Genomic DNA, 54460 nt, shown 5'->3' on the forward strand with positions numbered 1-54460 from the left:
GCAGGAAGCCAATGATCTGCTCTTCGGAAAAGCGCTTCTTCATGTCCAATCTCCGTCTCGTTGGGGATTGAACTCCAAATCGCCGCGCTACTCAAAATCGGGGGAACGTCGGCGGATGAGCGTAATTTTTTATTGATATTGGGCGTGGATGATGGGAGTGACTACGTCACTCGCAGCTACGAAGGGGAGGTGCAAGGGGAGGTTTGCATTCTTGGCGACTACTACGATGGGTCGTTGGTGTGTACAGATGTTGCTGTAGTTTTTGATGTATTCAGAATGGTTGTGTCCGGACTTGAAGTTCCTTCGGATGTTCTTTCGTAGCCTGTTGGGTGATGGCTTGTTAAGAATTCAGAGAGGAGCGATGTCGGAGGAACGTGCCAAGGTCACTTCTTTATGCTCTAGACCGGACGATGAGACATGTTGGATGTTGGCGCGGCGGCGAGTTTTGGCTTCGATGTAACAGAAGCCCTGGTCCGTCGAAGGTGGCGCATTGATGCTGGCGACTAAGTGGCGGAGGAGTTGTGATGAATGCCGGGATGGTGGGCTTTGAAGAGGCCAGATCAATTGCCGGAGACCAAGCTACTAGTGACGTTGGTCGGTTTGTTTTAGCGAATGACAGTCTTTTGGATGAGGTGTATTTGGAGGCGCCTGGTTGTTGGTTATTTTTCTTGAATGGCCGCTTGAAGCTCCCTGAAGGTGCTTCTTTGGGTATTAATTGGGCCTATGCTGTAAGTAAAAATGGGAGAGTTTCGATGGTTGAAGACTTTCCAGGAGATGAAGAACGGCGTTTGGAGTTGGTGAAAAAGATGTCTGATTTTTTTGAGCGTGTTGAGCGTTGATTGACGCAGATGAAATAACGGTGTCAGGTTCGCTTCTTTCTACTCCTGTTCATGGCGGGTCGGTGCGAGGGGGGTAATGGAGGATTTGCGTGAATTTATTTAACGAAGCGTATGCAGGGCTCAGTGCTGATTGGATTATGAGGTCCTATTGGGACTCCATTTATAGCAGCGGGTTGTTTGTTAAGGCGGCTTGCTCGGTTTCGAGTAGGGAGGGTTTGTGTGTTGATGGGGCTTATTGTAGATTTCCTGATCAGAATGGCTGGTCTGTAGAGGGTTTGTTTGAGGGTGTCGAATTTGGATATGGAAGTCCGGGTATAGACTTGTTGGAGATGATCGTTAATGAGGCGGCTTGTGCGGAGGTTCTTATGGAGGCCTGTGGGCGGTATATCGTTCGCCATCCTAAAGATGAAGCTCTGTTGCAAGACGCGATGGATAGGATTCGGGAATGGTAGGGGCGAGAATGGGATGGTGACGAGTTGGTTTAATCGATTTTTTGGCGGGGTTTATAGGGGTCTTGAATAGCTCGGAAGTCATTAAGGGCCTTTATCGCACCTCGGAGGAGGACTTCGTTTTGCTGGAGGTCGCTTTGACGGCCTTTATGGTGGATGTGCGGAAAGAGTTTGATGCGGATGTTCTGGAGCGATGTGTTCTTGCTGACGGAAGCTGGGAGATTCCGGTGGAAGAGAGAATTGTTGTTATGAGAAGGGCGAAGGAGCTAGGTGCTTCTTCTGCAGCGTTTTTGACTGACTACTTCGTCTGCACATTTGGATCCGGGGCCGGAACATGCGGAGGCTCAGCTTATGTTGAGGGCCATTCTTCTGCTTGATCGGTATTCTGGACTCGAATAGATGCTCTCGGAAGGGCGCTTGTGACAGAGATTCGAAGATCGGTGGCGCGATGGTGTAAATAAGCCTCGCCGGTGTTTTTGTTAGCCTGTCATAATTCGCTCAAGTTAAGGTCTCACGGAAGACACCATGCACGTTTCTGATCTCGTAAGTCTGATTGGCGCCAAAGGTAGCGATCCGCAGCTTGTGGATTGGTTCGAGCAGCACGGAATCGGCAAGCCGCCGGTGTCCGTTACGGCGAATCAGGGCACCAAGAGCGTCAAGGACAAGCGTCATGAGATGGAGTACTACTTCGGGTTCGACATCATCAACGACCGTTTCTATCCGCCGGTAGACGGCCCGCGCGGTGGCTTGCTCTGCCATCTGCAGTCCGTGTTGCTGTTCTCACGCAAGCCGAAGGGCAATGTCGCGTTGCCTGCTGGGTTCTGGGATGGTTTCGTAGGGCCGGATGCCGACTTTGACGAGTGCATGACGTTCTTCGATGGGAACGTGGACACGTATACCGATACCCAGTTGTTTCAGAAGCCGCTTGGCGCGGACGTGGAGCTGAAGCTTTGGTTCTGCCCCAGGAAGCAGCGGGTGGAGACAATCCAGGTGAGCATCGTGCAGGATCGCCAGTTCATAGGGCACCACGAGTTCGATCAGGCCAACGTGCATAACACGGTGAAACCCGCGGCCACGCTGGTGGTCAAGTGGCTGTTCGACGGGCGTCATCTGCAGCTGCCAGACGATATCTATGCCCATGGGCTGGCTGATGATCATGCCGGGATTCTGCAGTTCGTTCGCCAGCATCTGAATGGTCATGTATGGGCATCGCAACTTAATGACGATCAGGTGCTGCGGCAGGTACTGAGTCACACCCAGACCAGCAGGGCGCTGAAACTTTCGAATGGGGAGTCGCTGGAGCTGTTTGCGCAGACGCTATACCTGCAGGCCGCGGGTGCATGGGATGCGTATCAGGCGGTCTACAACGATGATTCCCTGGACGACTGGGCTGGCTCTGTTGACCGGTTTCGGGAATCGGTGGTGCTGGATGCAGGACAGCGGCAGGTCTTCGTCGGCATGCTGCATGATGCCTATCGTCTGGCTGCGGCGGATAAGGCATAAGGCAGCTCGGGTCTGGATACGACCGAAGCTGGATTCTGTTCCAGCAGCCCTCCTGTGCTCTCGGACAAGCCGCGGTTCTCGGCGACAAGTTTGTTTTAGCAAGGAAGTGGGGGGCTTCATTACCCTTGGGATGGCTGCCCGCATTTCCTGTATGGAAAAAACCAAAGGCAGGGGGCTAGAATCGCCCAACGCGGGCCGGACGCCCGTTTGGGGCTGATGCAGATGATGAAGCTGGCGATGGCTTTGCTGCTGTGTTTGTGTTCGACGACCGGTTGGGCTGCCGTGGATCTGGGGCAGTTCATACGCAAGGATGAGTTCAACGATATCAAGCTGTCGCCCTCGGGTAAGTACTACGCGGCGACGGTACCGCTTGAAGACAAGACTGCGCTCGTCATTTTTACCCGCGAAGGCAATAAGCAATCCGGCATGTTCGTGCCGATGCGCAATGGGTATGTGAGCAGTTTCGATTGGGTGAACGACGAACGCGTATTGATCGGCATCGCCGAGAAGTTCGGGCTGCTGGATGAGCCGCGACCGACGGGTGAGCTGTATGCGATCAACGCCGATGGCGGGCAGGCGGACCTTCTGGTCGGTTACAGGGTGCAGGGAAACGGGGCGGGCACACGCATACAGCCGAAGAAGGTTGAAAGCGTTGCGGCCTTCCTGGTTGATCCTTTGCTTGCAGAAGACCGCAACGTGGTGATCTCGACCTGGCCATTGGGAACGCAGGAGCCGTTCACTCGTGCGGAGATTCTGGATGTAAATACCGGTCGCCGCACTGTGTCGGCGACGGTGCCGGTCCGTCGTGCGACGTTTGCGACCGATAATGCGGGCGTGGTGCGGCTGGCACTCGGAGCGGGCCTGGACAACCTCAGCAAGCTTTACTATCGCGACGCCGCTGGCGGCGAATGGCGCTTGATCAATGACCAGAAGGTGAGTGGTCGTATTGAACAGCCTTTGGGCTTTTCGGAAGACAATACGCTTGCCTACCTGCGGGTGCTTGGCGACGGGGTGGGGCCGGACAGTGTCGTGGCGTGGAATACCATCAGCAATGAACGCCGCACGGTGTTGCGTGACGATACGGTTGATCCGTGGACCATCATCTATCGCCGCGCTACAAACACTCCTGTAGGTGCACTGTTGATGGACGGGCGACACCGAAGTGTATTCTTCGATGACTCGGTGCCTGAAGCGCGCTTGCAACGCAGTCTCGAGGCGGCATTCCCTGGCCAGTCGGTGCGGGTGACATCAAGCAGCAAGGATGGGCGGCTACTGATGGTAGGGGTGTGGTCAGGCAGCAATCCCGGTGACTTCTACCTCTACGATCCAGCTGCCAAGAAGCTGGATTTCGTTGTGGCCAGTGGCAGCTGGATCGATCCGGATGCTGCCGCCGTTGTCGAGCCTTTTAGCTTCACTGCACGCGATGGCTTGAAGATTCATGGTTATCTGACCAAGCCACGTGGCGCGACTGGTGCGCGGCCGATGGTGTTGATGCCGCATGGTGGTCCTTACACCATATTCGACGAGTGGCACTACGACCGCGATGCGCAGATGTTGGCTGCTGCTGGCTACACGGTGATGCAGGTCAACTACCGGGGATCGGGCAATTATGGTTGGGCCTTCAGTCGTGCGGGTGCACAGCAGTGGGGTGGAACCATGCAGGACGACCTGACCGACGCTACCCGCTGGGCGAGCCGCGAAGGTCATGCTGATGCGGCAAAAATCTGTATCTACGGCGCCAGCTATGGTGCCTACGCGGCGCTGATGGGCGCGGCAAAGGAGCCCGCGCTATACCGCTGTGCCGCGGGCTATGTGGGTGTCTACGATCTACCGATGATGCTGCGCGCAGATGTGCGCGCCGCTCGCAGTCTTGGCAATTCGTCGAAGGATTGGGTAGGTGATGATCAGGCTGCACTGGCGGCTGCGTCGCCGAACCGTTTTGCTGACCGTATCAAGGTGCCGGTGTTTCTAGCTGCCGGTGGCGAGGATGAGATCGCGCCGATCGAGCACACGCGGATGATGGAAGCTGCGTTGAAGAAGGCCGGCGTGCCGGTTGAGTCTTTGTACTTCAACACCGAAGGCCATGGTTTCTATACCGAACCGCATCAGCGCGAGTATTACGGGAGGTTGCTGGGCTTCCTGTCGCAGCACCTGGGGGGAGAGAAGGCGAAGTAGTCGATTGTTCGGGGTGCGGGCGTCGGCCCAGGTCTATTTTTTTGTGGGAGCGGTGTAAACCGCGAAGCTGCTGCTGTGTCAGGTTGCGGATGTTGCTGGCGTGCAAGCGGTACGAGCTTCGCGGCGTCAGCCGCGAAGCTGATGCTGTATCAGGTTGCGGATACTGATGTTCGCAAGCAGTGCTAGCTTCGCGGCTTACGCCGCTCCCACAGAAGCGGGGGTTAGCGCACGCCGTGCATCATCCGCTTCAGCAAGGGCGAGGTCAGCAGGGCGACTACCGCGCAGCCCAGGCCTATCCACATCAGCAACCAGAACAGGTGTTCGTAGCGGCCGGCGGCCTCGGCGATGTTCATCACTTCGCCTTCGGGTACGTCGATGGCGGCGAGCTTGCCGAACAAGGCTGCCAGGGTTTCGGAGAATGCGGTCGCCAGGAACCAGGTGCCCATCATCAGGCTGACCACGCGCGGTGCCGCCAGCTGGGTGACGGCTGACAGGCCGACCGGCGACAGGCACATTTCACCGATCTCCAGGATCAGATAGGCCAGCACCAACCACCACACGCTGGCCATCTGCCCGGTTGCCCCTACCTGCTGCGCCGCCAAGGCCAAAGGCACGAATGACAGCGCGCCGAACACCAGACCGAACGAGGACTTCAACGGCTTGGACGGATCCAGCCGACGCTTGTCCAGCCATGCCCACAGTGCAGCGAACAGGGGCGCAAGCAACACCAGGAACAGCGCGCCAAGATAGGTCAGTGAACCGGCGCTCTGCGGCAGCACCAGGCAGTCGCGGATCAGCATCACCAGCATCGCGACAACGATGACGCCGAACAGCAGGCGCGGTGCATTTGATGCCGGATTGCGATCAGACAGGCGTGCGGCGACCACGAAGCCCAGTGGCGCCAGCAGCAGCGAGACGATGGACCACGGCAGCGGCGTGCCTTCACGGATCACCAATGACGGCACCAGATCCTTGGTCAGCAGGCGGTCGGTGAAAGTGACCCACGAACCATAGGTCTGCTCATACAAGGTGAAGAACACCAGCGCCATGAAGATCAGCACCATCAGCGCGGTCATCTGCTGGCGCTGTTCCGGAGTGCATTGCGTACCAGTGAACCAGGCAAACCACAGCAGCACGCCGCCGAGCACAACGATCATCAGCATCAGCGCGAGGCTGATTTCGCCGCCCAGTGCGAACGCGCCGTTGGCGGCAGCCCACATCAGCGCCGCAACCGGAATGATGCCGGCGATGGCAACGCCGTAGATCAGCCATTCGCGCGGCACGCCGAACATGCGCTCGCGCAGTGTCGCCGGTTGTGCCGGCTCGGCATGCCCGTGCAGGTACTTCTGCCCCCACAGGAACATCGCCAGCCCGACCAGCATGCCGATGCCCGCCGCGCCGAAACCGTACTTCCAGCCATAGGCTTCACCGAGGAAACCGCAGACCAGCGAGGCGAACAGGGCGCCGAGGTTGATGCCGGCGTAGAACAGTGAGAAGCCCGAGTCACGGCGCGGGTCGTTCTCCGGGTAGAGCTTGCCGACGATGGTGGAGATGTTGGGCTTGAGGAAGCCCACACCCATGATGATCAGCGCCAGCGACAGGTAGGTGATCGACAACGCGGCTTCGTCGCGTACCACTTCGCCTGCTACGCGTTGCGCTTCGTGGCCTTCGAATGCCATGCCGATGTGGCCCAGCACCAGCAGGATGCCGCCGAACACCACCGCTTTGCGCATGCCCAGCCAGCGGTCGGCCAGCAGCCCGCCGAACACCGGGATGCAGTAGACCAGGCCACCGTAGGCGCCGAGCAGGTCGAGCCCGGCCTTGTCGCCGAACAGGTGGTACTTGGTGAGGTAAAGCAGCAGCAGCGCCTTCATGCCGTAGAAGGAGAAGCGCTCCCACATTTCGGTGAAGAAGCAGACGTAGACGCCCTTGGGGTGGCCGAGGAAGTCGTCGGAGCGGGGGCGGCTCAATGCAGTTGCGGTCATCGGTGGTGCCGGGTGGGACAGCGGCCGAGTATAGGACCGCTGCCCCGATGCTGCGCGTTCAGAGATAGCGCAGCCAGGCCAGGTCGCGACGGCGTGCCTTGAAGCGGGCAAAGGTGCGGGTGGCGGGGTAGAGCAGCACGGCCAGCACGACGCTGATCAGCAACAAGGCCGACACCGATTCGACCGCGAAGTAGGGGCCGTGGTTCGCGCCCCAACGCGCCATCGCGGCCAGGTATAGGAGCTTCAGCACATACAGATGCAGCAGGTAGAAGAACATCGGCGCCGCGCCGATCCACGCCAGTGGCTGCAACCACGCTGCGATGCGTGGCTGCTCGTACAGGCGCAACAGCAACAGGCCGATGCCCAGCGTCAGCAGCAGGAACAGCAGCGAAGGTGGGTACTTGGTGACGTTGAGCAGGCTCATCAGCGTCGTCTGGGCGTCGGTGAAGCGCAGCCAAGGGTGGTCGCCGTAGACATTGGCGGCACGCAGCAGTACGAAGCCGGTCAACATCGCCGTACCGGTGATCAGCAGCCAGCGCTGGCGTTGCGGCGCCGACCGGTTGCTGGCGTACCACGGGCCCAGCACGTAGCCCAGGGCAATCACGCCGATCCACGGCAGCAGCGGGTAGGAGGTGCGCAGGCGCAGGCTATTGCCCAGTTCGATCCAGTCACGCTGGTGCAGGATCTTCCATAGCGTCTCCAGTACGCCGTTGCCCTGGGCCTGCAGCGGATCAAGCAGGTTGTGGCCGGCAATGATGACCACCGCCAGCACCAACAGCAGCTTGCGCGGGAGCCACAGCAGGCCGGCCAACGCGATCATGCTCAGGCCGATGGCCCAGATCACCTGCAGATAGAGCGTGCTGGCCGGGAACTGGAAGGTCCAGGCGAAGTTGACCAGGGTCAGCTCCAGCACCACCAGGAACAGGCCGCGCTTGAGCAGGAAGGCTGCAGTGGCGCCGCGCGGATCGGGCTGGCGTTGACCATACAGCCACGCCGACAGGCCGGTGAGCAGCACGAACACCGGGGCGCATAGATGGGCCAGCAGGCGGAAGCTGAACAGGGCGGGTGAAACCGAGCCCACGTCCATCGGGTCGCTGACCTGGTGCTGCAGATAGAAGGTCTCGCGGACATGGTCGATCAGCATCAACAGCATCACGGTGCCGCGCAGCTGGTCGATGGAGGCCAGGCGTGTGGTCAGGGCAGGGGGCATGCGGGGGAGTCTTGCGGAAAAGATATAACATAACATCACTGGTCGGCAGGGGCGACTTTGCCGATATGGCCAACAGAAGATGCGGATTCGCGGAATTACCGGTGCGGCGGGCATCGGCGCTGCGTTCAGGCTGGACTTGCCGTTAAGCGGGCGTTAGCGTGGCGAAGGTTTTTTTGCCATCCAAGGGCTTTCCATGAACAACGCTGCGCCTGCGCAGCTCACATTCCGCGCGGTGGTTCTTGCCGTCGTGCTGGCTGTGGTGCTGTCTGCCGCCAATGCTTACCTGGGCCTGTTCGCAGGCTTGACCATCGCTACCGCCATTCCGGCCGCCGTCGTCTCGATGGGCGTGCTGCGTCTGCTCGGTGGCGGCACCATCCTTGAAAACAACATCGTCCAGACCGGCGCCTCGGCCGGCTCGTCGATTGCTGCCGGCGTGATCTTCACGATCCCGGCGCTGGTGATCATGGGGTACTGGCCGGACTTCAAGTACTGGTGGGTGCTGGGTATCGCTGGCCTGGGCGGCCTGCTGGGCGTGCTGTTCTCGGTGCCGCTGCGCCGTTCGATGATCGTCGAAGATCCGCTTCCCTTCCCGGAAGGCAAGGCGGCTGCGGAAGTGCTCAAGGCCGGTGAAAACCCGGGCCCGGGCATGAAGATCCTCGGTATCTCGGCTGCCATCGGCGGCCTGGTGAAGCTGGCTGCGGCCTCGGGCCTGCGCATCTTCCCGGACGCCTGGGCGCAGTCGGCCTATGTCGGCAGCTCCAAGATCACCGCCTTCATCGGCACCAACCTGTCGCCGGCGCTGCTGGGCGTGGGTTACATCGTCGGTCTGAACGTCGGCATCGTGGTGGTGTCCGGCTCGATCCTGTCCTGGCACATCGCCATTCCGCTGTACCAGGCGTTCTTCCTGGGCGGTAACCCGGACCTGGCCGCATCGCTGGCCAATGCCGGTTCGGCTGAATCGGCGTTCGCCATCTGGGGTTCGCAGATCCGTTACCTCGGCGTCGGCGCCATGTTGATCGGCGGCGTCTGGACCCTGTTCTCGTTGCGCAAGTCGCTGCTCAATGGCGTCAAGAGTGGTTTCGCTGCTGCCCGCAAGAGCAGCGGCCCGGCGCTGGCCGAGACCGAACGCGACCTGCCGATGAAGTGGATGCTGATCGCGCTGATCGCCTTCACCCTGCCGCTGCTGGGCCTGTACCAGGCCATCGTCGGCCAATGGCATGTCTCGATCCCGATGACCATCATCATGATCGTCGCCGGCTTCCTGTTCGTGTCGGTGTCGGCTTACCTGGCCGGCCTGATTGGTTCGTCCAACAACCCGGTCTCGGGCATCACCATTTCCACCATCCTGTTCGCCTCGGTGGTGCTGGTGCTGCTGCTGGGCAAGGACGGTCTGATTCCGGTTGGCGTTGGCGGTGCTCCGCTGGGTGCGGTGGCCGCGATCATGATTGGTGCGGTGGTCTGCTGTGCGGCTGCCGTTGGCGGTGACAACCTGCAGGACCTCAAGGCCGGCTATCTGGTCGGTGCCACCCCATGGAAGCAGCAGTTGATGCTGGGCATCGGCGCATTCTCCTGTGCCCTGATCATGGCGCCGGTGCTGAACCTGCTGGCCCATGCCTACGGTATCGGTGCGCCGACCGCCGAGCACCCGAACTCGCTGGCAGCTCCGCAGGCCAACCTGATGGCCTCGGTTGCACGCGGCCTGTTTGGCGGCGAACTGCCGTGGACGATGATCGCGTTGGGCGCGGGCGTTGGCGCGGTGATCATCGCCCTCGACGAATGGCTGAAGAAGACCGGCAAGCGCTTCCGCGTGCCGGTGTTGGCTGCTGCCATCGGTATCTACCTGCCGCTGGAACTGATGGTGCCGATCTTCCTGGGCGGCCTGCTGGCCCACCTGGTCGAGCGTTTCCACAAGCTGCGTGCCGACGACGAAGAAGGCCGTGACCGCGTGCACCGCCCGGGCGTGCTGTTTGCAGCTGGCCTGATCACCGGTGAAGCCTTGATGGGTATCGCAATCGCCGTGCCGATCGTGGTCAGCGGTCAGGGCGACGTGCTGGCATTGCCGCTGGGCGGCTTTGCCGATACTTGGGCGAGCGTGTCGGCCTGGGTTGGCCTGTTCGTGCTGTTCCTGGTTGGCCTGCTGATGTACCGCATTGGCAAGAAGGGCGAGCCGGCGGCGAAGGCCTGAGGCGACTGACCAGGCCGTGGCGTTGTCCCTTCTCCCGCTTGCGGGGGAAGGTGCCCGGAGGGCGGATGGGGGAGCATTTGATTTTGACTTGGCTGTGGGTGTAACGGCGCGCGATAAATCGCCCGCCCGAACTGAGATAAATGGACAGGGCGTCATCTTGCACGCCCTGCAAGGAAATTGCATAGGGCGGAATCCCCTCCGCCCAGGCTGATCACCCAGTCGTATAGATCCGTTCCGTCCTGGCTACCGGCTTCCCGGCCCCGATCGTGTACTTGATGGGGACGCTCCGGCCAGGGAACCGGTCGAACAGTCGCCGCATCTCCGGGTGGTCATTGATGGTCAGAATGGTCCGGCCCTTGCTGTTGGCCATGACCTCGGCCAGCTCCTCGTACTGCTCGATGCCGAACCCCTGGCCATAGCCCTCGGTCTCCCAGTACGGCGGATCCATGAAGAACAGCGTGCCGGGCGTGTCGTACTTGGTCATGCACCGCTGCCAGGGCAGGTTCTCGACCACCACCCGATGCAGCCGCAGGTGAGCGTCGCTGAGATCCTCCTCCAGCCGCAGCAGGTTGATCCGCTTGGGTGACGCGCCGAAGCCAGGCGTCTGGCCCGTGGCCTTGCCGCCGAAGGCAAGACGCTGCAGGTAGAAGAACCGCGCCGCCCGCTGGATATCGGTGAGAGTCTCCACGTCCTGCAGCTGGCACCAGCGGAACATCTCCCGGCTGGTCAGTGCCCAGCGGAACTGGCGGACAAACTCCTCCAGGTGGTTGGCCACAACGCGGTAGAGCATCACCAGCTCGCCGTGGTTGTCGTTCAACACCTCCAGCCTGACTGGGTCTCGGGCAAACAGCACGGCTGCACCGCCAGCGAATGGCTCCACGTAGGTCGAATGTGGGATTTCGGAGAGCAGCGGCAACAGGTGCTGCAGGAGCCGGGTTTTGCCTCCCGGCCAAGGAAAAAGGGTTTTGGTCTTCATGATCTCAGCCTTTGCGATGATGGTTACCGAGACTGACTACGCCTCCGGAGGCGTCAGGGTCTCGGCCAATGCCACGCGGCTGATCGCGTGTGTAACGGCGGCGGGTTGGCACCGGCAAGTGCCCGCCCGTCGCCCTGATTGGTGCCCTACGGTGTGGGGGTGTACTCGGCGGTGTGCTGGTACACCTGCAGGCTGTCCAGCCCGTCGCGCTGGCTCTGAATCTCGATGCGCAGCGTTCCTGCCGCCGTCGGGGAGTAGCTGCTGGCGGTGCCTACAATCCCAGTCTCGGCATGGACCTCGATGCTGTCGAGGATCCATCGGACGGTGTAAGTCGTGCCCGGCTCAGGGCCGATGCTGGCCACGGTCTGGTCGACCAGCTGATCCGCCTGGGCCTTTCGGTCGCGGTGGGCCCAGGCCACATCCACCTGCCCGGTCAGCGCCGATGGCCAGGCCTCGCCGTTGAACGTCACCGCCGCCGGCGGGTACGGCCGCACTGCGCGCTTAGCGAACTCAACCGACATGGCCACGGCATCGTCAGGGTTAAGCTGGGCAACGGCCGTACTGGTCAACAGCTTGACTTCGATGACCTCGCCTTCCGTGTATTCGGTCATGTTGCTGCTGGCCGCCTCGTCATATACCCAGATCCGGCTGCCGGCGGCGTGGTCCATCGGGACCGTGTCGGCACAGCCACGCCCAACTGTGACCGTGCCCGCCACCGTATCGATCGCATCGATGCGGACAATCTCCCAGTCCCACAGTGCTGCGGCTCCCAGCGTGACCTGGCTGGCGCGCCCCATGCCAGCAACCGGAATCACGGTTTCGCCGGCAACCACGACATCACCCAGGGGATCGCCGGCAACGACGGCCACGGGGCACCAATCGCCCGCCATCTCCACCACGTAGCCGGCACCGGCGGACGCCACCGCCAGCCCATAGTTCTGGCCACCCTGCGCTGGCTGATCGGCCATCGCAAGCAGATAGCCCACGTCGGCGGGCAACGCGTCGAGATTGGCCCGATCCAGGCGCTGCACCAGCTCGATGTAGGGCGCTTCCATCGCTGCCTGGGCGGTAATGGGATAGGGCGTCGGGTCGGGGCTGGTATCAATGCCGCTTTCCACTGCGACGAACGAGGTCTGCGGCAGGCTGTAGATGTCCTGTGTTGCCGTGATCTTTACCGCACCGCTTCTGAGCGTGCCAGCCTGCTTCTCACCCAACAGGCAAACCATATCGGCAATACGGCGCTTTTTGGATTGCAGCCTGAAGTAACGGTTCGGGCGCAGCGCCCGCACCGCTTCCGGCATGCATGTCAGCTCAAAGGCGATTGTGGGCGTAACAGTGTTGCGCAGGTCACGCGCGGCGACGATCAATGCCAGCCCGCTGCTGGGAATCTCCGGATAGCTGGCCGTCTGGTGAATCACGCCGAAGGAGTCGATAAGGCCCAGGGCCTGGACTGGTGGCGTGGTGACATCCTCCTTCCGGCACGGGTCGAAATATTTCACGCTGACGCTGTTGATCGCGCCATCCACCACGGAAGGCTGCGCCGAGAAGGACAGAATGTCGTCGTCGGTGATGATCGGCAGGCTGTCCAGGTCGTAGTCACCCCGCGCCAGGTCCAGGTAGTACTGTCCGTCGATGAGGCTCCGGCTGACGCTACCGCCAATCAGGTTGCAGATGCGCTGCTCAAACTCCTCCAGGCTCTCCGACGCCGGCTCAAATGAAGTGCAGATCCCAAAGCCTTCGTCGAACAGCTTGTCGGCGGCGGCGCGGTAGCTGGCCTCATTGATACTCCCGACCGGCTCCCGGCCAATCTCCGAGTGCGTGCGCGCGTAATAGAGCGCATGCGCAGGGTTCATGGCCCAGTTGTCGGTATTGAGGAACGTCCACTGCAGGCGCATCTTCGACGTCATGCTCACGTGCAGCAGCGGCTTCTGCCCGACCGCCATCGGCGAGCCGCCCACGCCCACGGGCGGGGTGTGCTCGACCGTGAAACGCTCGCGCTGTAGGCGATACCGCAGCACGCCGTCGCGGACGTAGGACAGGATCACGTCAGAAGCGCCCACGTTGAACTGGCGAGCGTCGTCGAAGGTTAGGCGCGGATGGACGTGGTCGGCGGGCAGCGCCGTGGTCGTCATGCCGGGGAGCGCAGGGTCATACCAGCGCAGCCAGGTCGCGCCGTCGGCATCGATCACGATCAGGTTGGCGTCGCCGTTCTGATTGAAGGTCAGCGACAGCGCCTTGACCACGGCCGAGTGCGTGAACAGCACGGTCTCCGGTACGCCCTCGGCCGCGATCAATACTTGGCCGCCGTCAGCCCGCGCGGTCCACAACCGCACGAGCAGCCCCTGCGAGGGATCCTGCAGGGCGACCGGCCCCCAATGCTGCGAAACCCCCAGCTGGCCGGTGTAGGGATTGATCCAGCTGCCGCGTACCGGCGACGACGACAGGTGCTCCTGTGGCAGCACTATACGTTCCCCAGCACGGTAACAACCGGGAGCTCGAGCACCTGGCTCGACAGCTTCTCGAACGCGCCGCTCAACAGCACCTGATGCACCATCTGGAGGCTGTAAGCGTTGGCCACGTCGCCGTGGCCGATGATCAGCGAACGAATACCCGGTGACGCGATGTTGCCGTTCAAGAGCGGCAGTTGGAGCACCTGGCGGCTTCGCTTGGACCCGGCCACATAGGGGTCTGTACTCTTGACGGTGAAGCGATTGCTCGCCGTCGATGACATTTTGACGTTGGCATCGACCGCGGTGAAGGAAGATGCCGCACTAACGCAGCAGCCGATGCCTTGCTCATAGTTGCCACTACCGGCGCCAACAGCCAGGCGACCCGATGGAAACTCGCGCTGCTTTCCCCACGCATAGTCGCCGTTCATCGCCACCGCGCGCACTTCATAACCGAAGGTGAGCGGGCCGGTCGGCGTGTTGACGATCAGCTCACCGGTGAGCCCCCAAATGCCGTAGTACCGCCGCTTATAGGTGACCCTGACGAATTCATCGGAGAGCGTGGGAACAACCGTCGGGTTGCCACTGCTGTCCTTCACTAGCGCTCGGGTCAGAATTCGAGTCGGGACCGCACCCGTGCCGTTCACGAGCGCCAGCTCGGCGATGTTGCCGACTACAGCCCCCTCTGCGCTCTGGAACACCGACGTGAACTCGACATAGGGCGGCCGCGCATCGGTGTTGATCACCTTGTCCGAGGATACGAGGGTGTAGGCGCCGCTGGTTCCAATCCGGCTATCGAGGCCGGCCTGACCTTCTGCAGGCTCGGAGTTGCCGGCGCCGAAGATCACGCCATTGATGTCCATGCCGCTGGCGAGCGAGGTGTTCGACGCCATCTGGTTAAGCGCGTTGATCAAGAACAGGTTCTTTGTTTCCGCACCGGCATAGGTACACAGGTCGCCGCGGAACTTCTCAATGATGAAGCGACCCTCGATGCCGAAGCCAAGGTCGATGCGGTGCTTTTCGTCATCAGGGTACATAGAGGGTCGCCTCTTCTAGAGTGAATGAAATGGCTGCTTTCTCGGGGCTGGGCGATTGGTCGATGGGGACGACGGCTACGCGGAGCACGGCGGGATCGAACGCGATGGACATGACGGCCGCGTCGCTGTACGTGCCGAGTTGGTTGATCGGCTCCCTCAGCGTCAATGCCTCGAACATAAAGGCGACCGCTACGTCGTCGCGCACCGGCTGCACTTCGGCGACAGGCGGACGCAGCGTCGCGGGCTCAAATGCAAACGCCATCCCCGCGCTCGCGTCGTAGTCGCCTGCATATCTGAGCAGGTCGCGCATGGTCACGTCCTGGAGCGCAAACGACGGCGCCACGCCTGATGCAGCTTCCTGGGGGTACGGCGTGCTGGTGACGTGGATGTACGGGTCCGCGCCGCTGCAGGTCGGCATCGGGATCGCGGCTTTGCCTGGATACCAGCACTCGCCGTCCCAGCCTTCGCGGATCTTGCGGATCTTGTGACTGGCTTTCTGCGGGTACGGGTTCATAGCCCCGTACTTGCCTGCGAAGGCGAGCGTCGCGAACCCGCGCCAGGCGGGCTGCTGCGGCCCGAAGATTCCCGACAGGCGGCTGTTGGGCTGTTGTGTGGCTTCACCGAACATCAGGTCGACCGAGCCGACGATGCCGCCTTGGTCTTTCTCGCCGCCCCACAGGGTTGGCGCGTTGATATGAATCGTCTGGCTGTGCGTGGCCTCGCCGCGCCATGCGGCCTTGTCGCCGCCCCTGAATTCCAGGTAAGCGTCGATCGGGCCAATGCCGAGGCCGCTGTGGAAAGCCACCTCGTACCAGTAACCAACAGTGGCGCTCTTGCTCTTACCGCCCATTGCTGGCCTCACATTCGCGCGCCCAAGCGACCAGCGCCAGGGCCAAACCATCGCCAGTTGCTTCCAGCTTCGATGCCGGGATGCCTTCGCGAGCGAATGCCTGGTAGTTCAGCCCGTGCGTCATGAAGAAGGCCCGCGCACCGGCGGCACAGAAGCCAGGCTTCCTGCCGAAGCCCGGAATGCTGCGCAGGTGGGCGGTAGTGACGGTCAGCTCTGCCATCACTTCTTCCCGCCCTTCGACTTGATCGGCACGGTGCCGGTGACTTTCCAAGCGAGGATGAACTCATCGTTCACCCATACCGTACCGAAGTGGTGCTTCACGCTTTGCCCATCCTCAACGGTCGGCGCCTCGCCAGCCACCGGCTTTGGCGTTTCTGGCTTGGGCCGCATGGCGTAGGAGATAGCTGCCACAACGACCATGATGATCAGCTGGATAACCCACACCGGCCACACCGCTTGAATCGGCTTGGCCGGTGCGGCCGGTGCCAGTGCCATAACTGCCAGGCGGACAAACTGAGCAACGCTCGCCAGCACCGAGAACGCGAAAACGTACTTCTGCGCGGCCTCGCCCGACGGCGTATCCAGCCACCAGTGGCGCAGCCGCCAGATCATCACTTTGGCCTTCTTGCGAAGCGGGTGGACAGCAGGCATCAGCCCCATGACATGCTCACTCCATCAACAGGGTTCTTAACCGGCTTGAACAGGCTGCCGCCGTAGTTGTCGGTGTTGCTGCGCGCGTCGCAGGCCTGCCAGGTACGCGGGCAAGTCGGCAGTGCGAACACGGCATCGCCTGTGGCAGGGTTGGGGCCGCCCGGCACCAGCACCAGCTGCGTGCTCCCTTGTTCGTGCGCTGCCACTTCACGGCGTATCAGCAAGCCGTTTACGGCCGTCCAGGTGAGGAAGCCGCCGGCCAGCGTGAACGCGGAATCTGCAAAGGCTGGCGCCGACAGCCACTGGCTGGACGCAGCTGACAGCTCGCCGCTCACCTGCAGAACGGTACGATCCAGATTGCAGCCGCGCAGGCCGGTGGAGTACGGCGTCTTCCCACAGGTGCGCTGCCAGCAAGCCCCCTGACCACGGGCGCGGTTGTAGCCATTGCCTGGCTCGCAGGTCAGCTCAATTTCCGCATCGCCGAACCTAGGCTGGATAACCACCCCAATCCATTCCACGTTCGGTACAGCCCCGGGGCCAACATCGAACTCCATGCACACAACACCGATCGTGTCCTGCGGTGAGTAGGGATACCAGTTGTCACCCAGCGGCTGGGTCACCGGGTACTCAGGCGCGGCCGGATCGAGCAGGTACGCGATTTTGATGGTCAGCTTGTCCTTTGCCCGCTCGATCGTCTGCTTGATCGCGCTGCGTTCGATCTGCGCGGACAGATAAACCTTGCCGTCGACCTCGATGTCGTGATCGGCCGTGCAATACCGCCAGACCAGGTGTTGGCGGGTGAAAACGAACAGGTGGACCGGCTTGCGGCCGAAACGGTCAGGCAACATCGGGCACCACCGCTTGCCACCCCAGGGTGGCTGTGGCGACGCCATCAGCGTCCGTCACATGCTCGATATCGATCTTGTCACTAGCACCAACGCACAGAGCGATGAAGGAGATCACCCTGATCTGCGATGCGGCCAGGGTGGTGCTGGCCAGCGACTGATCCAGCATCAACATCTCGGTATTGCCGGCTGCCGTGGCACCGGTGATACGGCGATAAAGCACCGTACCGTCGCGCAGCTCGATGCGCACGTCGGCGCGATTCGGGATATCGAGGCCGTGAAGCGTGTAACCGGCCCATTCGACCGTCAGCTGCTTACTGCCACCGGGAATGTTCCCCACTGCCAGCAGGTCTGCGGTCCAACTGGGCACCCACATGGGCATCGACCGGCCTGCCAGGGTGTAGAGCAGCGAGCGGAACCAAGTGTGTTCTGCGCGGCCAAAAAGTTTCCAGTGGCTCTGCTGGGTACGCAGGCCTACGCGTGCCAGGTCGTGGACGAACGGCAGCGCCGTGCCGTAGTCCACGCCCAGCAGCGACCGTTCCACGGAGCATTCGGGGTCGGTGCTTTCGTCGGGCCGGACATCGAGTACCAGGTGGCCCCGATAGAGGCCGGCCCCACTCAGCGTTGGCCAATCGCACGACTCCGAAATGTCGAAGGTCAGCGTCCGGTTGCTGACGTCATCGTTCAGAAGGGTCTCCTGAGCACTACCATTGAGACGGGCACGGCGCAGCGGGTACAGGCGCGCCCCCATTGGGGCAGCTGCAGCACCAGCGGCCAGTTGGATGTGACTACTCGCCACGACGTCGACGTCCACTACCTGCCACGTAGCCACGTCTTGGTAGATGAGTGCTTTTCCGCCTGCGGCAAAATCACGGCCCAGGGTCGAGCACGGAATCAGCAGGTCACCGGATGCCACCGGCGCGATCAGACATTGGACGTCAGGCCAGATCGGGAGCAACCAGGTGCCACTGTGTCCCGCAACCAGCATCGCCGCGATGCGCCGTTCCTGCGCACCGGACACGATGCGGAAGGAGAACGATCGGCGTGGACGCAGCCGCAGCGCGGTGTGCCGGGTCAAGGCCGTGGCGTCTGATTGCAGCACCCCCGTGGCCCATTCCAGAGCTTCACTGATGCCATTGGTCCAGTCTGGCGTTACCGGCCAGATTGGGGGCGTGTAGGTAGCGACCGCCATGTTCACCACTCCGCCTGGATGGCCTGGCCGTTCTGGCCAGCGATGGCCACAACAGCCTTTTCCATCGAGGGATGCTGGGAGAGGCGTTGCGCGAGCTGGTCTTCGTCCTGCAACAGATACACGCGCATGCGATTGGCCGCCGGCGGCACAGAAATGGTCGGCGCGGCCATGCTGTAGCTCGGGCCGGCCGAAATTGACGGCGGAGTGACCAGCCCGCCCTCTGCGTAGCCCGTCCACCAGTCGCGGAGGGCAGCCATGCCGCGACGGTTGAAGTCCCACAAGAAAGGCAGCGCGCCCGGCTGACTTACCACCTCACGGCGATGCACGAACTCCCCGGCGTGGACGGGGCCGGCGACCTGGTACTTGCTGCCCGGGCCGGTCCAGCCACCGTCCGCGAATCCAGCACCCGAGGCATTGGCAATCATCATCGCCGTGGCAGCTGCCTGCATCTGGACCGCAGCTGCAGTGACAGCCGCCGCGCCAGTGATCAGACTCGCACCACCCGCTCCCAAGGCCGTGGCGCTGGTAGTCACTGCGGTGGCACCAGCCGTTACCGCGCCGGCAGCGGTGGACAGCGCGACGGCCGATGCCTGGGTCGCCGCAGCACCGGCTGCTTCGGTGGCCACGTCCGCGCCCTTGTCGAACAGCATCGAGGTGACCTTGTTGGCCAGCTGCTGCGAGAGCTGCTCGGCGGCGAAGTCCGCCAGCCCCGTTGCGATCGACATGAAGAAGCTGCGGACCACCTCGTCCAGCTCGCCGCCTGCCGTGGCTAGCGACATAAAGGCATCCTTGAACGCCGTCTGGAAGGTGTCCCGCACGCTCTGCTGCAGCAGATTGGTCGTTTCGGCCATCTCCTTCAGCTTGAGGTCGATCTGCTCCACCGCAGCCAATGCGGTTGGATCACCCAGGGCAGTTGCTGCAGCCCGCATCTGGGGCACAAGCTCACGGAGCGTGACCAGCTTGTCCTTGTAAAGATCAACGATCCTTTGCTGGGCTTCGCCCTCGGTGATCAGACCGGACTGCAGCTCCACCTGGATACGCTGCTGCTCGAGCCCAATCTGGCCCATCGTGCGGTCGTAGGTCTCGCGCAGCCCCTTTAACTCCGTGCTCGCCTTGGTGAGATTGAGCAACTTGGCCACGTCAGCGGCTTCGCTCGTTTTACCGATGTTCTCCAGCTTCTGCTGCAGGCGGGTCAGTTCCCTGGTGGTCTTGGCCAGCTCGGCGTCCGGACCCTTACCTTCCAGCCGCGCCAGCTCCAGGCGCACGTTGACCATCTCCTTGGCCATATCGATACGCTGACGCTCGCCATCGAGCAGCTGCGCATAGTCCACCAGCTCACTTTTCAGGGCCTCGCTGACATCCTTATAGGCGCCTTGTTCGATCTCGTGGCGGATTCGTGCGGCTTCACCGGCCTTGGTTTGGCCTTCCTCCAGATCGTCCAACATGGACACCTGCTTCTGCAGGTTCTCCAGGTCACGCCGAGCGGCTTCGGTTGCCTTTTGCTCGTCGGTCTTAGCAGGCTTTCGCTTGCGCTCCTTGTACTGCTCCTGCAGCGCCTTGATGGCCTTGTCATAAGCACCACCGCTGATGCCGCCCTTCGTATCGAACACCACATCGGTCAGCAGTGGACTGTCGGTGTCGCCGGCCTCGGCCGCAGCACGCAGATCGCGGAACTTCTTCCCCAGCTCGGCCACGGCCTTGGCGTACTTCTCGGCCTTCGGCGCGCCGGCATCAAGCTGCTCCTGCAGCGCCTTGGCGGCGTTCACGCCTGCGGTCTGGATATCCTGGTTCTTCTTGTCGGCGGCAGCGCGCTCCTCAAGCGCGGCCTTCTCAGCTTCCAGCGAGGCGATCAGGGCGCGGATCCCTGGCTCGGCGCGGGCGGCGCGTTCTTGGTCCCCGCGGAAGCCCCAGCTGCTCTGCCGGCGCTGAATCTCCGTCAGTGCCTCGCGGGCGCGATTGAGGCGGGCGTCCACGTCATTGCGGCCCAAGTCCTTGATCGCTTGCCAGGCACTCAAGACTGCGCCCTTGACGCCCATCCATGCTTGTTCGAGGAAGCCGGCACGCTCGCGGGCCTCCCGAACCCGCTGCTCATGCACCTTCGCAAAGGCCTCGAGCGCGGCCTCGGCGGCTTCGGTCTGGCGCCCCTGCGCTTCCAGTGCCTGGACGTGCTCGTACACCTCCAGGGTCAGGAAGTTGTACTGTTGGTTCAGCTCCTGCAGCTGGGCGCTCGGCGCCTTGGCTAGGGCGATGATCTTCTGGGTGGTCTGCTCGATGCTGTCGCCTGTCAGCTCGGACAGGTCGAGAGCTGCACCGGTGGCGGTCTCCAGCATCCCGGCGGCGACCTTGCCTGAGTTCGCCAGCGCAATGACCGCCTTCTGCGCGTTACCGTACTCGCCGGTGGCGGCGGCAGTGGCGTTGCGAATGTTGGCCATCTGACCGGCCGTGGTGCCGGCCGCGTTGCCGCTGGCGATCAGCGACATCTCCAGCTGCTTGTTCTCCTGGTGCGACTTCCACACGGCGGTGGCGAACAGTCCGAGGACAGCCACCACGCCGCCGATCGCAACGCCATAGGCGCCCATGCTGGCGGCCCCGCGACTACCAAGGCTCAACAGTGAGTTGCCGGCGCCGGCAATGTTCCCCTGGGCCAGGTTGGTGCCAACCGTGGCCAGACTGCTGCGGATCTCGCGTGCGGTCAGCTTCAGGTCACCCATCTTGCGGCTGGTCGCATCTACCCCGGCATCCAGCTGCTGCCACTGCGCGCGCTGTGCAGCGATGCCCACCAGCGCCCGGTTGGCCTTCTCACGCGAAAGCGTGCCGGCATCGACGGCGGCCTTGAGCTTCTTCTCGTCGGCTTCCAACTTAGCCAAGGCGGCGGACGCCGGGTCGTAGGCGCGCAGCAGCTGCTGCACCTGCCGCTCTTCCTTGGCACGGGTGGCCGCCATCCGCTCCTTGTCAGCGAGCAGCCCTTTCTCCTGCTTGTTGAGCTTGTCGAAGATCTCGGACTGCTCTTCAGCCGAGACCAGTCCGCCGCGGATAGCGCGATCGAGCAGCTGCTCGGTCTCGGCCAGATCCTCCATCGAGCGGGCGCCGCGCTCCACCCGGCCGTGCAGCTCGGTGATGGATTGGATCTGCGCCGTCGTCGCGGCCTGCGAGGCATAGGCCGCTTGTACGGCTTCGCGCGCAGCGGCAGCCTGTTCAGCGGTGGCCTTGGCGCCACGGCTGGTGGCATCGGATGCAGCCTGGCTGGAGGCCAGCTGCTGATCCAAGGCGCGCTGATACTCCAGCGATGCCTGAACCATCTGCTTGATGCGGTTCGTGGCCTGTTCTGCGGTTTCCGCTTCGCGCTGCAGACCGGTCGCCGCCTGCTCCGCGGCCTTGCCCATATCCGCTACGCCCTTGGCATCGGTGCCGATGCCGGACAGCGAATCCTTGGCGGCTTTGCCACTCTTGCCGATACCATCGAGGCCGGTTTCCACCTGCCGCAGGGCGGTGACAGCCTGGTCAAGATCGGCGCGGATCTTGAGTGCGAGTTCCAGGTTGCCGTTGTTCTTCGCCACGGGCGGTTACTCCAGTGCTTTGACCAGCCTTTCGGCGGGCTTCCCGCCAGCGAAGGCGGCATTCGTATCGATCACCCGATCACGTCGGGCGTGTCGCTCCCGGCGTTCCTCTTCTTTGAGGAACAACATCAGTTGCCGGTAGGTGAACTGGCCTAGTTCTGCGGGGGTTCGTCCGTAGCCGGCGCGGATGAGGGTTGCGTAGACGCGCCCCCAACCAATTGCCTTGCCACCTTTTCCTGCGCGGCCTTCCGCAGGACCCGCCGAATGAAAAAATGCGCGTTGGTCTGCCACCAGACCTGCGTCAGGAAGTCGCCGTCCTGGTCGCTCAGGCCCGTGATCCATTCCGGCTCGATATCGGCGGCGGCGGCGACAAGCTGCACCACCGCATCAATGTGCTCGGCGATGACGAAGGCGATCGCGTCGAAGCCCGGTGGTGCATCGGCGTCGGCGATCAGGCCATGCAGGGCGTCGGTCAACGGCTTGATCAGCGGTGCCAGCTTGGCGCCTTCGATGAAGCCGTACTCGCGGACCGTGATGCCACGGCCGGCGATGATCACTTGGCGGTCCGGATGAAGAACCTCCAGCTCCTTGGCACCTGCGGAGGCGCTCTTGCTGAGCGCCCCCGCTGCCGGCTGTTTGGCAACCTTCTTTGCCATCAGGTGGCCTGCTTCTGCAGCATGCGGCCGAAGCCACCCAGCACCGGATCCGCGGCGCGGCGGGTGTCGTACAGCACTGCGGCGCTGAGCGGCAGGTTGCCGTACTCGGCATTGATCAGGCCCAGGTTGCTGACCGGATCGAACCGGGTGCGCCACAGGTCGAGGATGACCGGCTCTTCGGTCTCCGTATTGATGCCATCGAACTGCAGGAACTGCACCCTGCCAGGGGCGGAGAAAAGCACGATGTTCTGCGCCGCCTCGTAGCTGTAGGCCGCCTTGAACGGCTGGGTATAGGTCGCGACGTCCTTGATCTCGACGATGTTGCCGCCGTGGCCCACCAGCCCATAGTGCGCCGGAGCAACCGTTGCCGGTGCGCCGGTGCTGTCGGTGATGACCAAGTTGCTGGCAAACGGGTGATCCAGCCGCACCAGATCCCCAGCAACCAGCCCGTTCGGGAAGGTTTCGCCAGTGACCGTCGCGGCGGCGATATCGGCAACGGTTGCCTGGAAGCCCATCGCCAGATTGGCCGCGGACCAGTAGTCCAGGGTCATGTTCAGCGCGGCAGTGGTGCCGGTGGCCAGACGACCGATCTGCAGGCGCTTGCCCGAGAACGATTCGTTCTTGTCGGTGTTGCTGGTGCCCAGCTCCAGCGTGGCCTCGGGCACGTTGCCGACCCAGCGCAGCTTGCCGATGTTGCCGTTGGAATCCAGCTCGCCCAGGCGAATGAAGCCCTGCAGGGAAAACAGAGAGCCGCTCATATCACTTCTCCTTCGCCGGTTCGGCGACCTGGTTGGCAACCAGCCAGTCACGCTCCGGCTCGGTCACCTTGATCTTTGCGCCGGCCTGGTAGGCCTGGCCGGCATGGGTGTGGTTCTTGGCGAGGGTGACCTCGACTGTCTTCTGCTGCAGCTTCTCGCTCACGCTTGCGCTCCTCCGATGGAGTGTTGTGTTTGGTAAACGTCGGCCCACAACACAGTGCCGGCGTCGTAGTCCTGGATATCGCCCTGCAGCAGCTGGCATGCACGTGCACCTTTCAGACCCGGCGGTACCCAACCGATCAGGGCGCCGCGCGTGGCGTTGAGCACGGCGGTGAGGTCGTCGGTCACGGCAGTGCCGCGGTCATCCCGGTAATTGCGCACTGCGACCACGACGGCAAAGGTCACGACCATCACTTGGCGCACCGCTGCCTGCTGGCCCGGCACGGCATGGCCCGGCGGGTTCGGGATGCCTTTCTCGCGGGCCAGCACCACATAGGCACACGGCGCAGGGAAGTCCTGCAGGCTGCGGATCGCCATGTAATCCGCCGACCCTTGAACCAAGCGCAGCACCTCGGTCGTTTCTTTCAGCCGCGCCTGGATGCCGCGCACGTCGAACGGAGCGGCGCTCATTGCCCGAAGTCCCGCAAGGTGTCGCTGGTGAACTGGCGCTCATCCGCCTGCCATTCCACCGAACCACCGCTGGGCGGCGGCAGCGGGTCATCAACGCCGAGGCTGAACTTCCCGTCGCGGGTCAGCTCCAGAAACTTGATGGCCTGCTGGTAGTCGCGCACTACCGGGTCGGTCCGCTCCTGCGTGTTGACCCGGTCCTTGTGCAGCAGGTAGCGGCCGATCCAGCGCGCCCAGGTGGCGACAATGCCCGGCACCGGGTCCAAGGGAACCACGTAGGCCACCGGCTTACGCATGACCAGGTAACCGTTGATCACGCCCTCCGCGTCCAGCAGCGCGTTGGTAATGACTGCCAGCGCCTCATCGGCAACCAGCACGTCTTCAGGCAACCAAGCGCTGCGATCGGCACCACGCAGGGTGGCGTCCATCAGATCGTCGGCGACGATCTGAAAGCGCTCCGGCGTGGCCACCTGTGCCAGCTCGCGGGCGAGCTTGGCATCGGCAAGGTGAGAGGGCGTGCAGTACATGGGCGCTTACTTCCCGCCCTTACCGACGGGCTTTCCCACCTGCTTCTTGGCGGCTGCCTTGTTGGCAGCGGCCTTGTCAGCAGCAGCCTGGTCGGCGGCAGCCTTGTCAGCAGCGGCCTGGTCAGCGGCAGCCTGGTCAGCAGCAGCCTGGTCAGCAGCGGCCTGGTCAGCGGCAGCCTGGTCAGCAGCAGCTTGATCAGCTGCGGACACTTCGCTCAAGAAACCGGCAGCGATCAACGGCGCAGCATCTTCGGGGGTGAAAGTTGCCGGACCCGGCGGTCGATGGGTGACGCCCTGGAACTTGAATGGCTGCAGCACTGCATGGCTCAGTGCGACAGCGAGGATGGACTTGGTCATGCGGATGCTCCTGGGAAGCTGCTACCGATCGGCGGCCGAAGCCGCCGATCGAAAGATCAGGGTTGACGGGCTGGCTTACGCCGCCGCTGCACCTGCGTTCTTGATCAGGTAGCCAGCAGTCATGCCCGACAGAACCGGGCTGGCGTCATCGCTGGTGCCGTAGATCCACGACTTGGCACTGGCATCCCAGTACGGCTTCTCCACCAGCGGCATCCCGGTGATCGCGTAGGTGTAGCCGTAGCTCGGCTCGGCCGAGTTGCCCTGGACACGGCCGTCGGCCGTCTTCACGCCATCAGCCACGTAGGCCAGGATCACGTCGTCGCCCCACACATCGCCGAAGTCATCGTTCTGGCCGGTGGCCACCACGGCTTCGCCCACGTAGACGTTCTTGATGTTCCACAGCTTGGCGAGAATGTCCGTGGTCACGCTGTCGCGCCCGGTGTACTTGATGCGCTCCAGGATCTTGGCGTTGAACTGCAGGGCGGCGAAGGCGGTCGCCGACAGGATGGCCACGTTGGGCCGCACGCCGATGGAGCGCCGGATCGCCTCGGCGCCGGCGCCGACATCCTCGGTCGGGTCGCTGGCGCTTCCGGTCCAGCGGTCGGTACCCACCAGGGTGACCTGGTGCTGTGCGTCGTAGTTGGCGGTGTTGCGGGCCAGCTGCGCGCAGGAGTACTCATGCTCCAGCTTCAGCACGCCCATGCCGCCGTTGACCGCATTGGCGCCCAGGTCGATACCCGGCACCTGGGAGGCGTCCACCATCAGTTCGCGCGGGACCTTGGTCTCGATGGCGTTCGGAACGATGGCATACGGCTTGCCGGCATAGCCGAGGTCGATGCGCTTGGTGTTGGCGCCGGGAGCGCGGCGGGTGTTGTAGAGGCGGAATGCCTCTTTGCCGAACTCGATCACCTGACCGCCATAGGACGGAACCGGAGCGATCGGGAACAACAGGTGGCCGACATTGCCGGGACGGACATAGCCACGAGCGTGCTCCGACAGAATCGGATCGACAACACGGGTCTGGGCAGCAGTTTGCTGGGACATGGTGGTTCCTTGAATGGTGGTGAGCAGGATCGAGGTCAGCAGGTGTGCCGGCCCGCGCGATCGCGGGACGGCCGGATCACGCGGAAGCGGTGATCAGTTCGGAATCAACAGCACTTCGATGCGGTCGCCATCTGCGGTGGCGGCGGTAAGTGCACGGGCGACAACCTTGCCGGCCGATGCGGTGACCGCCTTGCCTGCGGTGCCAACTTCCACTGCGGCGTTCTTGGCCACCGCCCCACCTGCTACGACGATGGCGGTTCCCAACACCGAGGTCGGTACCAGCTGACCGATGGCACCATTCGAGTCCGCGACGCCAACTGCGTTGGCGGCGGCGGCAGCGGGCGCACCGGCTGCAGTGATGAAGCGCTCCGCCGTGATTACGGCGGTGGCGAGGATGGACAGCGTGAGGAGCGAGGTCTTCTGCATTTGAGTTCTCCTGGCCTTGGGCCGTTTGGATTCAGCCGCCCAGCATCTGGACGGCCTGGAGGAAGGACACGTTGTGTGTGGCCGCGTAGGTCTTAGCGCGCTGGTGCAGATCCGCCCGAGCGGCATCGACCAGGACGCCCGGAGGTGCGGCAAAACTCACCGCAGCCGGAGCGTCACCAGCGCCCGACTTCTCGGAGAAGTCCACGCGCTTGGGCAGGCTAGTGAGCAGCTCGCGCAGCACCTCATTGGCCGGCTTGTTGACCGGAGCGGCGCCTTCACTCTCGGAGAAGTTCAGCGCAGTGCCAGCAGGCAGAGCCAGAAGCAGCTCCACAACTGCAGCCTGCTCACGCGGGAGCAGCTGGCCGGAATCAACCAGGCCTTCGGCGAAGCTGGTGACTTCCTTGCGCAGGTCGGCCGCTTCGCGGGCCTTGAGCTTCGTTTCCCTCTGGTCCAGGGCAGTGGCCTGATCATTGAGTTCCTGCTCGCGAGTGGCGAGCGCGGCAGCAGTTTGCTGGGACATTTCAAACTCCGTTGTTTTGTCATCGGAAGACGCCGCGAATGCGGTGTGTTGGGCGGTGCTCGAGTCGTCGTGCAGGGTCAGCTCGGCAATGGAGCGGATCTGCCACTGCGGGATGATCCGGTCGGCCTGTTCGACACCGTCGCGCTCAATGAACCAGTCGCGCATGCGCTGGAACAGATCGACGAGGGAATAGCCGACGCTGGTCAGCGGACCGGAGAACTCGACCGAACCATCGTTCTCGGCGAAGTTGGGTGTGGGCAACCCCTTCACTGCCGGCGGCTGCGCGCCCAAGAAGCCGATGTGGCGCAGGTAGTGCTTGCCCGGCGTCGGGTTGCCGGGCGAGCCGGGCAGATAGATCGAGGCGCTGATCTTCTTCATGCGACCGGCGTTTACCAGCTCGGCGAACTGCGCCTCGACCTGGTGCGGCTCGGCATAGAGCAGGCCGTCGCGTACTTCAAGCGAACGCGCCCAGCCATAGGCCGGTGCATCGATGTTGGGGTGCCCGACCACAAGCGGCGCTTCGGCCAACTCCGGGTTGTACCCCGCCACGATCTCGGCAAGGTCGGCATCGGTGAAGGTGTACGGCTTGCCGTCGGTGGCGACGTGCGTGCCGGACTTGAAGATGGCGAGAGTGGCGGCGGGTTTATTCATGGCGCCATCGTCGGCGCCGGTTCCACTCAGGTCATTTGAAAGAGTTCACAGCGTTTGACCACCCGCGCGCGCGATGCCGGGGTAAAAATCCGCCGTCATGCGATGCCGGGTAGACGATACCGCAGTCAGTGGCGCTGTCCGCGCCTCAGCGCGCTGTCAGACACCGAGAAGTACTGCCGGACGTGCGACGCTGGCGCGTGAGGCGTAGAAGCCCGCACAGGCGCCCTCATGCGTCATTCTGAAAACAGCCCACTGATGTGATCCGAAGCGATCGCGATCACTTCCTGCTCGTCCTCCGACGACAGCCCGAGCCAAGGACGTGCCGGCATCCGGATTTTGTACGCAGGCACGGTCACCCACTGCGCAAAGTTCGATTGCTTCATCGGTACGAACTTCGATCCCACCGATCCATCACGCTCCTGCTTGAAGTACGCCAGCGTCGAACGGGCGGGACGATCGATATCACCACCGAACTGCTGGATGGCGCCGTACTTGGCATTGGTGCCGACGAACAGCGTGTCGCCCACCACCTGATGCGCGAGCTGGTCGCCCTGCATGTGGAAGTCGAACCGCAGCATCGGCACGCCAGGGCGCTTTCGGTCCTTGTATTTCTTGTAGGACGGCGACAGTGCTGCCCAGGGCGTGCCGTCCGGTGCGACTTCGCGGGCGCCGCGATCGCGCGTGGCGCGCAGCAAGTACTCGCCGATATCGGAAAGCAGCAGCCGCAGGCCGTCGGCACGCAGCGCATTGTGGGCTTTGCGGATTGCCGGGGTGGCGGTGTCTTTAGAGATCTCGATCCGGGCGGCCATCAGATCACCGCCCCGTCCAACAGCTGCAGTCGCCCCGCGCTGATAGCGCCGCGCAGATCAGCCAGTGGCACCAGTGATGCGGTGCTGATGCCATTCGCCGCCTGTGCCTGCTGAATCCCGACATCAACGACGGCGCGACGCGGTCCATCGCCGGACAACACGTAGCGCAACAGGCCAGCGGCCTTGTCCAGCAATACCGCCAGCGGGCTACGCATTGCGGCCGGCAGGTTGGTGGCCACCGCTGCAGGCAGGTGCTGCAGCACGGCCGGCGAGTCGATCAGGATTGCGGCGGTCTGTGGCTTGACCGCCTCGGCCGCGAGTTTCCGCACCACGCCCTGGTCGATCGCGCCAACCAGGTACTGGCCGACGTTGCCACGGCCTGCAACTGCTGCGGCCCGCCACTCGGTGAAGCCTGCCTGCAGGGCGTCGGCCGCACGGGCCGGTGTCATTGCCTGGGCGGCAGATTGCGCAGCGGTTTCCGCCGGTAGACGGGTGCTCTTGCGAAGCGCGGTCTGCAGCGCACGCTCCAGCCCATCGCGCAGTGCGGGCGGTGTCTGTGGTCCGCCGCGAGTCGTTGGCCAGCCGCCGAGGCTGCGCCCTGGTGCATACGCAAACCCGGGGTCGATGCCCTCTGGCGTCTCCACTTCGACAGGACCACCGGGGCTGCGCTTGCCCACCAGTACCGTCTGCAGGTTGATCGGCGGCGCCTTGTCCGGCCCGGTCTTTCCCAGGCGCTTGAGGTCGCGATCGCTGAGGGCTTCGACGTAGCACTGGCAGCCCCAGCCGTTGGCCGGGAAGTAGAACTGCCACCACGGGTCGTCGCAGTGCAGGATCATGCCGTCCCACGCTTCATGCTCCGGGCGCGGATGTTCAACCGCATCACTGTGCCGGTAGCGCCACCACGGGCGCACCTTCTTCAGATCCTGCAGCTGCTTCCAGCGGCCGGCGTTGTAGCTCTGCCGCAGGTTGGTCTCGTAGATCACCCGCGAGCGCCAGTTCCGGCCGCCCTTGTAGTCCCAGCCGTAGGTGGAAACGATCCGGTCGAAGTCGCGCCGGAACTCTTCCAGCGTGGCACCGTCGGCTACCGCCTTCTCGATCGCGCGGGCGAAGTCTGCGACCAGATCATCGCGGTTGGCACCGGCAACCGCGAAGGAGGTGTCGTGCTCGGACTCCCACAGGTCCATCCAGCTTTCGGTCAGGACGTTGTGCTTGCGCCGGAAGAACTCGATCTGCTCGGCGAACGGAACGGTGCCGTAGCCCACGGTGGCCATACGTCAGGCTCCGCTTGACTGGTTCGCATCGAAGCGGCCCGCCAGTTGCGCTGCCGTCATCGCCTGGGCCATCGCCTGGGCGTATTCCTGCAGGTCCATATCCGGTGACAATGCCAGCACGTCGTCACGCAGCTGATCCAGCGATTGCGCGTTCTCGACCAGCTCGCGCAGCTGCTCGACCCACTTGTCGCCAGCCGGGCCGATATCGCGGTCGAGCTGGCGGGCCATGTCCGGTGCCGGGTCGGGTGCTTCGGCGAAGCCTGGATAGTGCCGCCGCAGCAGCTCGGTCACAGTCGCGCCGACCTCGGCAAACCGGGCGTCAGCGATCGCAGATGGCGGCAGCAAGGGCGCACCACCGCTGGCCGGTGCTGGAGTCGTTGGCTCCCATCCTTCGCCATAGGTGTCCTTGATATAGCCAGGCGTCGGCTTGTAGCCCAGCCGGCTGATGCCTTCATCGCGTTTGGTGCGGCTCTCCAGATCCTCGGGCTCTTCGGTGATGCGGAACACGCGAGGGATGGCCGCGCCGGGGAAATTCCACTCGGTCAGCCATCGCGCCGGGCCGGTGTTGAAGGACTCGCACACCAGATCCGCATCGGCCTTGATGATGTCCGCACGCACGTCAGCCTGCAGCTTGTCGTTGCCGAGCTTCCCTGGTGAGCCTTGGGTGCTGGCCGTTTGTCCCAGCACCACCTTCTGGATCGTCGCGTCCATCGTGTCGTGCAGCACCTTGTAGTCAGCCGTGCCGCTGCGGCCGGCTTCCAGCAGCTCGATCTCCATCTCCTTGGGCATGATGATGCCGCTGTCCACCTGGATGGCACGAGTAGCCTGCAGCAGCAGCGAGCGCTCCGGTGCGGAGGCGTTGGTGTCGTATTTGCCCACGGCGGTGGGCATGCCGAACTTCTCCAGGAAGATCAGCCAGAACTTGATGCCGTTGCGCTTGAACAGCGTCGGCCAGTACAGCCAGTGCGCCAAGCCCAGACCATAGGGCTCGTCGTCGTTGTCGGCGCCCGTGCAGAAGTTCCAGAAGTATGGTGCCGGGGCCGGCACGCCCTCCAACATGCTGGACATTGTCAGCAGCCGCAGGTCGCCTTCCTTGCCATAGCGGAACCGGCGACGGTTGCGCACCTTAATCGCATCGATGCCGATCCGTCCGCCATCCACCTTGTAAATGATCTCGGCCACGGCATACCCGTAGAACACGCCAGTCAGCATCTTGGTGGTGATGTTGTCCCAGCCGATCGCGTGCAACTGCTGGCGCAGGTAGTCCGCTGCCTGGATATCGATCGGCCGATCGCCGCCGGGATCCACCTGCCACTCGCACTGGGTGACCGACAGCTGGCGCTGGGCGAACGTGGACTTGACCTCGGGGTCGGAGAACACCTGCTCGTAGATCTGCAGGTCTCCGCCGCCACGCGCCCGCAGCACGCTGTCATAGGGCTGCAGCAGCGGGCCGGTGAAGCCTCTGGTGATATCGATGCCGTCTTCGGTGGTGGCGATCTCGCGGCCGAGTTCGGGGCGGGGCTGGTTCATAGGTAACCTCCAAAATCATTGCCGCCAGGGATCGTGCCGAAGCCGTCATCACCGAAGCCGCGGCCGATGGCCTCACCCATGCTGGGGCGGGCGCCGGCGGACTGAAACTCGATAGGGGCGTACTCGGTGCGGGCCACGCTGTTGGCCAGCATCAGCGACACAGCACCATCGCCGTGGCGCTTGCCACCGCTCTTGCTGTTGGTGCGCAACGCGGGGATCTTCGGCACGCCCTTGATGATCTGGATTGCGCGCAGGTCATCCATCCAGTCCGAGCGGCGCGGCAATCCACCCAGGGTGCCGTCCTGCAGGTCGGCCTTCATCTTCGGCATGTGCTCGGCGTAGACGCCCTCAGTCATTGCCACCTGGTGAATCCGGGAGCCGTAGCGCTGGGCCGCCACTTCGCCAAGGTACATGCCGTTGCCGGTGGAGTCGTGCGCGCCAGCACGTAGCCGGGGCAGCCTGTCGCCGACATAGAACAGGATCTGTTTCTGCTGCTCGAACGGAACTTTGCGCAGCTCCAGCACGAAGGGAACGCGCCGGTTAAGTGCCTTGTCCTCCACCAGCGGGGTCATGATCGACAGGTCGACGTGGCGGGCGAAGTCCCAGCCATAGGAGATGCCGCGGATCGCGCCGGCATTGCCGGACAAGCGGTCCAGGTAAGGCTGCACATGCTCGATCAACCAGGCATTGACCTCGGCTACGCGCAGGCGCTCGGCGTACATCTCGAACCCTTCCGGCAGGGACAGCTCCAGAACCGGCGTGTCGGCATCCATGCGTGATTCGATCAGGGCGCGCGACAGGTAGGCGCCGCCGCCGTTCTTCGGCACGCAGTCCAGCTCTTCCTCGGAATCCTCGCCATAGGTCTTGTAGATGCCGTCCACGAACTCCTGCTCGGCTTCGGCGGACCACTCACGGCCCAGCCGCAGGCAGATGCGCCGGTACAGCCCTTCCTTCACGGCTTCCATGAAGGTGACCTTGTGGACGGTGCCGGCACGCTTGCCGCCGCGGATCTCCTGGATGATCTCGTTGAACTGGTTGTCAGCGCCGTCGTGCGTGGAGATCAGGCGCACCTTGCCACCCCAGATCAGGAACGCGATCGCCGCCTTGATCAGCTCGCCCAGGTCGTCGACGAACGCGGACTCATCTCCGACCAGAACGCCCTGGCGACCGCGCAGCTTGCGCGGCCGGCTGGCCAGCGCGGTGATCTTGTGGCCACTGCCGGGGAACCGGATCGTAAAGGTCTTGATGTGCTTGTCTTCGTCGTCTTCATCCCACAGGCCTTCTTCCATTGCACTGGCGGCATGGTTGAAAGCCTTGGCCCACATGGCACAGGCGCCGATGAACTCCTCGGTCATTTCCTTGTCGGTGCCCAGGTAGTACACGTTCTGGCCCCCAGCCGCCTTGGAGCTGGCCGCGATCAGCACGTCGTCTGCCGCTTCGGCCCACGTGAGGCCTGTTCGCCGGCCCTTCTCGCAGACCTTTAGCGGCGACGGATCGGCAATCCAGCGCTGCTGGTACGGCAGCAGTACCGCCGGCACGTCGGTGCTGGCGGTATCCGGGACCAGTGCGCGCGCCTGGTCGGTCATGCGGCGATGCCCAGGATCTTGGCGCGCAGCGTGGATGCGGCCTCGGCGGTGAGCCCGCCGTTGTTGACGATCTGATCAACCGCGGCAGCGGCAGCCTCAACCTTGGCGCGAACCTCCATGTTCCATTTGTTCCGGGCCACGCTGGCACGCGTCAGCGTGGCGATGTTCTTGGCCGCCTTGCCCAGGATCTCCACGCGCTTGGCGGGATCGTCTTCCTCGGTCGCTTCTTCCAGCGACAGCAGACTCTCGAAGATCTCGGTCTGGATCAGGCTGATGATCGCGCCGCTGCGCTCGTCGGCGTCGTCGGGCGCTGCTCGGGCGATCAGGCGCGCGGCTTCGGTGCTGGCGGTGATCGTGGCCAGCTTGCGCTTGAGCTGCTTGCCACGCTCACCGATGGCGCTCTTACCGATCTCATAGCCTTGCTCGGCCAGCCATTCGGACAGCTGCACGTAACCGGCAAAACCGTTGGCGACGAGCCGGCTCTCCAGCTCGGCGCGCACGTCTTCCGGCAGTTGGTCGATCTTGCTCGGCGGAGGCATGACGTCACCAGTACTTTGCGGGGCGAGCGATGCCAGGCTCGCAGTCGACGGTGTACTCGACGATGTCCGTGCCAAGCCGGGTGAGGTCCGACCACCAGCGGCCAGATGGCTCCTTGCGCAGCACGAGCAGGCGGCGGTCTTCCAGGTAGTCCAGCGTCAAGCGGATCTCCAGCGCCGTCGCGTCGGGGTACATCGCCTGGGCAGTGGCCAGCAGCACCTCCTCATAGGCGCCGTAAGGCCGGGCGTGATTGAGCGCCAGCAGCGTGATCCAACGCAGCGTCTCCCGGCGCAACTTTTCCATGTCAACTTTCACGTCTTGCCCCCCTGATATGACCGTCGTAGCTCGCTGTTGATGGCATCGAGCTTTGCTTCGATGACCGTCTGTCCTCGGATGTAGTCCTCGCGCCGCACATACTTCTCGGCGAGTTCTGCCTTCAGGACCAGCAGGTCGCGCGAGGTCTCTCGCCACTCCCTGCTGTCCTCGGTGAAGCTGCCCAGACGGTCATCGATGCGCCGCTCGAACTGCATCAGCAGCAACTTTCCCAACCCGGTAAACATCCCGACCAGCGTCAATGCCAGTGTGATCAGGTGCCACAGTTCAAACTCCACCTTCATGGTTTAGCTCCGGTCGCAGTCATAGCCCCATGCTGGCTCACCTGGTGCGACTGAAGTGGCTCTAACCGGCGCGGATTGAGCGTTGGTTGGAGGGTTGCATTGAGGCCGAGCTTTGCAGTAGTGGCTTGATCTTCATTGGCTCGCTCCAGCACCGCCTGCCAGACGGCATCACGCAACAGGGCGTCCATCACACATGGTGCTGCCTTGCCGTCCGGCAGCCGGCAGTTGAAGTGCGGCGCAGCGGGCGCGGCCAGCGGTGTAGTCAATGCGGACGGGATCGTCGCGTACTCCACCACCGGCACCTCGATCAGTTCAGTCCTGATCGGCGGCTGCTTGATCTCCCCACAGGCGGCGAGCAATAGCAGCACAAACAGGTAGGCGCTGAAGCGCAGTGCAGTTTTCATCGTTGGAGGCCTCGATTTTGATGCGTTGCTGGCGCTGCTGCGCCGTCAATTCCAGTTGGGCAATGCGATCTGCACGGATTGCCAGCTCTTCCGCCGCTGCCAGTGCAATCTGATTTCGCCGCTCCCGTTCCAGGCGCAGCGTTTCCTTGAGACTGCGCAACGTTGCTGCCTCCCCATTGGCGCGCAAGGTTTCTGCATTCCTCTCGGCGCCCAGCGTCGCGACCCTCGCTTCAAGATCCGAGACCTCGCTGTTGCGGGATTCGTGGCCGATGACGGCACCACCGCCTACCAAGCCCGCAATCACCAAAATCACGCCGATGATCTGGCCAGTGATGTTCACGGTGCCACCGCCTTACGGACGCGGCGCAGGCGCCACCATGCGTACAGGCTTGCGCCCACGCTGATTGCCACAGCGATCGTCGCTGCGGTACGCACGAAGCCGGGGAGCGCGCCCGTAGCCGAGGCCACTGCGTTGAAGGACTGCAGAGCCGGCAGCAGCTGATTGACACCTTCGACCACAGCGGCGGTGCCCCCGGCAGTCAAAGCAGTGACGGTCGCGGTCTGCGCAGCCTTGGGCGTGGCCACGAGGGCAGCACCACCGGGCTTGACCACGCCGGCCAAGCGCAGGCCTTCCTCGATCACGTCTGCGCTGTAGGGCTGCGCACCGTTCTCGTGGCGGATGATGGCCTCGACCAGCGGGCGCAGCACAGCATAGTCGTGGGTGCTGATCCGTTCCCCTGGCGCAACCCCGACCGCCCGCGCCACCTGTGCCACGTAGGCGCCAGTGTCGTTCTCGGACGGAGGTGCCCAACGGTTGATGATCTGCGCGATTGTGTTGCAGCCGTGCCGGTCCTGATAGGTGATCAACAGGATGCACATAGCACGGATGCCCCACTGCGCTGACGCGAACACCTCGAAGCGCTTCTCGGCGCGCTGCTCAGGCGTCATGTTCTCCGGCGGCATGCGGCCTTGCCACTTGTTGTTCGGGCTGCGGTCGATGTTGCCTGGATTGTGGTTACGAACGCCGCGCGATGCCATGACCTGCTCCTGTGGAAGGTGGCCAGCGGCACGGGACGAGGACCGTGCCGCTGGCCTGATGCGTCCCCCACGAACGCACCGTCAGGCCAAGTTTCTGCACTGTACTGGCGCGGGTCATTTGACTCAGTTCACAGGAATTTTCCGCGCGCGCGCGAGAGAGTGCGCGGGCACGACCAGCGCCAGGCCGGCGAGCCGTTATGGAGTACCCAATGGAAAATCAGCACCGCAAGATCAGCGGTTACCGCGAACTATCACAGGGAGAAATTAATGCGATGAACGCTATCAAGCACATCGCAAACGAGACCGGGCAATTGCTCGACTACCTGCAGAAGTCCGCAGGCATCGATCAGCGTGCCTTGGCGATTGCCAGGACAGAGCTTCAAACCGGTTTCATGTGGGCAACCCGTGCCGTCGCCAAGCCGGAATCCTTCTGAGCAGGCTGCAAATGCGAAGGCCGCCCTAGGGCGGCCTTCTTTCACTTCTGCGCGAGTGCTGCAGCAGGGTTCGTCAACAATCGTCGATGTTCTGCTGGCGAAAGCACAACGCCATCCAGCTGCAGAATGCGTTGGAACGTTCCATCCGTGTTGAAGATCAGGACCACACGTCGGCTTACTGCGCTGCTCTTGCCCGTCCACATGCTTCCTTTAGCCTCGGTGTAGTGCCAGGTGTAGGCAACCGCACCGCTCCTGCCGACCGCGGAGCCGGCAGGCTCTGCCCCAAGCAATGCGACTGCCTGCGGCAGGGTTGTGTGGTTGATCTGCAACTGCTGCAGATTCGCACTATTGAAGTCCTCGCCGATGGTGGACTTCGCACCGGCCAGCAGTAGCACGGCCGCGATGGCCAACAGGATCCTCTTCATTTCGTTGCTCCCTTCGTTGTTCGCTTCCGTGGTTGAACTGGCTTGGTAGCACCCACCGCATCTGCAGTGCCGCGATCGGCCATTTCATCGAGCACAAACCCGTCAATGGTCGCCTTGAGCATGGGCGAGTGCCCGAGAGCCGCGCCGACTAAGACATCCCGGACCAGGACTTGGTAACGCATCGGCAGGTCTAAGGCAGTGGCCTTCTGTGAGGCATCCGAGAGCAGCTGCATGCGCTCGTTGAGCGCGACGTCTTCCGGCCGGTGGAAAACCGGCGGTTCCCCGGTAGTCAGAAACACCGGCCGGACGTGCAGTTTTTCCACCAGATCGCGCATCTCCTGGGCGGACAACTTCTTCACCCGACCGCTGGTGAGGCTTTTCACCCGATCAATAGACACGCCAAGGGCTTCAGCCAGATCCAGCTGTTTCAGCCCCCCTTCTTCCATGACTTGGCGGATGAGTGAAGAAATCACACGGAAACCCCTTGCAAGGTGTAGTTTTTACACTTAGGATTGTTCGCAAGGTGTCAAAGGCGTTTTTCCACCCCCGGAACAAGAATCAAAAGGATAACCCATGAGTTCTACGGCTCCCGGCTTCGATCTTCACAAGAGGGTTCGCGCCGGCTTCCTCCTGCAGGGGACTTCATTGACGGAGTGGTGCCGGGCCAACGGCACGCATATCTCGAACGCTCGCGGCGCCCTGCTGGGTACGTGGAATGGCCCGAAGGGTAGGGAGATGCGCACCCGCATCGTGAAAGCCGCTCGCATTGAGCAGGTGTTGGCCTCATGAGCACCACAACCCAGCAACCGGTCCGCCGCGCCCTGCATCTGTTGTTCGTTCTGCAGGGCCACACCCTCGAAGGCCTACGCCTCAAGCAGATCGCCGATGCGATCAAGACCACACCCTCGACCGCCCTGCGGGATCTGGAAGTACTTGCCGACGAGGGCATCGCCGAGCGCATCCCTGGCCGCGACGAGTACTGGCGCCTTTCCCCCCGACTGATCCAACTGGCACGCGCCCACGAACAGGAGATGGTCCGGCATCGCCAGCGCCTGGAAGAAACAGAGCAGCGCTACTCCCGCAATCCCAACTGACCTAGACGAGGCAACAGATGACTGACGTGAAGACGAGCGGCCGGAAGGCGGTAGCCAAGGCCAACAAGGTTGGCCCCGAGTTCATCGGCAAGACACCGGCCGATGAAGCGCAGCAGCTGGAAGAGCTGCACGTCCGGCAGACCCAGCTGGTGGAACAGTTCGGCGACGGACTGCCCTGGCATCCGGACCACTATGAAGCCGCTATCCGTGGCGAGCTGCGCCGGGGCTGTGAGTCCTTCCTGCGCGCAGGTCGCTACATGATGGTCGCCCGCGAATGTGCCGCACACGGCGAATGGGCAGGCATGCTCGATCGCCTGGGTATGGAGCCGCGCCAGGCGCAGCGGATGATGGAGGCGGCGCGCCGGGTCGCTCAAATGCCAAATGCGTCGCGGGCGACGCATTTCATCGAGGCCACCGGCTCACAGTCAAAGCTGATCGAGCTGCTTTCCCTGCCGGAAGACCAGTTCATGGAGCTGGCCGACACGGGAGCGACAGGCAACCTGGAGCTGGATGACGTCGAGGGAATGACCCGCGACGATCTGCGCGCAGCCGTCCGCGAGGCCAGGGCCGATCTGGAGGCCAAGGATCAGCGCATCAGCCAGCTGACCGACAACCTCAACAAGGAGCACGAGAAGACCGCAAAGGCGCAACGCAAGTGGAAGCAAGCGTCAGCGGATGAGCAGCAGCTCATCTTGGAACATGCGGTTACCGACGCAGAGGGTGCAATCCTTGCCGACCTGGGCACGGGCAAGAGCGGCTTGCTCGCGGCGGTGATCGCACTGGGTGAGCATTGCGACGGCAACAACCTTGACTGCAGCGCGTTCCTCGGTGATGTGTTCGGACGGCTGCTCAACGCAGTTCGCACGGTCCGCGATCACTCCTCTGTTCCCCTGGCGATCCCGGTCGTCCATGACGCTGGTGCGGAGGGCTGATCATGTCCGCCGAGGCTCTCATCAACGCGGCCGCCAGCGAACTGCTGTCGGCACCGCACGGAAGCAAGGGCCGCATTGCGGCGCAGCTGGCCGAGCAGATGGGTTGCTCGGTGCAGACGGCCTATCGCCGGCTCAGTGACGTCATGGGCAGCATCAAGCCACGCAAGCGTCGGAGCGATGCCGGTGAGATGTCCCTCAGCCGAATCGAGGCACGCGCCATCGCGGCATTGGTAGAGGAAACACGCCGCCTCACCGGTACCGGAACGCTTCCGGTTGAGGACGCAGTGGAAATTCTGCGTGCAAATCAGCAGATCGAGGCTACACGTCTCGACAAGACTACGGGCGAACTGATCCCGCTGAGCACCTCTTCGATCTGCCGCGCTATCCGTCATTACGGATTTCATCGCGATCAGCTTGCCGCACCTTCGCCGGCTGCACGATTGTCCAGCCCGCACCCCAACTATCTCTGGCAGATAGACGCCTCGGTGAGTCGCCAGTTCTACCTCGCTGACGATGGCACTCAGGTCATGGACAAGCGCGAGTTCTATCGCGGCAAGCCTGCGAACTTCACCAAGATCGCAGATCGTCGTTTGTGGCGCTACGCATGCACAGACCACACGTCCGGTTGCATCGAGGTTTTCTACGTGCTTGGTGCCGAATCGAGTGCCAACCTGCTCACTGCGCTGATTCATTCCATGACGCAGCGCAGCGGCGGCACCATGCACGGAATCCCCAAGATGCTGATGATGGATCCTGGCAGCGCTGTGACGGCCGGCTCCACCCGCAATTTCATCAGTGCATGCGGCATCGAACTGATCGTCAACTCCGTGGGTAACGCACGGGCAAAGGGACAGGTCGAGAACGCCAACTACATCATCGAAACCCACTTTGAAGCTGGGTTGAAGACACGGGCGCCCGTGACCTCACTGGCCGAGATCAACCAGCTGGCGCAGCAGTGGAGTCGCGCCTTCAATGCGACGCGGATGCATACCCGAACCGGTATGACGCGTCGTGACGGCTGGCTGCGCATTACCTCGGAGCAGCTGGTCCTGGCGCCGCCGGTCGAGGTGCTGAAGCTGCTCGCCACCTCGGCGCCTAAGCCCTGCACCGTGCGTGACGGGATGGTTCGATTTAAGGGTGAGAGCTTCGACGTTCGCGGTGTGCCGGGCTTGGTGAATGGCCAGCGCGTGGACGTCGTTGCAAACGCGCTGGATCCGGGCGGCAGCGTCCGCGTTCTGATGCCAGGCGAGTCCGACACAGCGCCGGTCCATTACATCGCAACCCGTATTGGCCGCGACAGCTGGGGCTTTCTGGACTCCGCTGCAGTGGTCGGAACAGAGTTCAAGGCGCTGCCGGAGACTCCAGCTGATGCCGCCAGGAAGGAGCTGGAGCGCGTCGCGATGCAGGTCGAAACGGATGCTGAGGCTGCCGCCGCGCGCAAGGCGAAGCGCCTGTTCATGGGTGGTGCCATTGATCCCATGAAGCACCTTCGCGAGCTGGATATTGCGCCGAGTCTGCCGCGTGCAGGACGCCGGTCCGAGGTTGAAGCACCGGTTGTTGCTGCGCAGCGGATCGAACCGGCACCGATTCTTGCCGAGCTTCCGCTGCTGAATCACGTCGAGGCCGCAATGCGCCTCAAGCCACTGGTCGAGCGGGCTGGCACCACGTGGTCACCTGAAATGTACGCCCGCACCGAGCGCCGCTGGCCGGAAGGCATGCCGGTGGACCAAGTCGAAACCTGGGCCGCAGAACTCGCCGCGCCTGTGCGTGGCGGGCTGCGCATGATCGAAGGAGGTGCTGCATGAAAGACAGCTACGAGCGCGAGGGCTTTGCCCCGAATCAGGTTCCGGTCAACGAAGACACGTTGCCCACTCCACAGAGCGTGGAACGAATCCGCCGCGACATCGAGCGGATGACCGGCCGAAAGATGGAAACCCGCACTGCTTCGAAGGAGGCCGATCAGGCATGACCCTGCGTCTCGCCAAGATCCTTGCTGATGCAGCGATCAAGCAGGGCGCCCTGGCCGATGCGATTGGCATCAGCCGCCCGGCTCTAAGCGGCTTGCTCCATCACGGCCATCTGCCTGCCCGATATGACCGAGTGGAGGTGTCCACCGCCATCACTAAGTACCTGCACAACCACCGCGCCCCCAACGCAGCGGACTGGAATGAAGAAGAGGCACCGCCGTGCGCCAACACGACGGGCCTCATGCCCCCTAACGAAGACCCGGCTACCACCGAAATCACCGACGAGGACCACCAGATGCTACTCCGTAAACAATCTCTGACGCCGCAGGCACGTCGCCATTTTGGCCTGACGGCTGACCCGTTCGCGGAGCCAACCTCCAGCGAAGAAGTCTTCCTGAGCGCAGGCATCCGCTATGTGCGGGAGGCGATGTACCAGGTGGCGAAGAACGGCGGCTTCATGGCTGTTGTCGGTGAATCCGGTGCGGGCAAGACCACCCTGCGCGAGGAGCTTATTGACCGGATCCAGCGCGAGACGCCGAGCATCACGATCATCGAGCCCTACATGCTGTCGTCAGAAGACAGCGAGCAAAAAGGCAAGCAGCTGCGGAGCCAGCATGTCATCGAAGCCATCATGGCTGCGGTTGATCCGATGGCGAAGACCAAGAGCAGCCCCGAGGCGCGCTCGCGCCAAGCGCACGAGTCGCTGCGCCAGAGTAGCCGTTCGGGTCACAAGCACGTCCTCATCATCGAAGAAGCGCACAGCCTGTCGATGGTGATGCTCAAGCACTTGAAGCGCTTCATGGAGCTGAAGGACGGCCTACGGCCCCTGCTCGCGATCCTGTTAGTCGGCCAGCCGGAGCTGCTGGTGAAGTTGAGCGCGCAGAACCCCGAGATTCGGGAGGTGATGCAGCGCCTGGAGATCATCACCTTGCAGCCACTGGATGGCGACTTGGATAGCTACCTGCGCTCCCGCTTCAGCCGTGTGGGTCAGTCTTTCGACAAAGTAGCCGATGCTGCGGCGGTGGATGCCTTGCGCACGAAGCTCACCCCGGCCAAGGCTGGATCTGCCGGAACGATGCTGTATCCGCTCGCCGTGCACAACGCCTTGGCTGCAGCCATGAACCGAGCTGCTGACCTTGGCGTCCCGTTGATCACTGCTGATCTGATCAGGGGGGTATGAGATGGCCGCGACCTCTCCCTCTGCCCGTCTGAGCACATCACAGCGTAGCTACCTGCGTGCGTTGCTCTCGGAACATGACCTTGCCGCGGATCGCATCGGCATCGCTCACCGCGACGTCCTGGAGGCAGCCGGAATCACATGGCGTCAAGGTCAATCCGTGGACGCGTTGCTAGGCGCGCTCGACCAGCGCCAAGCGAATGCACTGGCCGACGCGCTGCGCGATGACACGGTGGAGGAGTCCTGAAATGGCCGAGCAGGGATGGGGCCAACCGATGCGGGCAGGAAAGCCGCACTACTTCGTTGAAGGCACATCCCTGTGCGGCTGCTGGGATTGCTACGGCGGCCCGCTTGAACAAGGTCGCTGCCGCCCAGGTCTGGATTGCGCTCACTGCATCCGCGCCTTCAATCGATCGCAGTACCAAACCGAGATGGCTGTCATCACCACACCCACAGCCGTGACATACACGCAACGGTCGGAGGTCCGCCACTGATGCAACTTGCCCTGCTGCCCCAAGAGCTTTCCCCGGATTCGGTGCTCTCGGTGCTACAGGGCCGACGCGGCGCCGCAAACGGCATAACCGCTCGCGACCTGGTGCAACTGCTGACCCATCGTGTCAGCCAGGCCGACGAGCGAAAGCTGCGCCAAATCATCGAAAAGCTGCGCCGAGATGGACACCCGATCTGCGCTCACCCCGCATTCGGCTACCACCTCGCCGCAGACCCCACTGAGCTGGACCGCGCCTGCACCTTCCTGGTCGGGCGTGCCATGACATCGCTGCAGCAGGTAAGCGCAATGAAGCGCGTGGCGATGCCCGACTTGTATGGACAGCTGGGCCTGACAGCGCCCACAGACGAGGAACAGAATCATGATTAACCATGCAAATGTGACCGCCGCTGCCTTGCGCGACGCGGCCGTCATCGCGGACGAGATGACCAACATGGGCGTGACGGTCATCGGCAGCTACAGCAACGGCCGCAAGATCGTTCTGATCGTGGACACGCCGCCAGTCTTCGTGCGAGGCGTAATGCGCCGCAGCTCGCCGAATGGGATGGGTACCGACCGGGTGATGGCCGCCCCGTACAAGGGTGCCCAGGTGGAGTGGATCGAGCGAGATGGGCCCAGCGATACGCACCTTGTGGAGGTGGCTCATGGCTGAGTCCTGTGAGTACCTGGTAGTGCCGTTGGTCGCGCTGGGTTCTGGCGCCCCTTTTCATGACGAACAAAGTGCACTGGACGCGGCGGCCGCGAAAACCAGCAGCGACCGCACGCCGCGAGCCGTTGTCCAGGTCGTTGCAAAGGTGAAGCCCGACCCGCGCGTCGCCCTTGTGGTCACCCGCGCGGGCTCAGGGGAGATTGCTCGCGAGGTGGCTCCATGAGTCGGATATCCGTTGAAGGTGAGCTCCAGCTTCGCAAGGCTCTGGAAGGTGGCGTGATCCTGCGTGCCACGGCGCTGCTTACTCGCCTGGAGCTGCTGGGCCTGCGGCGCAATCAAGGTCATGCCCTGGTAACGAAGGGGGCCGCGTTGGGCCTGTTGGTGCGTCTCGGTAGGGCGCGTCCTTACCGGTACCAGTTGAATATCGATTGGAAGCCATCCGCCACGACTGGTGGGCGTGACCTGCAGCGCCAGGCTGGATCCCAATCATATGAGGGTCCGGTTTTCGATCGCGGTCCGCTGGTGGCCGGTGTCGGCTTGGTCTGCGGCTCCGCCGAAGAAGACGACGGCGAACTCCCCCCAATGCTTGGTGCCCGGCTTGTGGGCGAGCTGCACCGCAATTTTGACGAAATCTTCCAGAGGTGCGAGTGACCCATGCGCACCAGTGGCCACCCCAGGAAGAGCCGGCTGCGTGCCATGCGCTTTGTCTTGTGGGCGCAGCAACAGCCTCCCGAAAGGCTGACCCCACAGCTCATATCCGGGGCACTCGATATCAGCCTGCAGATGGCGCGCGAGTGGCGTGCCGACTGGTTTGAAGCCATCAGCCCAATCAACGCCGGTTACCTGCCGGCCTACCAGCAACCGAAGGAACTGCACCATGACCGATAGCACCATCCCCGAAGGCTTCCGGCGAAATACACAGGGTCACCTTGTGCCCGAGAGCCAGATCCGCACCGTCGATCTCCTTCGCGACTCACTGGTCCGCGATTTGGTCGAGAAGGCAAAGCCGCTGCGCGCGGCGCTGGGCTCCTACCGCCGCAACGCCTTCGATGACATTGATGCCCTGGTCCAGGTGAGCGGGGAGCAATACAACGTCAAGTTGGGGGGCAACAAAGGCAACCTCACGCTGACGACTTACGACGGCGAGTACAAGATCATTCGCGCGATCTCCGAAACCCTGGTGTTCGATGAACGTCTGCAAGCAGCGAAGGAGCTGATTGATCAGTGCCTTCGTGAGTGGACAGCAGATGCCAAGCCAGAGGTGGCCGTCCTGGTACAGGACGCTTTCAGGGTGAACAGCAACGGCGATATTCGTACTGGCAGCGTGCTCGGTCTGCGCCGGCTCAACATCCAAGACGAGCGCTGGCTTTCGGCTATGCAAGCAATCGGAGAGGCCGTCTCGGTCATCGGCAGCAAAACTTACCTGCGCTTGTACCAGCGCGACTCGAAGGGCGCTTATCAGCCCATCTCTCTTGACATTGCGGCGGTGGACCATGACTGACATGGCAGCCAGCCCGACGGTCGACCCGGTGCTGCTTGCCCTGCAGCAGCAGATTGCCGACAACGCCGTGCGTGCTGATATCGAGTGCCATGCGGCGTTCGTCTTCGACGGCTATGGCAACCGGCTGTTCAACCTCAATCAGCCGTTGGAGGAAGGGGTGGACATGCAGGTTATCCGCCAGGCGGTGACGTACATCGAGCTGCGCGGGGATGTCTTTCCTTGGCACATGAAGCGCCGCATCGACGCCACCCACCTGGTGCAATTCGTTGATAAGGAGATGCCGTAATGGGTCAGATCACACTGAACCTTGAAGACTCCATGAAGATCATCAACAGCCCTGACGCCGCTCCGGCGGCGCGGATGATCGCAGCTGCGTTCATTGCTTTCCATGAAGCCAATGAAGGTGCTGAAGAGGTTGACTCTGCAACCAGGTCCATCTGCCTGAAGCTCAACCACATGACCGCTGGGACCATTTACGACGCGGCGGAGGGCTGAACATGTTCTTCAAGAACCTGACGATGTTCCGCTTCCCGGCGCCGCTGGACTTCAGCGCGTTGGCTGACCTTCTCCCCCTTTGCGCCATAAAGCCGGTTGGACCGCTGGAGATGTGCTCTCGTGGGTTCATTTCCCCCTTTGGCCGCGAAGAGAAGGAAGTGCTGCTGCACCAGCTGGGCAATGCCATCTGGATCACCACAGGCGCAGAGCAAAAGATCCTGCCGGCCACGGTAGTGAACGAGGCGCTGCAGAAGCGCCTGGACGATATCGCCGCCCGCGAAGGCCGGATCCCTGGCGGCCGTGCACGCAAACGTCTGCGTGATGACGTGCTGCATGAGCTACTACCGCGTGCGTTCGTGAAACCCTTTCGGACCGATGCCTTTATCGACCTCGAGCGCCATGTGTTGGTGGTGGACACCGCCAGCCGCAAGGTGGGTGAAGCAATGGCCTCGGACTTGCGCGGGGCGATGGGCACCTTCCCAGCGGTACCGCTCAATGCTGAAGTCGCACCGCGCTCCATCCTCACGGCGTGGATTGCCGGCGAACCACTGCCCGAAGGCCTGAGCCTGGGTGAAGCCGCCGAGCTGCGCGATCCGTGCGAGGGTGGTGGGCGGGTCAAGGTGACTGATAACGAGCTGCTCAGCGACGAGATCCACAAGCACCTCGACGCCGGCAAACAGGTCACCAAGCTGGCCTTGGTGCTGGAAGATCGGGTCAGCTTTGAGTTGGGCGCCGACCTGGTACTGCGCAAGGTGAAGTTCCTGGACGCTGCGCTTGATCAGCTGCAGAGCATCGACGAGGACGGCCGTCGCGCCGAACTCGACGCCCGGTTCGTGCTGCAGACCGGGGAGATCCGCCGGCTGTTCACCGTGCTGGAACAGGCTTTCAAGCTGTCCAAGGCGGAGGGCTGATTGTGCATACGCTCAGCAAAGCATCCGATGTACTGGAGGTGGTGGACGCCGGAGGGAAGATTGTCCCTGGCGTACGCGATGGCCTGCTCCAACTCGTAGATAACGCAGGCAACCAGGTCCCGGCCTGGCAGACGGCACTGAAGGCCGTAGCGAAGATCCGGGTCGATGCCACCGCCAAGGAGACCGACCGTGGCTGAGAACATCATCGGAACCGTGGACCTGCCGGCCGACGTGACACCCGGCGCGATGGGCCTGCTGCAGCTGTCGGACATCTTCCAGCGCGCTGGCCACACCAAGCTTGCGGCCTACCTGCGCCGCTGCGGCGACGTGGTGGCCGTGGCTCCAGCATCGACCTCGATGTCACCGGAGAGGCGCCAGCGCATTCACTGGGCTATCGAGAATCTGCGCGCTGCGTTGGCCAACGACAACAATCTGTGGCCGGAGCTTTGTGCGGTCATGGATTACCCAGGCCTTGATTTGCTCTGGCAGGCCGTGCAACAGGAGGGCGAGCGTGTCCGTTAAAGCCCGCAATCGCCCTGCGGCGGCCGAACAGATCCGTAAGCGCACGCTGGCGGCGATCCATGCCGGGGCCAACAAGCTGGGGCTGGCCGAGGATGTCTACCGTGACCTGGTCGAACGGGTGTCCGGTGAACACGGCGCGGCGGTGCGCAGCGCGGGCAAGTGCGACAAGCGCCAGCTCGATGCGATCGCCAACGAACTGCGCCGCCTGGGCGGCATGCCGGCACGGGCCGAGTACGCGGCCAAGAAGTGGTCCGGGCGCCCGAAGGGCGACCTTGCGCCACAGGTGGCCAAGGTGGAAGCGCTGCTGGCTGATGCTCAGCGCCCCTGGGCCTATGCCCACGGCATGACCAAGCACATGTTCAAGGTGGCCCGTGTGGAATGGTGCAACGCCGACCAGTTGCAGAAGCTGATCGCCGCCTTGGAGTACGACGCCAAGCGCCGGACGGCCAAAGCGAAGGGCGCCTCCTGATGCAGGCCACTTGCCCGCATTGCGCCTTTCAGGCCGAGGTCGAGGCCTTTTTTATGGACGACGATGGCAAGCGCCTGGCCGCCGTGGTGGCCGAGCTGCCCCCGGAATGCGGCCGTGCAGTGCTCGCCTACCTGCGTTTGTTCAAGCCGCACAAGACCAGCCTGCGCGCTGCACGGGCCGTCAAGCTGTCCCGCGAGGTCGCGGATCTGATCAAAACTGGCTCCGTTTGCAAGGACGAGCGCAGCGGAATACGTCGCCCGGCGACGCCTTCGATGTGGGCCGCGGGGATCGAGCAAATGCTCTCCCAGCGGGACCGGCTCAGCCTGCCGCTGGAGAGCCACGGATACCTGCGGGCGGTGGTCTATGGCATTGCCGACTCGGCGGATGCTGCCACCGAACGCCAACGGGAAGAGGATGCCAGGAAGGGCAAGCATCTGGCCCCGGCGATGGGCATTACCCCGTCGCCAAACGAGGAAACGCCCTTTCAGCGCCAGATGGAATGGATCAAACGGAACGAGGAGCTGGGCATGTTCACCCCCGAACAGGCCGACCAGGAGCGGGCTGCTGCCCGCCAGAAATACGGAGTGCAGTCATGAATCCGATGGCTATCCGCCGTAACGAGCTGCTGACCGAGGCCGCTGAGCAGGCGGCTGACGCCGCCCTGGAGCTGGGCCTGCCCAAGGAGCGGGCCGACCAGATCGGCGCCGCAGTGGCTGACCGCCTGGCTGAGAACTGGTCCGGCCAGGTACTGTCATTCCCGAAGGACCACGCCTACAGGTTGAGCCTGCGGGACCGTGAGATACTTGCCGCCCACCGTGATGGCGCGAGCTACGCCGAGCTGTGCAGGAAGTACGACATGACCGAGCGTGGCATGCGGAAGCTGATCCGGCGCGCCCAGCTGCGCGACCGGGACTTCAACCAGCTGGACATGTTCGCCACCGCTCAGTAATTGCGTGTCCTGCAATCTCTTTGCACGGCGGCTTTTTTTCTTCCGCCTTCTTCCGGGTTCTTCCGGCTAGATATCGCAGCATCCCCCCTGATATATCTCACCCCTGAACATGTGGGCTTGAAGCTTTAGAGCCAGAGCACCCCTCCCCAACCCTCCCCTTGGCCTGCGGCCAAAGGGAGGGAGCTGAAGCCAAAGCCGCCCTTTGGGCGGCTTTGCTGTTTCCGGCGGTTGCTTGGGCATGACTTCAAGCCTTTGCAGTGGGGCGGGCTGGCCGCCTACCATCGGGGTTTGCCTTTGCCTGAGAGTTGCCCATGAAGCTTCGTCACGCCCTGTTGCCGCTGTGCCTGTTGGCCGCCTTGCCATCATTGGCCAGTGCGCGCGGTTTTGAAGTCCGCGACATGGTCAAGCTGGACCGCGCATCCGCACCGCTGCTCAGCGCCAATGGCGCGCAGGTGGTGTTCGCCAAGCGCATCGTCGATGCCGACCTCAAGGCCAGCAGCAGCCTGTGGATCCGCGACCTGCGCACCCGCGACATGGCGCCGCCGAAGCAGCTGAGCCCGGCTGGCTGGAACGTCAATTCGGCCTCGATCGAAGGCCAGAACGTGTACTTCCTCAGCGCCAAAAACGGCAGCCAGCAGCTGTACGTGATGCCGCTGGCTGGCGGCGAGCCGCGCCAGCTCACCGATTTCGCATTGGACGTGGACAGCTACCGCGTCTCGCCGCAGGGCGATCGCGTGCTGTTCAGCGCCGGCGTATTCCAGGACTGCGGCTCGGACCTGGCCTGCACCAGCAAGCGTCTGGAGAAGGACAAGGCCGACAAGAGCAGTGGTCAGGTCTACGACAGCATGTTCGTGCGCCATTGGGATACCTGGGCTGACGGTCGTCGCAACACCTTGTTCGTCGCACCGCTGCCGGCTGCAGGCGCAGCTGCGGTGAAGGGTGCTTCCGCTATCAGCGCCACGCTGGCCGGTGATGCACCGTCCAAGCCATTCGGCGGCAATGAAGACTTCGTCTGGTCGCCGGATGGCAAGACCGTGGTGGCCAGCATCCGCGTGCAGGGCAGCAAGGAGCCGTGGTCGACCAACTTCGACCTGTACAAGCTCGATGCTGCCGGCAAGCAGGCACCGGTCAACCTGACTGCTGCCAACCCGGCATGGGACGCCGGCCCGGTGTTCAGTGCCGATGGCAAGACCCTGTTCTACCGCGCGATGAAGCGCCCGGGCTTCGAGGCTGACCGCTTCGGCCTGATGGCGATGGACGTGGCCAGCGGCAAGGTCAATGAGATCGCCGCGCAGTGGGACCGTTCGGCTGATGGCATCACCTTGTCGGCCGATGGCCAGACCATCTACACCACCGCGCAGGACATGGGCGAACACCCGCTGTTCGCGGTCAACATCGCCAATGGTGAGCCGACCAAGCTGGTGGGCGAGGGCAGCATCTCCTCCTTCGACATCGCCGGTGATGCGCTGGCCTTCACCCGCAATTCGCTGAAGAGTGGCGACCAGGTGTTCACCAGCAGCACCGCTGCCGGCGCACCGCAGCGTGCCATCACCCAGAGCGCCGGCGAAATGCTGGACGGGGTGAACTTCGGTGACTTCGAGCAGTTCTCGTTCAAGGGCTGGAACGACGAGACCGTGCACGGTTATGTGGTCAAGCCGCACAACTACCAGGAAGGCAAGAAGTACCCGGTTGCGTTCCTGATCCACGGCGGCCCGCAGGGCAGCTTCGGCAATGGCTGGAGCTACCGCTGGAACCCGCAGACCTATGCCGGCCAGGGCTACGCAGTGGTGATGATCGATTTCCACGGTTCCACTGGTTACGGCCAGGCCTTCACCGACGCAATCAGCCAGCATTGGGGCGATCGCCCGCTGGAAGACCTGCAGAAGGGCTGGGCGGCGGCGCAGCAGAAGTACAGCTTCCTCAACGGCGACAAGGCCTGTGCGCTGGGCGCCAGCTACGGCGGCTTCATGGTCAACTGGATCGCCGGCAACTGGAATGAGCCGTGGAAGTGCCTGGTGAACCACGACGGTGTGTTCGACCAGCGCGCCATGGGTTACGCCACCGAAGAACTGTGGTTCACCGAGTGGGAGCAGGGTGGTACCCCGTACGACGTGCCGCAGAACTATGAGAAGTTCAACCCGGTCAACCACGTCGCCAACTGGAAGAAGCCGATGCTGGTGGTGCAGGGCCAGCTGGATTACCGCATCCCGGTGGAGCAGGGCCTGGCCACGTTCACCGCGCTGCAGCGCCAGGGCATCGAGTCCAAGTTCCTGTACTTCCCGGACGAAAACCACTGGGTGCTGAAGCCGCATAACAGCGTGCAGTGGCATGACACGGTGAATGGCTGGCTGAAGCAGCACATCGGTCAGTAACAGTTGGTGGAAAGGGCGCGTCGTTGGCGTGCCCTTTCTTTTGCGCCGGCACTGCGATTGAGGCTGGCCGCTACACTGCATGTTGGTAACGGTTGTCATGGAGGATGGAAACGATGGGAAGCTTCAGCATCTGGCATCTACTGGTTCTGTTGATTGGTCTGGCGTTCTTCGCAGGCGGTATCGCCTTGGTTGTCTGGCTGTGTGTGCGCGTAGCGCGCAAGCCAAACACTGCGGCTGTTCCGGCGAGCACGCAGCAGCGCCTGCAGCAATTGGAAGAGCTGCGCGAAAAGGGCCTGCTCAGCGAGGCTGAATACCAGCAACAGCGCGGCGCCATCGTGAGCAGTATCTAGCTCGGATGTGGTGGTTGAGCTGTCGGGGCATCGAGTCCCTGGCTGGTTGCAGGGGAATGTTTTTTCTACCGGGCTGAGAGGGCCGGAGGGGGCGAAGGACTCGCCGTTGTTGCTTCGTCCTGCGCTGTCCCTGCCTTGCTTTCTTGAAGCGGTGTGGCTGCAGGTTCTCTTCAAGGGCGGCGGTTCTCGCACGCAAGGTAATCAAGGGGATAGACGATGATGGCAGCCGCAACAGGCGCACTCATCAGCAATGACATCATTGTGTTCGGCCTGATCGCCGCCACTTTGGGCGTTATTTTCTGGACATCGGGCAGCAGCAATCCGCTGCTGAAAAAGTTCTACAGCTTCGTGCCCGCGTTGCTGCTGTGTTACTTCATTCCTGGTGTGTACAACACCGTCGGCCTGATCGATGGCGAAACCACCAAGCTCTACAACCCGATCGCGCGCGATGTGTTCCTGCCCGCGGCGCTGGTGTTGTTGACGCTGTCCATCGACCTGAAAGGCATCCTCGGCCTGGGCTGGAAGATGCTGGCCATGTATGTGGCGGCGGTGCTGAGCATCATGCTCGGCGCGGTCGTCGCGTTCCAGATTATGGCCTGGCTGCATCCGGAAACCGTGGCGGGCGCAACCTGGGGCGGCATGGCCGCGCTGGCCGGCAGCTGGATCGGCGGCGGCGCCAACATGCTGGCGATGAAGGAAATCTTTGAAGTCGATGCAACCACCTTCGGTCAGTTCGCTGTGGTGGATGTTGGCGTTGGTTATGTGTGGATGGCGGTGCTGATCTTCTTTGCCTCGCGTGCACCGGCCATGGACAAGCGCAGTGGCGCTGATACGCGCGCGCTGGATGATCTGCGTGACCGCGTGGCCAGCTACCAGGCGCAGCACGCGCGCATTCCGGCGCTGGGCGATCTGATGGTGATGGCCGGTGTGGCATTCGGTGCGGTCGCGTTGGCGCACGGCCTGGCTGCACCGCTGGCCGAGTGGTTTGCCGCAAACGTGAGCTGGTCCAGCTCGGTGAGCATGGACAAGCCGTTCGTGTGGGTGGTGATGCTGGCGACCTTCATCGGTCTTGGCCTGAGCTTCACCCGCGTGCGCGAGCTGGAAGGCGTGGGTGCGTCGAAGTGGGGTTCGATGTTCCTGTACTTCCTGATCGCCTGCATCGGCATGCAGATGGATCTGTTGGCGCTGCTGGAGAAGCCGTGGCTGTTTGCGCTGGGCGTGCTGTGGATCGGCGTGCATATCGTGCTGCTGTGGCTGGTCGGCAAGCTGTTGAAGGTGCCGTTCTTCTATTTCGCCATCGCCTCGCAGAGCAATATCGGTGGCCCGGCCTCGGCGCCGGTGTTGGCGACTGCCTTCCATCCGGCCTTGGCGCCGGTAGGGGTGCTGCTGGGTACCCTGGGTTATGCGGTGGGTACCGGTGCGGCCTATGTGGTGGGGATTACGTTGCGGGCGATGGCTGGGGCCGGTTGAGTTTATGCGCGCGCTGCGCGTGCTTCCCTCTCCCCAACCTCTGCGCTGGCGCAAGGGCATTCAAGGAGCCGTGAACCTGTGGTTCGCAAGCAGCTCCTTTCACCCGGTAACGGGGGAGGGGCTTTAAAGCTGCAATTACTGGCGTAGCTTGCGCTCGCCCTGATTCGAACCCCTCTCCCCTTGCGGGAGAGGGTTGGGGAGAGGGGAGGCGCGTAGCGCTGCTTTCGCTGAACAAGACCCCTGTCCACCACCATGCTAGGCTCCACCCTCAACGCCACGTCACCAACGTGGCGTTTTTATTTCCCTTCGATCGACAGGAACAGGCCTTATGCCGACCGAACCCAATACTGCCCTCATCACCAATGACATCGTCGGCCTCGGCCTGATCGCTGCCACATTGGCCCTGATCTTCTGGTTGGCCAGCGGCCCAACCCCGTTCTGGAAGAAGATCTTCACCTGGGTGCCAGCGCTGCTGCTGTGCTATTTCATACCCGCCATTTACAACACCGCTGGCCTGATCGACGGCCACAGCACCAAGCTCTACAACCCTATTGCACGTGACGTGCTGCTGCCGGCGGCGCTGGTCCTGCTCACGCTTTCCATCGACCTGAAAGGCATCGCCAAGCTCGGCCCCAAGCTGCTGGTGATGTTCGTCACCGGCACTGTTGGCATCGTGCTGGGTGCGGCGGTGTCGTTCCAGGTGATGAAGTTCATCCATCCGGAGACCGTAGCCGGCGACACCTGGGCCGGTATGGCCGCGTTGGCTGGCAGCTGGATTGGCGGCGGCGCCAACATGGCCGCCATGCGCGAGACCTTCAACGTAGATGCAACCACGTTTGGTCAGTTCGCCGTGGTGGACGTTGCCTGCGCCAGTCTGTGGATGGCGATGCTGCTGTGGATGGCTGGGCGCTCGCAGATCATTGACGCAAAGAACGGTGCTGATACCTCGGCCATCGATGACATGAAGCAGCGCATCGCGGAATACGAAGCCAAGAGCGCACGCAATCCCAGTCTGACCGACTTGATGGTGATTGTTGGTGTTGGCCTGGGTATCGTTGGCCTGGCACATGCTGTGGCAACGCCGCTGGCCAGTTGGTTCGGTGAGAACGTAAGCTGGGCCAGCAAGGCGTCGCTGAACTCGTCGTTCGTATGGGTGGTGATGATTTCCACCCTCTCCGGCCTGCTGCTGAGTTTTACCCGTGCACGCAATCTGGAAGCGGCGGGTGCATCGAAGATCGGTACCTTGTTCCTCTACTTCCTGATCGCCTGCATTGGCATGCAGATGGATCTGCTGTCGCTGGCCGATCGCCCGTGGTTGTTCCTGCTCGGGGTGATCTGGATGGCCGTGCATATCGGCCTGCTGTATATCGTTGGGCGCTTGATGCGTACACCGCTGTTCTTCTTTGCCATTGGTTCGCAGGGCAATATCGGCGCGGCAGCGTCGGCGCCGGTGGTTGCGGCGGCGTTCCATCCGACCTTGGCGCCGGTGGGTGTATTGCTGGGCACGGTGGGCTATGCCACGGGTACCGTGATTGCCTACATGACCGGCCTGATGCTGAAGTGGATGGCGGGTGCCTGAGGCTTTGGCTTGGGTTGTGGGAGCGGCGTGAGCCGCGAAGCGATTGCAGCTACAGATGGCGCCGTTACTGCAATTGCATGATCGTCCGGCTTCGCGGCTTACGCCGCTCCTGCAGGCAGGGTTGTCGGTAATGCCTCTGCCGAACATGGCTCGGCACTACCAACAGCAAGAAGGCGGCGCCGCCTTCTTGGTTGCTTGTCCCCGTTGCCTCAGCAGCAGTGGAGGCAACGTTGTGGGAGCGGCGTGAGCCGCGAAGCGATTGCAGCTACAGATGGCGCCGTTACTGCAATTGCATGATCGTCCGGCTTCGCGGCTTACGCCGCTCCTGCAGGCAGGGTTGTCGGTAACGCCTCTGCCGAGCATGGCTCGGCTCTACATGACAGGTAGCAAAAAGGCGGCGCCAATGGCGCCGCCTTCCTTCGTTGCTTGTCTCCGCTGGCTTAGCAGCAGCGGAAGCCGCTCCTGCCGCCGAAGCGGGCTTCCTGACGTTCGCGGAAGAAGGTTTTGTAATCCATGACCTCACGGTCGGGATGCTTCTCGCGCATGTGCCGGACATAGTTGTCGTAGTCCGGCACGCCGCAGCAAAGCCGCGCGGTCTGCACCAGACGCCGCCAGGTGCGGCGGAACGTCTGGTACTGGCCGACGGGGACCAGCTCGGTACCCATTACAGATCAACCTCGTGCGGCTTCAATGCCACGTAAGGCGTTTCCTTGTCGGTGCGCACCGACGAGCGGCGTGCAGCGGCGATGGTCTTGATCGAGTACACCAGCACCGCGAACACCACGAACAGGAACAGCGCGGTCAGGCCGGTATTGATGTAGTTGTTCACCATCACCTGGTGCATCTGGTCGAAGTTCTTCGACGGTGTCAGCAATTCGTTGGCGGCAATGGCATCACGGTACTTGTGTGCCTGGGCCAGGAAGCCCACTGCCGGAACGTCGGAGAAGATCTTGATGAAGCCGGCTGCGGTGGTGCAGATCAGCAACCAGATGGCCGGGACCAGCGGCACCCAGGCGTACTTGTCCTTTTTCATCTTGAACAGCACCACGGTGCACAGCAGCAGTGCAACACCGGCCAGCATCTGGTTGGCGATGCCGAACAGCGGCCACAGCATGTTGATGCCACCCAGCGGATCGGTCACACCCTGGTACAGGAAGTAACCCCACAGTGCGACGCAGCCACCGGTGGCGATGAAGCTGGCCACCCACGAGTCGGTGCGGCGCAGGGCCGGCACGAAGTTGCCCAGCAGGTCCTGCAGCATGAAGCGGCCCGAACGGGTGCCGGCATCCACCGCGGTCAGGATGAACAGGGCTTCGAACAGGATGGCGAAGTGGTACCAGAACGCCATCATGCCTTCGCCCGGCAGCACTGCGTGCAGGATCTGAGCGATACCAACG

The 54460-nt window shown here is 63.0% G+C and carries 66 protein-coding genes (1 of these 66 cut by a window edge); 32 read left to right on the forward strand and 34 right to left on the reverse strand.

Annotation, left to right across the window (positions count from 1 at the left end; all coding sequences use genetic code 11):
* Positions 1–60: 60 nt before the first annotated feature.
* The 6 genes from ACVOLV_RS04655 (at position 61) to ACVOLV_RS04680 (ending at position 4966) form a co-directional block, all read left to right on the forward strand.
* Positions 61–321: a DUF6911 family protein gene (locus ACVOLV_RS04655; RefSeq protein WP_481553371.1), complete on the forward strand. Its 261-nt coding sequence runs from the start codon at positions 61–63 to the stop codon at positions 319–321.
* Positions 322–524: 203 nt separating this feature from the next.
* A complete protein-coding gene (locus tag ACVOLV_RS04660; RefSeq protein ID WP_481553372.1) occupies positions 525–839 on the forward strand; it encodes a hypothetical protein in 315 nt (104 codons plus the stop codon).
* Positions 840–928: 89 nt separating this feature from the next.
* Positions 929–1291 carry a ribonuclease toxin immunity protein CdiI gene (cdiI, locus tag ACVOLV_RS04665; RefSeq protein WP_481553373.1) on the forward strand — a complete coding sequence of 121 codons (363 nt, stop codon included), beginning with the start codon at positions 929–931 and terminating at the stop codon, positions 1289–1291.
* A gap of 62 nt (positions 1292–1353) precedes the next feature.
* On the forward strand, positions 1354–1665 hold the full coding sequence (locus tag ACVOLV_RS04670) for a hypothetical protein (RefSeq protein WP_481553374.1): 312 nt from the start codon (positions 1354–1356) through the stop codon (positions 1663–1665).
* 148 nt (positions 1666–1813) lie between these two features.
* Positions 1814–2791, forward strand: coding sequence for a hypothetical protein (locus tag ACVOLV_RS04675; RefSeq protein ID WP_481553375.1), 978 nt, complete (start codon positions 1814–1816; stop codon positions 2789–2791).
* A 216-nt stretch (positions 2792–3007) separates the two neighbouring features.
* Positions 3008–4966 (forward strand): alpha/beta hydrolase family protein, encoded by a 1959-nt coding sequence (locus ACVOLV_RS04680; protein WP_481553376.1) that lies wholly within the window; start codon positions 3008–3010, stop codon positions 4964–4966.
* 221 nt (positions 4967–5187) lie between these two features.
* On the opposite strand, the gene ACVOLV_RS04685 is transcribed toward ACVOLV_RS04680, so the two are convergent.
* Together ACVOLV_RS04685 and ACVOLV_RS04690 are read right to left on the reverse strand one after the other, a co-directional pair.
* Positions 5188–6951 carry a peptide MFS transporter gene (locus ACVOLV_RS04685; protein ID WP_481553377.1) on the reverse strand — a complete coding sequence of 588 codons (1764 nt, stop codon included), beginning with the start codon at positions 6949–6951 and terminating at the stop codon, positions 5188–5190.
* 58 nt (positions 6952–7009) lie between these two features.
* The gene (locus tag ACVOLV_RS04690) at positions 7010–8161 is read right to left on the reverse strand and encodes an acetyltransferase domain-containing protein (RefSeq protein ID WP_481553378.1); all 1152 of its coding nucleotides are present in this window, start codon (positions 8159–8161) and stop codon (positions 7010–7012) included.
* A gap of 193 nt (positions 8162–8354) precedes the next feature.
* On the opposite strand from ACVOLV_RS04690, the gene ACVOLV_RS04695 reads away from it, so the two are divergent.
* The gene (locus ACVOLV_RS04695) at positions 8355–10346 is read left to right on the forward strand and encodes an OPT family oligopeptide transporter (protein ID WP_481553379.1); all 1992 of its coding nucleotides are present in this window, start codon (positions 8355–8357) and stop codon (positions 10344–10346) included.
* A gap of 211 nt (positions 10347–10557) precedes the next feature.
* On the opposite strand, the gene ACVOLV_RS04700 is transcribed toward ACVOLV_RS04695, so the two are convergent.
* From ACVOLV_RS04700 to ACVOLV_RS04835, 28 genes are all read right to left on the reverse strand, one after another.
* A complete protein-coding gene (locus tag ACVOLV_RS04700; protein WP_481553380.1) occupies positions 10558–11322 on the reverse strand; it encodes a DNA adenine methylase in 765 nt (254 codons plus the stop codon).
* A gap of 146 nt (positions 11323–11468) precedes the next feature.
* The gene (locus tag ACVOLV_RS04705) at positions 11469–13784 is read right to left on the reverse strand and encodes a phage tail protein (protein WP_481553381.1); all 2316 of its coding nucleotides are present in this window, start codon (positions 13782–13784) and stop codon (positions 11469–11471) included.
* Positions 13784–14806, reverse strand: coding sequence for a hypothetical protein (locus ACVOLV_RS04710; RefSeq protein WP_481553382.1), 1023 nt, complete (start codon positions 14804–14806; stop codon positions 13784–13786). Before ACVOLV_RS04710 ends, ACVOLV_RS04705 begins: the two co-directional genes overlap by 1 nt.
* Complete coding sequence (locus tag ACVOLV_RS04715; protein ID WP_481553383.1) at positions 14796–15656, reverse strand: hypothetical protein; 861 nt, start codon at positions 15654–15656, stop codon at positions 14796–14798. The genes ACVOLV_RS04710 and ACVOLV_RS04715 overlap by 11 nt, the downstream gene beginning before the upstream one ends.
* Entirely contained in the window at positions 15646–15876 is a 231-nt protein-coding gene (locus tag ACVOLV_RS04720; protein ID WP_481553384.1) for a hypothetical protein, read from the reverse strand. The genes ACVOLV_RS04715 and ACVOLV_RS04720 overlap by 11 nt, the downstream gene beginning before the upstream one ends.
* A complete protein-coding gene (locus ACVOLV_RS04725) occupies positions 15876–16316 on the reverse strand; it encodes a hypothetical protein (RefSeq protein WP_481553385.1) in 441 nt (146 codons plus the stop codon). The genes ACVOLV_RS04720 and ACVOLV_RS04725 overlap by 1 nt, the downstream gene beginning before the upstream one ends.
* Entirely contained in the window at positions 16307–17155 is an 849-nt protein-coding gene (locus ACVOLV_RS04730) for a phage BR0599 family protein (protein WP_481553386.1), read from the reverse strand. Before ACVOLV_RS04730 ends, ACVOLV_RS04725 begins: the two co-directional genes overlap by 10 nt.
* Positions 17145–18344, reverse strand: coding sequence for a hypothetical protein (locus tag ACVOLV_RS04735; protein WP_481553387.1), 1200 nt, complete (start codon positions 18342–18344; stop codon positions 17145–17147). Before ACVOLV_RS04735 ends, ACVOLV_RS04730 begins: the two co-directional genes overlap by 11 nt.
* Positions 18345–18346: 2 nt before the next feature.
* Positions 18347–21901 carry a phage tail length tape measure family protein gene (locus tag ACVOLV_RS04740; protein WP_481553388.1) on the reverse strand — a complete coding sequence of 1185 codons (3555 nt, stop codon included), beginning with the start codon at positions 21899–21901 and terminating at the stop codon, positions 18347–18349.
* Positions 21902–22053: 152 nt separating this feature from the next.
* On the reverse strand, positions 22054–22557 hold the full coding sequence (locus ACVOLV_RS04745; protein ID WP_481553389.1) for a DUF6631 family protein: 504 nt from the start codon (positions 22555–22557) through the stop codon (positions 22054–22056).
* Complete coding sequence (locus ACVOLV_RS04750; protein WP_481553390.1) at positions 22557–23315, reverse strand: phage tail tube protein; 759 nt, start codon at positions 23313–23315, stop codon at positions 22557–22559. The genes ACVOLV_RS04745 and ACVOLV_RS04750 overlap by 1 nt, the downstream gene beginning before the upstream one ends.
* Before the next feature lies 1 nt (position 23316).
* Positions 23317–23478: a DUF7210 family protein gene (locus ACVOLV_RS04755; protein ID WP_481553391.1), complete on the reverse strand. Its 162-nt coding sequence runs from the start codon at positions 23476–23478 to the stop codon at positions 23317–23319.
* The gene (locus ACVOLV_RS04760) at positions 23475–23945 is read right to left on the reverse strand and encodes a phage tail terminator protein (RefSeq protein WP_481553392.1); all 471 of its coding nucleotides are present in this window, start codon (positions 23943–23945) and stop codon (positions 23475–23477) included. The genes ACVOLV_RS04755 and ACVOLV_RS04760 overlap by 4 nt, the downstream gene beginning before the upstream one ends.
* Positions 23942–24469, reverse strand: coding sequence for a gp436 family protein (locus tag ACVOLV_RS04765; RefSeq protein ID WP_481553393.1), 528 nt, complete (start codon positions 24467–24469; stop codon positions 23942–23944). Before ACVOLV_RS04765 ends, ACVOLV_RS04760 begins: the two co-directional genes overlap by 4 nt.
* A gap of 6 nt (positions 24470–24475) precedes the next feature.
* Positions 24476–24826 carry a hypothetical protein gene (locus tag ACVOLV_RS04770; protein WP_481553394.1) on the reverse strand — a complete coding sequence of 117 codons (351 nt, stop codon included), beginning with the start codon at positions 24824–24826 and terminating at the stop codon, positions 24476–24478.
* Positions 24827–24901: 75 nt separating this feature from the next.
* A complete protein-coding gene (locus tag ACVOLV_RS04775; protein ID WP_481553395.1) occupies positions 24902–25870 on the reverse strand; it encodes a major capsid protein in 969 nt (322 codons plus the stop codon).
* A 93-nt stretch (positions 25871–25963) separates the two neighbouring features.
* Positions 25964–26296 (reverse strand): capsid cement protein, encoded by a 333-nt coding sequence (locus tag ACVOLV_RS04780; RefSeq protein WP_481553396.1) that lies wholly within the window; start codon positions 26294–26296, stop codon positions 25964–25966.
* Positions 26297–26327: 31 nt separating this feature from the next.
* Positions 26328–27467, reverse strand: coding sequence for a hypothetical protein (locus tag ACVOLV_RS04785; protein WP_481553397.1), 1140 nt, complete (start codon positions 27465–27467; stop codon positions 26328–26330).
* 233 nt (positions 27468–27700) lie between these two features.
* The gene (locus ACVOLV_RS04790) at positions 27701–28276 is read right to left on the reverse strand and encodes a phage virion morphogenesis protein (RefSeq protein ID WP_481553398.1); all 576 of its coding nucleotides are present in this window, start codon (positions 28274–28276) and stop codon (positions 27701–27703) included.
* On the reverse strand, positions 28276–29547 hold the full coding sequence (locus tag ACVOLV_RS04795; protein WP_481553399.1) for a phage head morphogenesis protein: 1272 nt from the start codon (positions 29545–29547) through the stop codon (positions 28276–28278). Before ACVOLV_RS04795 ends, ACVOLV_RS04790 begins: the two co-directional genes overlap by 1 nt.
* A 3-nt stretch (positions 29548–29550) precedes the next feature.
* A complete protein-coding gene (locus ACVOLV_RS04800) occupies positions 29551–31077 on the reverse strand; it encodes a DUF935 domain-containing protein (protein WP_481553400.1) in 1527 nt (508 codons plus the stop codon).
* Positions 31074–32663 carry a hypothetical protein gene (locus ACVOLV_RS04805; protein ID WP_481553401.1) on the reverse strand — a complete coding sequence of 530 codons (1590 nt, stop codon included), beginning with the start codon at positions 32661–32663 and terminating at the stop codon, positions 31074–31076. Before ACVOLV_RS04805 ends, ACVOLV_RS04800 begins: the two co-directional genes overlap by 4 nt.
* The gene (locus ACVOLV_RS04810; RefSeq protein WP_481553402.1) at positions 32660–33202 is read right to left on the reverse strand and encodes a DUF3486 family protein; all 543 of its coding nucleotides are present in this window, start codon (positions 33200–33202) and stop codon (positions 32660–32662) included. Before ACVOLV_RS04810 ends, ACVOLV_RS04805 begins: the two co-directional genes overlap by 4 nt.
* Positions 33203–33206: 4 nt before the next feature.
* On the reverse strand, positions 33207–33503 hold the full coding sequence (locus ACVOLV_RS04815) for a hypothetical protein (RefSeq protein ID WP_481553403.1): 297 nt from the start codon (positions 33501–33503) through the stop codon (positions 33207–33209).
* Between the two features lie 8 nt (positions 33504–33511).
* Positions 33512–33817 carry a hypothetical protein gene (locus ACVOLV_RS04820; protein ID WP_481553404.1) on the reverse strand — a complete coding sequence of 102 codons (306 nt, stop codon included), beginning with the start codon at positions 33815–33817 and terminating at the stop codon, positions 33512–33514.
* Complete coding sequence (locus tag ACVOLV_RS04825) at positions 33814–34221, reverse strand: hypothetical protein (RefSeq protein WP_481553405.1); 408 nt, start codon at positions 34219–34221, stop codon at positions 33814–33816. Before ACVOLV_RS04825 ends, ACVOLV_RS04820 begins: the two co-directional genes overlap by 4 nt.
* Positions 34130–34534 (reverse strand): hypothetical protein, encoded by a 405-nt coding sequence (locus ACVOLV_RS04830; protein ID WP_481553406.1) that lies wholly within the window; start codon positions 34532–34534, stop codon positions 34130–34132. The genes ACVOLV_RS04825 and ACVOLV_RS04830 overlap by 92 nt, the downstream gene beginning before the upstream one ends.
* A gap of 23 nt (positions 34535–34557) precedes the next feature.
* On the reverse strand, positions 34558–35259 hold the full coding sequence (locus tag ACVOLV_RS04835; protein WP_481553407.1) for a hypothetical protein: 702 nt from the start codon (positions 35257–35259) through the stop codon (positions 34558–34560).
* 209 nt (positions 35260–35468) lie between these two features.
* Between ACVOLV_RS04835 and ACVOLV_RS04840 the strand changes: the two genes are divergently transcribed.
* Positions 35469–35693: an Acb2/Tad1 domain-containing protein gene (locus ACVOLV_RS04840; RefSeq protein ID WP_481553408.1), complete on the forward strand. Its 225-nt coding sequence runs from the start codon at positions 35469–35471 to the stop codon at positions 35691–35693.
* Positions 35694–35734: 41 nt separating this feature from the next.
* On the opposite strand, the gene ACVOLV_RS04845 is transcribed toward ACVOLV_RS04840, so the two are convergent.
* The gene (locus ACVOLV_RS04845; RefSeq protein WP_481553409.1) at positions 35735–36118 is read right to left on the reverse strand and encodes a hypothetical protein; all 384 of its coding nucleotides are present in this window, start codon (positions 36116–36118) and stop codon (positions 35735–35737) included.
* Positions 36115–36591: a helix-turn-helix domain-containing protein gene (locus ACVOLV_RS04850; RefSeq protein WP_481553410.1), complete on the reverse strand. Its 477-nt coding sequence runs from the start codon at positions 36589–36591 to the stop codon at positions 36115–36117. Before ACVOLV_RS04850 ends, ACVOLV_RS04845 begins: the two co-directional genes overlap by 4 nt.
* 312 nt (positions 36592–36903) lie before the next feature.
* On the opposite strand from ACVOLV_RS04850, the gene ACVOLV_RS04855 reads away from it, so the two are divergent.
* The 24 genes from ACVOLV_RS04855 (at position 36904) to ACVOLV_RS04970 (ending at position 53063) form a co-directional block, all read left to right on the forward strand.
* Positions 36904–37212, forward strand: coding sequence for a helix-turn-helix domain-containing protein (locus ACVOLV_RS04855; RefSeq protein ID WP_481553411.1), 309 nt, complete (start codon positions 36904–36906; stop codon positions 37210–37212).
* Positions 37213–37229: 17 nt separating this feature from the next.
* A complete protein-coding gene (locus ACVOLV_RS04860) occupies positions 37230–38144 on the forward strand; it encodes a hypothetical protein (protein ID WP_481553412.1) in 915 nt (304 codons plus the stop codon).
* A gap of 2 nt (positions 38145–38146) precedes the next feature.
* Positions 38147–39949 carry a hypothetical protein gene (locus tag ACVOLV_RS04865; RefSeq protein WP_481553413.1) on the forward strand — a complete coding sequence of 601 codons (1803 nt, stop codon included), beginning with the start codon at positions 38147–38149 and terminating at the stop codon, positions 39947–39949.
* On the forward strand, positions 39946–40113 hold the full coding sequence (locus ACVOLV_RS04870) for a hypothetical protein (protein WP_481553414.1): 168 nt from the start codon (positions 39946–39948) through the stop codon (positions 40111–40113). The genes ACVOLV_RS04865 and ACVOLV_RS04870 overlap by 4 nt, the downstream gene beginning before the upstream one ends.
* Positions 40110–41291 carry an ExeA family protein gene (locus ACVOLV_RS04875; protein ID WP_481553415.1) on the forward strand — a complete coding sequence of 394 codons (1182 nt, stop codon included), beginning with the start codon at positions 40110–40112 and terminating at the stop codon, positions 41289–41291. The genes ACVOLV_RS04870 and ACVOLV_RS04875 overlap by 4 nt, the downstream gene beginning before the upstream one ends.
* Before the next feature lies 1 nt (position 41292).
* Positions 41293–41535, forward strand: coding sequence for a hypothetical protein (locus ACVOLV_RS04880; RefSeq protein ID WP_481553416.1), 243 nt, complete (start codon positions 41293–41295; stop codon positions 41533–41535).
* Between the two features lie 246 nt (positions 41536–41781).
* Complete coding sequence (locus ACVOLV_RS04885) at positions 41782–42165, forward strand: hypothetical protein (RefSeq protein ID WP_481553417.1); 384 nt, start codon at positions 41782–41784, stop codon at positions 42163–42165.
* Positions 42158–42448 (forward strand): hypothetical protein, encoded by a 291-nt coding sequence (locus tag ACVOLV_RS04890; protein ID WP_481553418.1) that lies wholly within the window; start codon positions 42158–42160, stop codon positions 42446–42448. The genes ACVOLV_RS04885 and ACVOLV_RS04890 overlap by 8 nt, the downstream gene beginning before the upstream one ends.
* Positions 42441–42668 carry a hypothetical protein gene (locus ACVOLV_RS04895; protein WP_481553419.1) on the forward strand — a complete coding sequence of 76 codons (228 nt, stop codon included), beginning with the start codon at positions 42441–42443 and terminating at the stop codon, positions 42666–42668. The genes ACVOLV_RS04890 and ACVOLV_RS04895 overlap by 8 nt, the downstream gene beginning before the upstream one ends.
* Complete coding sequence (locus ACVOLV_RS04900; protein WP_481553420.1) at positions 42665–43096, forward strand: hypothetical protein; 432 nt, start codon at positions 42665–42667, stop codon at positions 43094–43096. Before ACVOLV_RS04895 ends, ACVOLV_RS04900 begins: the two co-directional genes overlap by 4 nt.
* Positions 43097–43099: 3 nt before the next feature.
* A complete protein-coding gene (locus ACVOLV_RS04905) occupies positions 43100–43333 on the forward strand; it encodes a hypothetical protein (protein WP_481553421.1) in 234 nt (77 codons plus the stop codon).
* On the forward strand, positions 43323–43946 hold the full coding sequence (locus ACVOLV_RS04910; RefSeq protein WP_481553422.1) for a DUF3164 family protein: 624 nt from the start codon (positions 43323–43325) through the stop codon (positions 43944–43946). The genes ACVOLV_RS04905 and ACVOLV_RS04910 overlap by 11 nt, the downstream gene beginning before the upstream one ends.
* Positions 43939–44232 (forward strand): hypothetical protein, encoded by a 294-nt coding sequence (locus ACVOLV_RS04915; protein WP_481553423.1) that lies wholly within the window; start codon positions 43939–43941, stop codon positions 44230–44232. Before ACVOLV_RS04910 ends, ACVOLV_RS04915 begins: the two co-directional genes overlap by 8 nt.
* Complete coding sequence (locus ACVOLV_RS04920) at positions 44232–44441, forward strand: hypothetical protein (RefSeq protein WP_481553424.1); 210 nt, start codon at positions 44232–44234, stop codon at positions 44439–44441. The genes ACVOLV_RS04915 and ACVOLV_RS04920 overlap by 1 nt, the downstream gene beginning before the upstream one ends.
* 2 nt (positions 44442–44443) lie before the next feature.
* On the forward strand, positions 44444–45352 hold the full coding sequence (locus ACVOLV_RS04925; RefSeq protein ID WP_481553425.1) for a recombination-associated protein RdgC: 909 nt from the start codon (positions 44444–44446) through the stop codon (positions 45350–45352).
* Between the two features lie 2 nt (positions 45353–45354).
* A complete protein-coding gene (locus tag ACVOLV_RS04930) occupies positions 45355–45549 on the forward strand; it encodes a hypothetical protein (protein WP_481553426.1) in 195 nt (64 codons plus the stop codon).
* Positions 45542–45874 carry a hypothetical protein gene (locus ACVOLV_RS04935; RefSeq protein WP_481553427.1) on the forward strand — a complete coding sequence of 111 codons (333 nt, stop codon included), beginning with the start codon at positions 45542–45544 and terminating at the stop codon, positions 45872–45874. Before ACVOLV_RS04930 ends, ACVOLV_RS04935 begins: the two co-directional genes overlap by 8 nt.
* Complete coding sequence (locus tag ACVOLV_RS04940) at positions 45864–46343, forward strand: phage protein GemA/Gp16 family protein (protein ID WP_481553428.1); 480 nt, start codon at positions 45864–45866, stop codon at positions 46341–46343. Before ACVOLV_RS04935 ends, ACVOLV_RS04940 begins: the two co-directional genes overlap by 11 nt.
* Positions 46343–46939: a hypothetical protein gene (locus tag ACVOLV_RS04945; RefSeq protein WP_481553429.1), complete on the forward strand. Its 597-nt coding sequence runs from the start codon at positions 46343–46345 to the stop codon at positions 46937–46939. The genes ACVOLV_RS04940 and ACVOLV_RS04945 overlap by 1 nt, the downstream gene beginning before the upstream one ends.
* The gene (locus tag ACVOLV_RS04950) at positions 46936–47292 is read left to right on the forward strand and encodes a Mor transcription activator family protein (protein WP_481553430.1); all 357 of its coding nucleotides are present in this window, start codon (positions 46936–46938) and stop codon (positions 47290–47292) included. Before ACVOLV_RS04945 ends, ACVOLV_RS04950 begins: the two co-directional genes overlap by 4 nt.
* 311 nt (positions 47293–47603) lie before the next feature.
* Complete coding sequence (locus tag ACVOLV_RS04955; protein ID WP_481553431.1) at positions 47604–49664, forward strand: S9 family peptidase; 2061 nt, start codon at positions 47604–47606, stop codon at positions 49662–49664.
* Between the two features lie 113 nt (positions 49665–49777).
* On the forward strand, positions 49778–50014 hold the full coding sequence (locus ACVOLV_RS04960; RefSeq protein WP_481553432.1) for an SHOCT domain-containing protein: 237 nt from the start codon (positions 49778–49780) through the stop codon (positions 50012–50014).
* A gap of 219 nt (positions 50015–50233) precedes the next feature.
* A complete protein-coding gene (locus ACVOLV_RS04965; RefSeq protein WP_481553433.1) occupies positions 50234–51484 on the forward strand; it encodes a DUF819 family protein in 1251 nt (416 codons plus the stop codon).
* Between the two features lie 328 nt (positions 51485–51812).
* Positions 51813–53063 (forward strand): DUF819 family protein, encoded by a 1251-nt coding sequence (locus ACVOLV_RS04970; RefSeq protein WP_481553434.1) that lies wholly within the window; start codon positions 51813–51815, stop codon positions 53061–53063.
* Positions 53064–53503: 440 nt separating this feature from the next.
* Here the strand turns inward: ACVOLV_RS04970 and ACVOLV_RS04975 are convergent, their stop codons facing one another.
* Together ACVOLV_RS04975 and ACVOLV_RS04980 are read right to left on the reverse strand one after the other, a co-directional pair.
* Positions 53504–53728, reverse strand: coding sequence for a YbdD/YjiX family protein (locus tag ACVOLV_RS04975; protein ID WP_057626620.1), 225 nt, complete (start codon positions 53726–53728; stop codon positions 53504–53506).
* On the reverse strand, positions 53728–54460 hold the 3' portion of the coding sequence (locus tag ACVOLV_RS04980; RefSeq protein WP_481553435.1) for a carbon starvation CstA family protein. Its footprint extends 1334 nt past the window's final position; 733 of the gene's 2067 nt are visible here — the last part of the coding sequence; the start codon falls outside the window, past its right edge; its stop codon occupies positions 53728–53730. The genes ACVOLV_RS04975 and ACVOLV_RS04980 overlap by 1 nt, the downstream gene beginning before the upstream one ends.

The sequence above is a fragment of the Stenotrophomonas sp. STEN023 genome (assembly GCF_056760135.1).

Coding starts and splice junctions, on each gene's coding strand:
- ACVOLV_RS04660 (WP_481553372.1), top strand. CDS start 525: ATGAATGCCGGGATGGTGGGCTTTGAAGAGGCCAGATCAATTGCCGGA.
- ACVOLV_RS04675 (WP_481553375.1), top strand. CDS start 1,814: ATGCACGTTTCTGATCTCGTAAGTCTGATTGGCGCCAAAGGTAGCGAT.
- ACVOLV_RS04680 (WP_481553376.1), top strand. CDS start 3,008: ATGCAGATGATGAAGCTGGCGATGGCTTTGCTGCTGTGTTTGTGTTCG.
- ACVOLV_RS04685 (WP_481553377.1), bottom strand. CDS start 6,951: ATGACCGCAACTGCATTGAGCCGCCCCCGCTCCGACGACTTCCTCGGC.
- ACVOLV_RS04690 (WP_481553378.1), bottom strand. CDS start 8,161: ATGCCCCCTGCCCTGACCACACGCCTGGCCTCCATCGACCAGCTGCGC.
- ACVOLV_RS04695 (WP_481553379.1), top strand. CDS start 8,355: ATGAACAACGCTGCGCCTGCGCAGCTCACATTCCGCGCGGTGGTTCTT.
- ACVOLV_RS04700 (WP_481553380.1), bottom strand. CDS start 11,322: ATGAAGACCAAAACCCTTTTTCCTTGGCCGGGAGGCAAAACCCGGCTC.
- ACVOLV_RS04710 (WP_481553382.1), bottom strand. CDS start 14,806: ATGTACCCTGATGACGAAAAGCACCGCATCGACCTTGGCTTCGGCATC.
- ACVOLV_RS04715 (WP_481553383.1), bottom strand. CDS start 15,656: ATGGGCGGTAAGAGCAAGAGCGCCACTGTTGGTTACTGGTACGAGGTG.
- ACVOLV_RS04720 (WP_481553384.1), bottom strand. CDS start 15,876: ATGGCAGAGCTGACCGTCACTACCGCCCACCTGCGCAGCATTCCGGGC.
- ACVOLV_RS04725 (WP_481553385.1), bottom strand. CDS start 16,316: ATGGGGCTGATGCCTGCTGTCCACCCGCTTCGCAAGAAGGCCAAAGTG.
- ACVOLV_RS04730 (WP_481553386.1), bottom strand. CDS start 17,155: ATGTTGCCTGACCGTTTCGGCCGCAAGCCGGTCCACCTGTTCGTTTTC.
- ACVOLV_RS04735 (WP_481553387.1), bottom strand. CDS start 18,344: ATGGCGGTCGCTACCTACACGCCCCCAATCTGGCCGGTAACGCCAGAC.
- ACVOLV_RS04745 (WP_481553389.1), bottom strand. CDS start 22,557: ATGGCAAAGAAGGTTGCCAAACAGCCGGCAGCGGGGGCGCTCAGCAAG.
- ACVOLV_RS04750 (WP_481553390.1), bottom strand. CDS start 23,315: ATGAGCGGCTCTCTGTTTTCCCTGCAGGGCTTCATTCGCCTGGGCGAG.
- ACVOLV_RS04760 (WP_481553392.1), bottom strand. CDS start 23,945: ATGAGCGCCGCTCCGTTCGACGTGCGCGGCATCCAGGCGCGGCTGAAA.
- ACVOLV_RS04765 (WP_481553393.1), bottom strand. CDS start 24,469: ATGTACTGCACGCCCTCTCACCTTGCCGATGCCAAGCTCGCCCGCGAG.
- ACVOLV_RS04770 (WP_481553394.1), bottom strand. CDS start 24,826: ATGACCAAGTCCATCCTCGCTGTCGCACTGAGCCATGCAGTGCTGCAG.
- ACVOLV_RS04775 (WP_481553395.1), bottom strand. CDS start 25,870: ATGTCCCAGCAAACTGCTGCCCAGACCCGTGTTGTCGATCCGATTCTG.
- ACVOLV_RS04780 (WP_481553396.1), bottom strand. CDS start 26,296: ATGCAGAAGACCTCGCTCCTCACGCTGTCCATCCTCGCCACCGCCGTA.
- ACVOLV_RS04785 (WP_481553397.1), bottom strand. CDS start 27,467: ATGAATAAACCCGCCGCCACTCTCGCCATCTTCAAGTCCGGCACGCAC.
- ACVOLV_RS04790 (WP_481553398.1), bottom strand. CDS start 28,276: ATGGCCGCCCGGATCGAGATCTCTAAAGACACCGCCACCCCGGCAATC.
- ACVOLV_RS04795 (WP_481553399.1), bottom strand. CDS start 29,547: ATGGCCACCGTGGGCTACGGCACCGTTCCGTTCGCCGAGCAGATCGAG.
- ACVOLV_RS04800 (WP_481553400.1), bottom strand. CDS start 31,077: ATGAACCAGCCCCGCCCCGAACTCGGCCGCGAGATCGCCACCACCGAA.
- ACVOLV_RS04805 (WP_481553401.1), bottom strand. CDS start 32,663: ATGACCGACCAGGCGCGCGCACTGGTCCCGGATACCGCCAGCACCGAC.
- ACVOLV_RS04810 (WP_481553402.1), bottom strand. CDS start 33,202: ATGCCTCCGCCGAGCAAGATCGACCAACTGCCGGAAGACGTGCGCGCC.
- ACVOLV_RS04815 (WP_481553403.1), bottom strand. CDS start 33,503: ATGGAAAAGTTGCGCCGGGAGACGCTGCGTTGGATCACGCTGCTGGCG.
- ACVOLV_RS04820 (WP_481553404.1), bottom strand. CDS start 33,817: ATGAAGGTGGAGTTTGAACTGTGGCACCTGATCACACTGGCATTGACG.
- ACVOLV_RS04825 (WP_481553405.1), bottom strand. CDS start 34,221: ATGAAAACTGCACTGCGCTTCAGCGCCTACCTGTTTGTGCTGCTATTG.
- ACVOLV_RS04835 (WP_481553407.1), bottom strand. CDS start 35,259: ATGGCATCGCGCGGCGTTCGTAACCACAATCCAGGCAACATCGACCGC.
- ACVOLV_RS04840 (WP_481553408.1), top strand. CDS start 35,469: ATGGAAAATCAGCACCGCAAGATCAGCGGTTACCGCGAACTATCACAG.
- ACVOLV_RS04845 (WP_481553409.1), bottom strand. CDS start 36,118: ATGAAGAGGATCCTGTTGGCCATCGCGGCCGTGCTACTGCTGGCCGGT.
- ACVOLV_RS04855 (WP_481553411.1), top strand. CDS start 36,904: ATGAGCACCACAACCCAGCAACCGGTCCGCCGCGCCCTGCATCTGTTG.
- ACVOLV_RS04860 (WP_481553412.1), top strand. CDS start 37,230: ATGACTGACGTGAAGACGAGCGGCCGGAAGGCGGTAGCCAAGGCCAAC.
- ACVOLV_RS04865 (WP_481553413.1), top strand. CDS start 38,147: ATGTCCGCCGAGGCTCTCATCAACGCGGCCGCCAGCGAACTGCTGTCG.
- ACVOLV_RS04870 (WP_481553414.1), top strand. CDS start 39,946: ATGAAAGACAGCTACGAGCGCGAGGGCTTTGCCCCGAATCAGGTTCCG.
- ACVOLV_RS04875 (WP_481553415.1), top strand. CDS start 40,110: ATGACCCTGCGTCTCGCCAAGATCCTTGCTGATGCAGCGATCAAGCAG.
- ACVOLV_RS04880 (WP_481553416.1), top strand. CDS start 41,293: ATGGCCGCGACCTCTCCCTCTGCCCGTCTGAGCACATCACAGCGTAGC.
- ACVOLV_RS04885 (WP_481553417.1), top strand. CDS start 41,782: ATGCAACTTGCCCTGCTGCCCCAAGAGCTTTCCCCGGATTCGGTGCTC.
- ACVOLV_RS04890 (WP_481553418.1), top strand. CDS start 42,158: ATGATTAACCATGCAAATGTGACCGCCGCTGCCTTGCGCGACGCGGCC.
- ACVOLV_RS04895 (WP_481553419.1), top strand. CDS start 42,441: ATGGCTGAGTCCTGTGAGTACCTGGTAGTGCCGTTGGTCGCGCTGGGT.
- ACVOLV_RS04900 (WP_481553420.1), top strand. CDS start 42,665: ATGAGTCGGATATCCGTTGAAGGTGAGCTCCAGCTTCGCAAGGCTCTG.
- ACVOLV_RS04905 (WP_481553421.1), top strand. CDS start 43,100: ATGCGCACCAGTGGCCACCCCAGGAAGAGCCGGCTGCGTGCCATGCGC.
- ACVOLV_RS04910 (WP_481553422.1), top strand. CDS start 43,323: ATGACCGATAGCACCATCCCCGAAGGCTTCCGGCGAAATACACAGGGT.
- ACVOLV_RS04915 (WP_481553423.1), top strand. CDS start 43,939: ATGACTGACATGGCAGCCAGCCCGACGGTCGACCCGGTGCTGCTTGCC.
- ACVOLV_RS04920 (WP_481553424.1), top strand. CDS start 44,232: ATGGGTCAGATCACACTGAACCTTGAAGACTCCATGAAGATCATCAAC.
- ACVOLV_RS04925 (WP_481553425.1), top strand. CDS start 44,444: ATGTTCTTCAAGAACCTGACGATGTTCCGCTTCCCGGCGCCGCTGGAC.
- ACVOLV_RS04945 (WP_481553429.1), top strand. CDS start 46,343: ATGCAGGCCACTTGCCCGCATTGCGCCTTTCAGGCCGAGGTCGAGGCC.
- ACVOLV_RS04950 (WP_481553430.1), top strand. CDS start 46,936: ATGAATCCGATGGCTATCCGCCGTAACGAGCTGCTGACCGAGGCCGCT.
- ACVOLV_RS04955 (WP_481553431.1), top strand. CDS start 47,604: ATGAAGCTTCGTCACGCCCTGTTGCCGCTGTGCCTGTTGGCCGCCTTG.
- ACVOLV_RS04960 (WP_481553432.1), top strand. CDS start 49,778: ATGGGAAGCTTCAGCATCTGGCATCTACTGGTTCTGTTGATTGGTCTG.
- ACVOLV_RS04965 (WP_481553433.1), top strand. CDS start 50,234: ATGGCAGCCGCAACAGGCGCACTCATCAGCAATGACATCATTGTGTTC.
- ACVOLV_RS04970 (WP_481553434.1), top strand. CDS start 51,813: ATGCCGACCGAACCCAATACTGCCCTCATCACCAATGACATCGTCGGC.
- ACVOLV_RS04975 (WP_057626620.1), bottom strand. CDS start 53,728: ATGGGTACCGAGCTGGTCCCCGTCGGCCAGTACCAGACGTTCCGCCGC.